The sequence below is a fragment of the Dactylosporangium siamense genome (assembly GCF_016862795.1).
Classification (GTDB): domain Bacteria; phylum Actinomycetota; class Actinomycetes; order Mycobacteriales; family Micromonosporaceae; genus Dactylosporangium; species Dactylosporangium siamense.
In genome coordinates this window covers 1-52,900 of sequence record NZ_BONQ01000099.1, presented here as the reverse complement: position 1 = coordinate 52,900, position 52,900 = coordinate 1, and the positions used below count along the sequence as shown (strand labels likewise).

The 52,900-nt window shown below is 73.4% G+C and carries 50 protein-coding genes, 3 pseudogenes and 1 riboswitch; of the genes and pseudogenes, 8 read left to right on the top strand and 45 right to left on the bottom strand.

Features of this window, described 5'->3' with window-relative positions:
* Both Dsi01nite_RS31995 and Dsi01nite_RS31990 read right to left on the bottom strand, forming a co-directional pair.
* A pseudogene (locus tag Dsi01nite_RS31995) lies at positions 1 to 580 on the bottom strand (hypothetical protein); the annotation flags it as partial.
* Positions 577 to 1,701, bottom strand: a complete 1,125-nt coding sequence (locus Dsi01nite_RS31990) for a M20/M25/M40 family metallo-hydrolase (RefSeq protein WP_239136323.1) — start codon at positions 1,699 to 1,701, stop codon at positions 577 to 579. The gene Dsi01nite_RS31990 and the pseudogene Dsi01nite_RS31995, both read right to left, overlap by 4 nt.
* A gap of 153 nt (positions 1,702 to 1,854) precedes the next feature.
* Here Dsi01nite_RS31990 and Dsi01nite_RS31985 point away from each other — a divergent pair, with 153 nt between their 5' ends.
* Positions 1,855 to 4,596: an AfsR/SARP family transcriptional regulator gene (locus tag Dsi01nite_RS31985; protein WP_203850035.1), complete on the top strand. Its 2,742-nt coding sequence runs from the start codon at positions 1,855 to 1,857 to the stop codon at positions 4,594 to 4,596.
* A 51-nt stretch (positions 4,597 to 4,647) separates the two neighbouring features.
* On the opposite strand, the gene Dsi01nite_RS31980 is transcribed toward Dsi01nite_RS31985, so the two are convergent.
* From Dsi01nite_RS31980 to Dsi01nite_RS31970, 3 genes are read right to left on the bottom strand one after another with little or no spacing between them, the layout of a single operon-like run.
* Positions 4,648 to 5,343 carry an ABC transporter permease gene (locus Dsi01nite_RS31980; protein WP_203850034.1) on the bottom strand — a complete coding sequence of 232 codons (696 nt, stop codon included), beginning with the start codon at positions 5,341 to 5,343 and terminating at the stop codon, positions 4,648 to 4,650.
* Complete coding sequence (locus tag Dsi01nite_RS31975; protein ID WP_203850033.1) at positions 5,340 to 6,209, bottom strand: ABC transporter ATP-binding protein; 870 nt, start codon at positions 6,207 to 6,209, stop codon at positions 5,340 to 5,342. Before Dsi01nite_RS31975 ends, Dsi01nite_RS31980 begins: the two co-directional genes overlap by 4 nt.
* Positions 6,206 to 6,577, bottom strand: a complete 372-nt coding sequence (locus Dsi01nite_RS31970; protein ID WP_203850032.1) for a GntR family transcriptional regulator — start codon at positions 6,575 to 6,577, stop codon at positions 6,206 to 6,208. Before Dsi01nite_RS31970 ends, Dsi01nite_RS31975 begins: the two co-directional genes overlap by 4 nt.
* 89 nt (positions 6,578 to 6,666) lie before the next feature.
* Here Dsi01nite_RS31970 and Dsi01nite_RS31965 point away from each other — a divergent pair, with 89 nt between their 5' ends.
* Positions 6,667 to 7,149, top strand: coding sequence for a hypothetical protein (locus Dsi01nite_RS31965; protein WP_203850043.1), 483 nt, complete (start codon positions 6,667 to 6,669; stop codon positions 7,147 to 7,149).
* 7 nt (positions 7,150 to 7,156) lie between these two features.
* Here Dsi01nite_RS31965 and Dsi01nite_RS31960 read toward each other — a convergent pair whose 3' ends face one another.
* A complete protein-coding gene (locus Dsi01nite_RS31960) occupies positions 7,157 to 7,342 on the bottom strand; it encodes a DUF4236 domain-containing protein (protein ID WP_203850031.1) in 186 nt (61 codons plus the stop codon).
* An 82-nt stretch (positions 7,343 to 7,424) separates the two neighbouring features.
* Between Dsi01nite_RS31960 and Dsi01nite_RS31955 the strand changes: the two genes are divergently transcribed.
* Positions 7,425 to 7,796 (top strand): PH domain-containing protein, encoded by a 372-nt coding sequence (locus tag Dsi01nite_RS31955; protein ID WP_203850030.1) that lies wholly within the window; start codon positions 7,425 to 7,427, stop codon positions 7,794 to 7,796.
* Positions 7,797 to 7,807: 11 nt separating this feature from the next.
* Here Dsi01nite_RS31955 and Dsi01nite_RS31950 read toward each other — a convergent pair whose 3' ends face one another.
* From Dsi01nite_RS31950 to Dsi01nite_RS31835, 24 genes and pseudogenes are all read right to left on the bottom strand, one after another.
* Positions 7,808 to 8,713, bottom strand: a complete 906-nt coding sequence (locus Dsi01nite_RS31950; RefSeq protein WP_203850029.1) for an NADP-dependent oxidoreductase — start codon at positions 8,711 to 8,713, stop codon at positions 7,808 to 7,810.
* Positions 8,713 to 10,152, bottom strand: coding sequence for an argininosuccinate lyase (gene argH / locus Dsi01nite_RS31945; RefSeq protein ID WP_239136322.1), 1,440 nt, complete (start codon positions 10,150 to 10,152; stop codon positions 8,713 to 8,715). Before argH ends, Dsi01nite_RS31950 begins: the two co-directional genes overlap by 1 nt.
* A 29-nt stretch (positions 10,153 to 10,181) precedes the next feature.
* Positions 10,182 to 10,688 carry an arginine repressor gene (gene argR / locus Dsi01nite_RS31940; protein ID WP_203850027.1) on the bottom strand — a complete coding sequence of 169 codons (507 nt, stop codon included), beginning with the start codon at positions 10,686 to 10,688 and terminating at the stop codon, positions 10,182 to 10,184.
* Positions 10,689 to 10,761: 73 nt separating this feature from the next.
* The gene (argF, locus tag Dsi01nite_RS31935; RefSeq protein ID WP_373318879.1) at positions 10,762 to 11,604 is read right to left on the bottom strand and encodes an ornithine carbamoyltransferase; all 843 of its coding nucleotides are present in this window, start codon (positions 11,602 to 11,604) and stop codon (positions 10,762 to 10,764) included.
* Positions 11,597 to 12,839 (bottom strand): annotated as a pseudogene (locus Dsi01nite_RS31930) (acetylornithine transaminase); the annotation flags it as partial. The gene argF and the pseudogene Dsi01nite_RS31930, both read right to left, overlap by 8 nt.
* The gene (gene argB / locus Dsi01nite_RS31925; RefSeq protein ID WP_203850024.1) at positions 12,836 to 13,720 is read right to left on the bottom strand and encodes an acetylglutamate kinase; all 885 of its coding nucleotides are present in this window, start codon (positions 13,718 to 13,720) and stop codon (positions 12,836 to 12,838) included. The gene argB and the pseudogene Dsi01nite_RS31930, both read right to left, overlap by 4 nt.
* Before the next feature lie 79 nt (positions 13,721 to 13,799).
* Positions 13,800 to 14,975, bottom strand: a complete 1,176-nt coding sequence (gene argJ / locus Dsi01nite_RS31920; protein ID WP_203850023.1) for a bifunctional glutamate N-acetyltransferase/amino-acid acetyltransferase ArgJ — start codon at positions 14,973 to 14,975, stop codon at positions 13,800 to 13,802.
* Positions 14,972 to 15,976 carry an N-acetyl-gamma-glutamyl-phosphate reductase gene (gene argC, locus Dsi01nite_RS31915; RefSeq protein WP_203850022.1) on the bottom strand — a complete coding sequence of 335 codons (1,005 nt, stop codon included), beginning with the start codon at positions 15,974 to 15,976 and terminating at the stop codon, positions 14,972 to 14,974. The genes argJ and argC overlap by 4 nt, the downstream gene beginning before the upstream one ends.
* Positions 15,977 to 16,109: 133 nt before the next feature.
* Positions 16,110 to 18,833, bottom strand: a complete 2,724-nt coding sequence (locus Dsi01nite_RS31910) for an AAA family ATPase (protein WP_203850021.1) — start codon at positions 18,831 to 18,833, stop codon at positions 16,110 to 16,112.
* A gap of 109 nt (positions 18,834 to 18,942) precedes the next feature.
* Positions 18,943 to 20,154, bottom strand: a complete 1,212-nt coding sequence (locus tag Dsi01nite_RS31905) for a hypothetical protein (protein WP_203850020.1) — start codon at positions 20,152 to 20,154, stop codon at positions 18,943 to 18,945.
* A 63-nt stretch (positions 20,155 to 20,217) separates the two neighbouring features.
* Positions 20,218 to 21,243 carry an NAD-dependent epimerase/dehydratase family protein gene (locus Dsi01nite_RS31900; protein ID WP_239136321.1) on the bottom strand — a complete coding sequence of 342 codons (1,026 nt, stop codon included), beginning with the start codon at positions 21,241 to 21,243 and terminating at the stop codon, positions 20,218 to 20,220.
* A gap of 9 nt (positions 21,244 to 21,252) precedes the next feature.
* A complete protein-coding gene (locus Dsi01nite_RS31895) occupies positions 21,253 to 22,056 on the bottom strand; it encodes a glycosyltransferase family 2 protein (RefSeq protein ID WP_239136320.1) in 804 nt (267 codons plus the stop codon).
* Positions 22,053 to 23,264, bottom strand: a complete 1,212-nt coding sequence (locus tag Dsi01nite_RS31890; RefSeq protein ID WP_239136319.1) for a nucleotide sugar dehydrogenase — start codon at positions 23,262 to 23,264, stop codon at positions 22,053 to 22,055. The genes Dsi01nite_RS31895 and Dsi01nite_RS31890 overlap by 4 nt, the downstream gene beginning before the upstream one ends.
* 335 nt (positions 23,265 to 23,599) lie before the next feature.
* Positions 23,600 to 26,110 (bottom strand): phenylalanine--tRNA ligase subunit beta, encoded by a 2,511-nt coding sequence (gene pheT / locus Dsi01nite_RS31885; RefSeq protein ID WP_203850019.1) that lies wholly within the window; start codon positions 26,108 to 26,110, stop codon positions 23,600 to 23,602.
* A gap of 1 nt (position 26,111) precedes the next feature.
* The gene (pheS, locus tag Dsi01nite_RS31880; RefSeq protein ID WP_203850018.1) at positions 26,112 to 27,197 is read right to left on the bottom strand and encodes a phenylalanine--tRNA ligase subunit alpha; all 1,086 of its coding nucleotides are present in this window, start codon (positions 27,195 to 27,197) and stop codon (positions 26,112 to 26,114) included.
* Positions 27,198 to 27,326: 129 nt separating this feature from the next.
* Entirely contained in the window at positions 27,327 to 28,151 is an 825-nt protein-coding gene (locus Dsi01nite_RS31875; RefSeq protein WP_203850017.1) for a TrmH family RNA methyltransferase, read from the bottom strand.
* Positions 28,138 to 28,500 carry a 50S ribosomal protein L20 gene (gene rplT, locus Dsi01nite_RS31870; protein WP_033356865.1) on the bottom strand — a complete coding sequence of 121 codons (363 nt, stop codon included), beginning with the start codon at positions 28,498 to 28,500 and terminating at the stop codon, positions 28,138 to 28,140. The genes Dsi01nite_RS31875 and rplT overlap by 14 nt, the downstream gene beginning before the upstream one ends.
* Before the next feature lie 86 nt (positions 28,501 to 28,586).
* Positions 28,587 to 28,781, bottom strand: a complete 195-nt coding sequence (rpmI, locus tag Dsi01nite_RS31865; RefSeq protein ID WP_033356864.1) for a 50S ribosomal protein L35 — start codon at positions 28,779 to 28,781, stop codon at positions 28,587 to 28,589.
* A gap of 168 nt (positions 28,782 to 28,949) precedes the next feature.
* Positions 28,950 to 29,579, bottom strand: coding sequence for a translation initiation factor IF-3 (infC, locus tag Dsi01nite_RS31860; protein WP_203850039.1), 630 nt, complete (start codon positions 29,577 to 29,579; stop codon positions 28,950 to 28,952).
* A 209-nt stretch (positions 29,580 to 29,788) separates the two neighbouring features.
* The gene (locus Dsi01nite_RS31855; protein WP_203850016.1) at positions 29,789 to 30,244 is read right to left on the bottom strand and encodes a PH domain-containing protein; all 456 of its coding nucleotides are present in this window, start codon (positions 30,242 to 30,244) and stop codon (positions 29,789 to 29,791) included.
* Between the two features lie 11 nt (positions 30,245 to 30,255).
* A complete protein-coding gene (gene hisG / locus Dsi01nite_RS31850; RefSeq protein WP_203850015.1) occupies positions 30,256 to 31,110 on the bottom strand; it encodes an ATP phosphoribosyltransferase in 855 nt (284 codons plus the stop codon).
* 44 nt (positions 31,111 to 31,154) lie between these two features.
* On the bottom strand, positions 31,155 to 31,418 hold the full coding sequence (locus Dsi01nite_RS31845) for a phosphoribosyl-ATP diphosphatase (RefSeq protein WP_203850014.1): 264 nt from the start codon (positions 31,416 to 31,418) through the stop codon (positions 31,155 to 31,157).
* 75 nt (positions 31,419 to 31,493) lie between these two features.
* Positions 31,494 to 32,528: a GerMN domain-containing protein gene (locus Dsi01nite_RS31840; RefSeq protein ID WP_203850013.1), complete on the bottom strand. Its 1,035-nt coding sequence runs from the start codon at positions 32,526 to 32,528 to the stop codon at positions 31,494 to 31,496.
* Entirely contained in the window at positions 32,525 to 33,076 is a 552-nt protein-coding gene (locus Dsi01nite_RS31835) for a SigE family RNA polymerase sigma factor (RefSeq protein WP_203850012.1), read from the bottom strand. The genes Dsi01nite_RS31840 and Dsi01nite_RS31835 overlap by 4 nt, the downstream gene beginning before the upstream one ends.
* Before the next feature lie 126 nt (positions 33,077 to 33,202).
* Here Dsi01nite_RS31835 and Dsi01nite_RS31830 point away from each other — a divergent pair, with 126 nt between their 5' ends.
* Positions 33,203 to 33,715: a hypothetical protein gene (locus tag Dsi01nite_RS31830; protein WP_203850011.1), complete on the top strand. Its 513-nt coding sequence runs from the start codon at positions 33,203 to 33,205 to the stop codon at positions 33,713 to 33,715.
* 68 nt (positions 33,716 to 33,783) lie between these two features.
* On the opposite strand, the gene ribH is transcribed toward Dsi01nite_RS31830, so the two are convergent.
* The 6 genes from ribH to rpe all read right to left on the bottom strand — a co-directional run bounded on the left by ribH (position 33,784) and on the right by rpe (position 39,286).
* Positions 33,784 to 34,260, bottom strand: coding sequence for a 6,7-dimethyl-8-ribityllumazine synthase (gene ribH / locus Dsi01nite_RS31825; protein WP_203850010.1), 477 nt, complete (start codon positions 34,258 to 34,260; stop codon positions 33,784 to 33,786).
* Positions 34,260 to 35,504: a bifunctional 3,4-dihydroxy-2-butanone-4-phosphate synthase/GTP cyclohydrolase II gene (locus Dsi01nite_RS31820; RefSeq protein ID WP_203850009.1), complete on the bottom strand. Its 1,245-nt coding sequence runs from the start codon at positions 35,502 to 35,504 to the stop codon at positions 34,260 to 34,262. The genes ribH and Dsi01nite_RS31820 overlap by 1 nt, the downstream gene beginning before the upstream one ends.
* The gene (locus Dsi01nite_RS31815) at positions 35,501 to 36,094 is read right to left on the bottom strand and encodes a riboflavin synthase (RefSeq protein WP_203850038.1); all 594 of its coding nucleotides are present in this window, start codon (positions 36,092 to 36,094) and stop codon (positions 35,501 to 35,503) included. The genes Dsi01nite_RS31820 and Dsi01nite_RS31815 overlap by 4 nt, the downstream gene beginning before the upstream one ends.
* A gap of 4 nt (positions 36,095 to 36,098) precedes the next feature.
* Positions 36,099 to 37,133, bottom strand: coding sequence for a bifunctional diaminohydroxyphosphoribosylaminopyrimidine deaminase/5-amino-6-(5-phosphoribosylamino)uracil reductase RibD (gene ribD / locus Dsi01nite_RS31810; protein ID WP_203850008.1), 1,035 nt, complete (start codon positions 37,131 to 37,133; stop codon positions 36,099 to 36,101).
* Positions 37,134 to 37,255: 122 nt separating this feature from the next.
* Positions 37,256 to 37,397: riboswitch (FMN riboswitch) on the bottom strand.
* 164 nt (positions 37,398 to 37,561) lie between these two features.
* A complete protein-coding gene (locus Dsi01nite_RS31805; RefSeq protein ID WP_203850007.1) occupies positions 37,562 to 38,512 on the bottom strand; it encodes a GGDEF domain-containing response regulator in 951 nt (316 codons plus the stop codon).
* A gap of 114 nt (positions 38,513 to 38,626) precedes the next feature.
* Entirely contained in the window at positions 38,627 to 39,286 is a 660-nt protein-coding gene (gene rpe / locus Dsi01nite_RS31800) for a ribulose-phosphate 3-epimerase (protein WP_203850006.1), read from the bottom strand.
* Between the two features lie 55 nt (positions 39,287 to 39,341).
* On the opposite strand from rpe, the gene Dsi01nite_RS31795 reads away from it, so the two are divergent.
* On the top strand, positions 39,342 to 39,833 hold the full coding sequence (locus Dsi01nite_RS31795) for a hemerythrin domain-containing protein (RefSeq protein WP_203850005.1): 492 nt from the start codon (positions 39,342 to 39,344) through the stop codon (positions 39,831 to 39,833).
* A 277-nt stretch (positions 39,834 to 40,110) separates the two neighbouring features.
* Here the strand turns inward: Dsi01nite_RS31795 and Dsi01nite_RS31790 are convergent, their stop codons facing one another.
* Genes Dsi01nite_RS31790 through def form a run of 3 tightly spaced genes read right to left on the bottom strand, consistent with a single transcriptional unit; the run spans position 40,111 to position 43,078 of the window.
* Positions 40,111 to 41,589, bottom strand: coding sequence for an RsmB/NOP family class I SAM-dependent RNA methyltransferase (locus Dsi01nite_RS31790; RefSeq protein ID WP_373318878.1), 1,479 nt, complete (start codon positions 41,587 to 41,589; stop codon positions 40,111 to 40,113).
* Entirely contained in the window at positions 41,562 to 42,536 is a 975-nt protein-coding gene (gene fmt / locus Dsi01nite_RS31785; RefSeq protein WP_203850004.1) for a methionyl-tRNA formyltransferase, read from the bottom strand. Before fmt ends, Dsi01nite_RS31790 begins: the two co-directional genes overlap by 28 nt.
* Positions 42,533 to 43,078, bottom strand: coding sequence for a peptide deformylase (gene def / locus Dsi01nite_RS31780; RefSeq protein WP_203850003.1), 546 nt, complete (start codon positions 43,076 to 43,078; stop codon positions 42,533 to 42,535). Before def ends, fmt begins: the two co-directional genes overlap by 4 nt.
* Before the next feature lie 49 nt (positions 43,079 to 43,127).
* On the opposite strand from def, the gene Dsi01nite_RS31775 reads away from it, so the two are divergent.
* Genes Dsi01nite_RS31775 through Dsi01nite_RS31765 form a run of 3 tightly spaced genes read left to right on the top strand, consistent with a single transcriptional unit; the run spans position 43,128 to position 46,525 of the window.
* Complete coding sequence (locus Dsi01nite_RS31775) at positions 43,128 to 44,183, top strand: amidohydrolase family protein (RefSeq protein WP_203850002.1); 1,056 nt, start codon at positions 43,128 to 43,130, stop codon at positions 44,181 to 44,183.
* Between the two features lie 10 nt (positions 44,184 to 44,193).
* Positions 44,194 to 45,924 (top strand): ABC transporter ATP-binding protein, encoded by a 1,731-nt coding sequence (locus Dsi01nite_RS31770; protein WP_239136316.1) that lies wholly within the window; start codon positions 44,194 to 44,196, stop codon positions 45,922 to 45,924.
* A 28-nt stretch (positions 45,925 to 45,952) separates the two neighbouring features.
* A complete protein-coding gene (locus Dsi01nite_RS31765) occupies positions 45,953 to 46,525 on the top strand; it encodes a P-loop nucleotide/nucleoside kinase family protein (RefSeq protein ID WP_203850001.1) in 573 nt (190 codons plus the stop codon).
* Positions 46,526 to 46,677: 152 nt separating this feature from the next.
* On the opposite strand, the gene Dsi01nite_RS58960 is transcribed toward Dsi01nite_RS31765, so the two are convergent.
* The 6 genes and pseudogenes from Dsi01nite_RS58960 to rpoZ form a co-directional block, all read right to left on the bottom strand.
* Positions 46,678 to 47,013: an aminoglycoside adenylyltransferase domain-containing protein gene (locus Dsi01nite_RS58960; RefSeq protein ID WP_373318877.1), complete on the bottom strand. Its 336-nt coding sequence runs from the start codon at positions 47,011 to 47,013 to the stop codon at positions 46,678 to 46,680.
* Positions 47,014 to 47,279: 266 nt separating this feature from the next.
* A pseudogene (locus Dsi01nite_RS58955) lies at positions 47,280 to 47,370 on the bottom strand (nucleotidyltransferase domain-containing protein); the annotation flags it as partial.
* A gap of 68 nt (positions 47,371 to 47,438) precedes the next feature.
* A complete protein-coding gene (locus tag Dsi01nite_RS31755) occupies positions 47,439 to 49,625 on the bottom strand; it encodes a primosomal protein N' (RefSeq protein WP_203849999.1) in 2,187 nt (728 codons plus the stop codon).
* Between the two features lie 290 nt (positions 49,626 to 49,915).
* Positions 49,916 to 51,109, bottom strand: a complete 1,194-nt coding sequence (metK, locus tag Dsi01nite_RS31750) for a methionine adenosyltransferase (RefSeq protein ID WP_203849998.1) — start codon at positions 51,107 to 51,109, stop codon at positions 49,916 to 49,918.
* Between the two features lie 123 nt (positions 51,110 to 51,232).
* On the bottom strand, positions 51,233 to 52,462 hold the full coding sequence (gene coaBC, locus Dsi01nite_RS31745; protein ID WP_203849997.1) for a bifunctional phosphopantothenoylcysteine decarboxylase/phosphopantothenate--cysteine ligase CoaBC: 1,230 nt from the start codon (positions 52,460 to 52,462) through the stop codon (positions 51,233 to 51,235).
* Positions 52,463 to 52,468: 6 nt separating this feature from the next.
* Positions 52,469 to 52,735 (bottom strand): DNA-directed RNA polymerase subunit omega, encoded by a 267-nt coding sequence (gene rpoZ / locus Dsi01nite_RS31740; protein WP_033356843.1) that lies wholly within the window; start codon positions 52,733 to 52,735, stop codon positions 52,469 to 52,471.
* Positions 52,736 to 52,900 lie beyond the last annotated feature (165 nt).

Genomic DNA, 52,900 nt, shown 5'->3' with positions numbered 1-52,900 from the left:
CGGCGACGGCCTCCGGGGCGGCCAGCCGCCACACCAGCAGCAGCCGGTCACTGAGGTCGCCGCTGTTGATGCCGTCGGCCATCGCGCCGTAGAACTCCGGCAGGTAGCGCACCGCGTGCCCGCCGAGCTTGCCCAGGTTGAAGTACGCGTTGCGCAGGACGAGCGGGTCGTAGGTCCAGCGCACCTCCGGCACGTCCCGGGCCAGGGTCCAGGCCCGCTGGTGCTGTTTCAGCGCGAACCCGACGCCCCGGCCGAGACCGCCGGGCTCGACCCCGGCGACGAACGAGTGCAGGTGCGGGACACCGGCCTCGTCCCGGCCGAAGAAGCCGACGGCCGCCCCCACCAGCCGGCCGGCCCGGTGCGCCCCGACGACGTAGTTGCCCGAGTGGGCGTAGGTCCGCAGCAGCCCCGGCGCCGCGATCTCGGCCGGGTGGTCGGCCCGCCACACCCGTTGCAGCAGCAGCGACGTGTCCTCGAACGCGGCCGGGTCCCCGACGTCGGCGACCTCGACCACCTCGACCCCGGCCCGCTCCCCCGCCGCCCTGGCGGCCGCCCACGCGCCCGCCACCAGGGAGCTCACGGCTCGCGGCCGATCGCGTCCACCAGCCCGGCGACGAGGGCGGCCCGGTCCGGCAGGCCGGCCAGGTCGGCCCACTCCCCCTCGGCGTGCGCGTTGCCACCGACGACGCCGAGGCCGTCGAGGGTCGGCACGCCGATCCCGGCGGTGAGGTTGCCGTCGGAGCCGCCGCCGACCGCCTCGCCCACCAGCGGCGGCAGCCCGAGCCGCAGGCCGACCCGCTGGGCGAGGGCGAACATCGCCGCCGACGCCGACGCGGGCATCGCCGGGCGGGACGGGCCGAGCTCCACCAGCAGCTCCGCGCCCGGCAGCACCGGGCGCAGGCCGCGCAGCGCCGCGTCGACCCGGGCCAGCTCCGCCGGGTCGAACGCCCGCGCGTCGACGCTGAGCCGCGCGCTCGCCGGCACGGTGTTGCTGGTCGTGCCGGCGCTGGAGTCGGTCGGGGTCACGGTCGTGTCCGGCGGGGCGCCGAGCGCCGCGATCCGCAGCACCTGGTGCGCCAGCTCGACCCCGGCGTTGACCCCGAGGTGCGGGGCGACCCCGGCGTGCGACGCGCGGCCGGTGACGCGCAGCGAGTAGTGCGCGATGCCCTTGCGGGCGATCTTCAGCCGCCCCCCGGCGCTGCCCTCCAGGATCAGCGCACCGGCCGCGCCGGCGGCGGTGTCCTCGATGAGCGCCTGCGACGTCGGCGAGCCGATCTCCTCGTCGGAGTTGCACACCACGGCGACGCCGTCGAGATCCGACCGGGCCGCCAGGGCCGCGAGGGCGTGGAACAGCACGACCAGGCCGCCCTTCATGTCGACCACGCCGGGTCCGGTGCACCGGTCGCCGTCGATCGTGAACGGCCACCTGGCCAGGGTGCCCAGCGGCCACACCGTGTCGAAGTGCCCGACCAGCACGACCCGGACCGGCCCGCCGCCGAAGCGCCACCGCAGGTGCGGCCGGTCGGCGACGACGAGCCGCTCCGGCGTCGCCCCGGTGCACCGCTTGCCGAGCTCGGCGACGACGTCGGCGCACCTGGCCAGGGCGTCGAGGTCGGCCGACGGCGACTCGACGGCGACGAGCCCGGCAAGGTCCTCACGCATGACGGGCGCGGCGGCCCGGAGTCTCTCCAACGCGCTCATCGGTCCAACCTATCCGGATCATCCGCCGCGCACCCCCGGTGCGGGACCGCCCGTGCCCGCGCACGGTTGCGTCGTCAACAGTCGGACACCCGGCGGCGCACGGGCAGGACCGTCGATAGATTCGAACCAATCAACCGTTGGGGGGCGGTCGGCGTGCGGGTGAGACTTCTCGGTCCGGTCGACGTGCTGGTCGGCGGCGCCGCGCGCCCGGTGCGGGGACAGCGGCGCAAGGCGGTCCTCGCGGTCCTCGGCCTGCACCCCGGCGAGGTCGTCAGCACCGGCCGCCTCGTCGACCTGGTGTGGGGCGACGCCGCCCCGCCGAACGCGGTCAACGCGTTGCAGAGCCACGTGTCGTACCTGCGGCGCACCCTCGACGACAAGGCCGCCATCACCTCCCGCCCGCCGGGCTACCTGCTCGACGCGGGCGCCGACGGCACCGACGTCGCGGTCGCCGAACGGCTCATCGCCGCGGGCCTGCACGCCGCCGGTCCAGCCGCCCGGGCCCGGCACCTGCAGGCCGCGCTGGAGCTGTGGCGGGGCACGCCCCTGGCCGACGCCGGCGGGCTGCCGTGGCTCGACGAGCAGGCCGAACGCCTCGGCCAGCTGTGGCTGCGCGGGCGGCGTGCCCTGATCGAGGCCCGGCTCGCCCTCGGCCAGCACGCGCACCTGCTGCCCGACCTGGAGCAGCTGACCCGGGAGCACCCGTTCGACGAGCAGCTGCACGGGCAGCTGATCCTGGCCCTGTACCGGCTGGGCCGCCAGGCCGACGCCCTCGCCGCGTTCCGGCGGCTGCGCCGCACGCTGCACGACGACCTCGGCATCGAACCGGGCCCGGCACTGCGGGACCTCGAGTCCGCGATCCTGCGCCAGGACCCCGACCTGGACGTCCCCGCCGCTGCCGACGGGCCCGTCGACCCGGCCGGCGCGGCGCCGACCGGCGGCCCGGTGCCGGCGCAGCTGCCGCTGGCGGTGCCCACCTTCGCCGGGCGGGCCGACGAGCTCGCCGGCCTCGACAAGCTGCTCACCGACGAGCGTGAGGTCGCGGTCGCCGCCGTCACCGGCACCGCCGGCGTCGGCAAGTCCGCGCTCGTCGTGCACTGGGCGCACCGCGCCGCCGGGCACTTCCCCGACGGGCAGCTGTACGTCAACCTGCGCGGCTTCGACCCCGGCGGCCGTCCCGTCGAGGTGTCCGACGCCCTGCGCGGCTTCCTCGACGCGTTCGGCGTCGCCGCCGCCCGCGTCCCCGCCGACGCCGCCGCGCAGGCCGCGCTGCTGCGCAGCCTCCTGGCCGGCCGGCGGGTCCTCATCGTGCTCGACAACGCCCGCGACGCCGGGCAGGTCCGCCCGCTGCTGCCCGGGGCGCCCGGCTGCCTCACCGTCGTCACCAGCCGCGACGCGCTCGGCTCGCTCGTCGCGCTCGAGGGCGCGCTGCCCGTCACCGTCGGCCTGCTCAGCCCCGGCGAGGCCGGCGACCTGCTGGTCCGCCGCCTCGGCGCGGCCCGGGTCGCCGCCGAGCCGGACGCCGTCGCCGAGATCGTGACCCGCTGCGCGCGGCTGCCCCTCGCCCTCGCCGTCGTCGCCGGCCGCGCCGCGACCCGCCCCGAGCTGCCCCTGGCGGACCTCGCCGGCTCCCTGCGCGCCGCCGGCACCCTCGACGCGATCGCCGGCGACGACCCGGTCAGCGACCCGCGGGCGGTGTTCTCCTGGTCCTACCGGGCGCTTCGGCCGCCGGCCGCGGAACTGCTGCGCCGCCTCAGCCTCGCCCCCGGCCCGGACCTCGGCGCCGACGCGATCGCCAGCCTCGCCGGCGGGCCCGCGGGTGCGCCCCTCGCCGAGCTGCTGCGCGCCAACCTCGTCGCCGAGCCCACACCCGGCCGGTTCTGCCTGCACGACCTGCTGCACGCGTACGCCGCCGAACAGGCCTCCGTCCACGACGCCGCACCCGGCTACCGGGTCGCCGTCCACCGGCTCCTCGACCACTACCTGCACACCGCCGACGCCGCCGCCCGGCTGCTCGACCCGACCCGCACCGGCGAGCCGCTCACCGGCCCGCGCCCGGGCACCGTCGTCACCCGCCTCGCCGGCCGCGACGAGGCCCTCGCCTGGTTCGACGCCGAACGCCGCCCGCTGCTGTCCGCCGTGCACCTCGCCGCGGACGCCGGCCTCGACGCGCACACCTGGCGGCTCGCCGACGCGACGACCACGTACCTCGACCGCCGCGGCCGCTGGCACGACCTCGCCGCCACCCAGGAGGCCGCGCTGCGGGCCCGCCGCCGCGCCGGTGACCGGGCCGGCCTCGGCGACGCCGCGTGCGCGCTCGGCCGCACGTACGCCCGCATCGGCCGCTACGAGGACGCCGAACACCACCTCGGCGCCGCGATGTGGATCCACGAACAGTTCGGTGACGCGGCCGGCCTGGCCCGCGCCGGCCACCATCTCGGCTGGCTCGCCCACGACCTGCGCCGCTACCCCGAGGCGCTCACCCTCACCGGCCGCGCCCTGCGGCTCTTCGACCAGCTCGGCGACCGGCTCTGGCGGGCCCGCGCCCTCAACGCCACCGGCTGGATCCACGGCCGCCTCGGCGAGCACCGCGAGGCCCTGCAACGCTGCCGTGAGGCGCTCACCGAGACGATCGCGCTCGACGACCGGCACGGCGAGGCCGGCGCCTGGGACGCCGTCGGGCACGCCCACCACCATCTCGGCGACCCGCGCCAGGCGATCGCCTGTTACGGCCACGCGCTGCGGGCGTACCGCGAGCTCGGCGACTGCTCCGGCGAGGCCGGCGTCCTGGCCCACCTCGCCGACGCCCACGACGCCGCCGCCGACCCGGTCACCGCCGCCGACCACCGCCGCCGCGCCCGCTCGATCCTCGCCGGCCTCGACCCCGCCCCCTGACCGCAACGCTGTGGGTGGTCAGGGGGTGGTCAGCGGGTGGTCAGCGGGTGGTCAGGGGGTGGCGCGGCGCAACGCGGTCCAGGAGAGCAGGGCCAGCAGCACGGCCACGAGGGACGGCCAGCCGGCGAACAGCGACAGCGCGCTCTGGTCGGCCAGCCAATCCCCGACCGCGGGCCAGCGCCCGTACTTCGTGACCAGCCCCGCGGCGAGCCCGAGGACGAGCACGACCGCGCAGATCCCGCCGAAGACGCCGTTGGTGCGCCAGCGCACGTAGACGGTGCCGAGCGTGATTCCGATGAGGCTCATCAGGAGCATCGGCGCGCCGTAGATGAGCAGCTGGGTCGGCACCCCGTAGCCGTCGATGAGGCCCAGGCCGAAGAACCGCAGCCGCAGCCCCCAGCCGTCGGTGGCGTGCTCCACGGCCTGCAGGACGACCAGCAGCACGGCGTAGATCGCGGTCTGGGCGAGGGTGAACAGGCCGAGCGCGATGGCGAACTCGCGCCGGGTGACGCTCAGGCCGAGGGCGAACGGGAACTGCTGGGCGACCGCGACGGCGCCGAAGGCCAGGCCGGTGATGTAGACGCTGGCCAGGCCCCCGGTGACGGGCCGGTCGCCGATCTCGTCGCCCATGGAGCCGAAGACGAACAGGTTGACGGCGAAGGCGATGCCGAGGATCACGAGGGGCCAGAGCAGCCCGTCGCGGCGGCCCACCGCCTGCAGGCGGGCGACGGCGAGGACACGGTTCATGAGACGGCCTCCCGGGCGGTGATGCGGACGACGAGCTGCTGCAACGACACGGGCTCCAGCTGGACGCCGGCCTCGCGGGCGCGGCCGGCGGGGACGTCGCCCCGCACGGTGGCGCGGGTGAGCGGGCCGAGGTGCTCGCGGTGCAGCTCGTCGGTGTTGACGATGAGCTGGTCGACGGCCGACGCCGGACCGGTGAGGGTGACGACCTGGCCGCGCAGCGTGTCGGCGGCCTCGTCCAGGACGATCCGGCCGCGTTCGATGAGCAGCACGTGCTCGATGAGGTCGCTGACCTCGTCGATGAGGTGGGTGGAGAGCACGACGGTGCGCGGGAACTCGGCGTAGTCGGCGAGGAGCCGGTCGTAGAACAGCTGGCGCGACGTCGCGTCCAGGCCCAGGTACGGCTCGTCGAAGAAGGTCAGCGGCGCGCGGGAGGCCAGGCCGACGACGACACCCAGCGCGGACAGCATGCCCCGGGACAGTTTCTTCACGGGCCGGGCGAGCGGCAGGTCGAAGTCGGCGACCAGCGAACGGGCGAACGCCTCGTCCCAGTCGGGGAACAGCAGCCGGCCGGCGAGCAGGACGTTGCGGACCCGGAACGTGTCCGGGTAGCGCTGGCTCTCCTTGACGAAGGCGACCTGCTTGAGGACCTGGCTGTTCTCGACGGGGTCGGCGCCGAAGACGCGGATGGTGCCGCCGGTGGCGAACTGCTGGCCGGTGAGCAGCTGCATGAGGGTGGTCTTGCCGGCGCCGTTGCGGCCGAGGAGGCCGTAGATGCCGTTGCGGAGCAGCTCGAAGCTGACGCCGTCGACGGCGGCCACGGATCGGTAGCGCTTCGACACGTCCTGCACGGAAACGACCGGGGTCATCGTTGCTCCTTGTTGGCGCCGAGGTAGCGGTCGATCATCGTCTTGAGCTCGGCCGGGTGGATGCCGAGCTTGGCCGCCTCGGCCAGCAGCGGCTGCAGGTACTGCTCGCCGAACTGGTCCTTGCGGCGCTGCCGGAGCTTGGCCTGCGCGCCGGAGGAGACGAACATGCCGATGCCTCGCTTCTTGTAGAGCACGCCGTCGTCGACGAGCTGGTTGACGCCCTTGGCCGCGGTGGCGGGGTTGATCCGGTGGAAGGCCGCGAGCTCGTTCGTCGACGGGACCTGTGCCTCCTCGGGCAGCGTGCCGTCGACGATCGACGTCTCGATCTGCGCTGCGATCTGCAGGAAGATCGGCCGTCCGTCATCCATCGGCGTGGTTCGTCGGTTCGTTACTCATGTAATGAACCATGCAACCTCGCCGGGCGGATGTCAACGGGTAGCGTCGAGGCGTGCAGAAGATGGCGTGGCTGGCCGTGCGCGACCGGGATCCCGCGGCGGCGCTCGGGCTCACCGAGCTCGGCGAGGTCGACTGGCGCTCCGGCGTCGACCTGGCGTATTTCACCGACGACCGGGTGATCGTGACGCCGCAGCTGGACGGGTGGGTCCTGGTCCTCGGCATGGCGCTGCTGAAGGACCGGCCGGACGTGACGGGGCTGTCCGCGACCCTCGGCACGGAGGTGCAGTTCTTCTCGTCACATCGGGGGCTGCAGGTGTACCGGTGGCAGCGCGCCCGCGACGGTGACCTGCTGCGCTCGTTCGCCTCGGCCGAGGGCGAGATCGACGAGCTGGGCGAGGCGTCGGACCTGGAGCGGTCCTTCGGCGAGCTGGTCGACGACGGCGACGTTCACCGGGTCGCGGCGCAGTGGAGCGTCGACCCGGGCACGGTGAACGTCCCGGTGCGGGTCTTCAGCACCGGGACGGTCCGTCCGGACGTGCGGTAGCGGGCGTTCAGCTGCCGCCGCGCCGGCCGCGGCTGCGCCACGAGAACGGGCCGGGCAGGTCGTAGCGGTGCGCCCTGGTCTTCGAGTTCCACGACCACTTGCCGATCTTCAGCCCCCAGGAGGACAGGCCCTTCGGGGTGAAGTTCAGCACCAGTGGGCCGAAGCGCATCGCCTTGCGGAACAGGATCGGCACGGGTCCTCCTCGGGGGGTGTGCCATCCAGGATGAACCATGCGTGCCAGGGCCCGGGTTGAGGGGTCCGTCTACGTTGGACGTATGGCACAACAGGTGAAGTACGACCGTCGCGAGCAGTACGAGCAGATCGTGTCCGGCCTCCTGCCCGGCGAGACCATCATCGCCGTCTACGACGCGGTCGGCATCGGCACCGGGTTCATCGGCCTCACCGACCGCCGGGTGATCCTGCAGGACAAGTCGTTCGTCGGCAAGCGCCTGGCCCTCACGTCGATCCCCTACGCGAAGGTCACCGCGGTCTCCATCGTGAGCAACAAGTCGTGGGCCGGCAGCTTCTTCAGCAGCGGCAACATCGCCGTGCACGTCGGCGCCCACATCTTCGAGATCGAGGTCCGCGGGGTCGAGAAGACCCAGCACATCCACAACGTGATCCTGCACTACGCCACCGGGCACTGACGGCGGCCCGGTCAGGGGATCAGGACGACCTTGCCCGTGGTGCGGCCGAGCTCACCGTAGCGGTGCGCGTCCGCGACCAGGTCGAGCGGGAAGACCCGGTCGACGTGGACGGTGAGCCGGCCGTCGAGGACGAGGGCGCTCAGGTGCTCCAGGCCGGCCCGGTCGGGCTCGGCGAGCAGGAACACGCCGCCGGCGTCGGTGACCGCGTCGGCGTCGACGCCGTTGAGCGCGATGAGCGCCCCCTGCGGGGCCAGGGTCGCCGCGAGGGCCGGGATCTGCCCGGCGACGGTGGCGACGGCCACGTCGATGTCCTTCACCGGGGCGAGGTCACCGTCGCGGTGGTCGTGCACCTCGTCGGCGCCGAGGGACCGCACGAAGTCGTGTTTCGGGGCTGACGCCGTGCCGATGACATACGCGCCGCGGCACTTCGCGATCTGGACCGCGAGATGCCCGACACCACCGGCCGCCGCCGGGATCAGCACCCGCTGCCCTTCGAGGACCCCGGCGGTCTCGACGAGGACCTGCCAGGCGGTGAGGCCGGCGAGGGCGAGCCCGCCGGCCTGCTCGTGGCTCAGGTTGAGCGGTTTGAGGGCGAACTGCCGGGCGGGTCCGGTGACGTACTCGGCGTAGGCGGCCGCCTCACCGGGGAAGCGGGGCATGCCGAACACCTCGTCGCCGACGGCGAACCGGGTCACGCCGGTGCCGGTGGCGGCGACGACACCGGACAGCTCCCAGCCGACGGTGAACGGCGGGACGCCCAGGACACCGCCGCCGGCGCGGACCTTCCAGTCGACCGGGTTGACGCCCGCGGCGTGCATCTCGACCAGGATCTCCGTCGGGCCGGGCACCGGGATGTCGACCTCGACGACCCGCAGCACCGACGCGTCGCCGAGGACGTCCTGTGTCACACGTCGCATCATTCGGACGGTAGCACCGACTCCGCGGACCAGGACCGCCAACGGTCGAGCTTGTCGGCGGCGACGGCGAGCTGGTCGGACACCGGCCCGGGTCCGGTGGAGCCCGGGGTGGTCCGCGCGGCGAGGGCACCGGGGACGGAGAACACGGACCGGACGTCCGGGGTCAGGTGCGGGCTGACGGCGAGCAGGTCCTCGTCGGAGACCTCGTCGAGGCCGATGTCGCGGGCCGCGGCGATGACGACGAGCTTGCCGGTGATCTCGTGCGCGTCGCGGAACGCCACTCCCTGCCGGACCAGCCACTCGGCGACCTCGGTCGCGAGGGTGTAGCCGACCGGTGCCTGCTCGGCGAGCCGGTCGACCCGGACCGTCATCGTGGAGATCATGCCGGCGAGGGCCGGCAGGACCAGCTGGAGCGTGTCGACCGCGTCGAAGACGGGTTCCTTGTCCTCCTGCAGGTCCCGGTCATACGCCAGGGGCAGGCCCTTCAGCATCGCCAGGACACCGGCGACGTGGCCGATGAGCCGGCCGGACTTGCCGCGGGCGAGCTCGGCGATGTCGGGGTTCTTCTTCTGCGGCATGATCGACGACCCGGTCGCGAACGCGTCGTCGAGCTGCACCCAGCCGAACGCCGGGGTCGTCCACAGCACGACCTCCTCACCGAGGCGCGACAGGTGCACGCCGGTGAGGGCCGCGATGAACAGGAACTCCGCGACGAAGTCCCGGTCGGAGACGGCGTCGATGGAGTTCGCCGCGGCCGAGGTGAAGCCGAGCTCCTTCGCCACCTGCGCCGGGTCGAGCGGCAGCGACGACCCGGCCAGGGCGCCGGCGCCGAGCGGGCTCACCGCGGCCCGCACGTCCCAGTCCCGCAGCCGGTCCAGGTCCCGCAGCAGCGCCTGCACGTGGGCGAGCAGCTGGTGGCCGAACGCGATCGGCTGCGCCGGCTGCAGGTGCGTGAACCCCGGCGCGGGCGTGTCGACGTGCCGGGCGGACTGCTCGACGAGCGCGTCGGCGAGCTCCACGATCCGGGCGGCCACCCCGCGGGCGTGGTCGCGCAGGTACAGCCGCAGGTCGGTGGCGACCTGGTCGTTGCGGGACCGGCCGGCGCGCAGCTTCCCGCCGAGCGCGCCGAGCCGCTCCAGGAGCCCCCGCTCCAGCGCGGTGTGCACGTCCTCGTCGTCGACGGTCGGCCGGAAGTCCCCGGCGGCGCACGCCGACTCGAGGTCGTCGAGGGCGGCGAGCATCCGGCCGAGCTCTTCGGCGTCGAGCAGCCCGGCCCGGGCCAGGACCCGCGCGTGCGCCCGCGACCCGGCGATGTCATAGGGCGCGAGCCGCCAGTCGAACTGGACGCTCACCGACAACCGGGCGAGCGCCTCGGCCGGGCCGCCGGCGAAGCGGCCGCCCCAGAGGCGGGTCGGGGACTCAGAAGACGAAGTTGCCACGCGACGATCCTTCCATGTGCAAGATCGCGTTATTTCGACGGGCCGTCGAGATGCGCCCATTCGGTGAGTTTCGCCGCGAGGACCTCCCCGGCCGTCGGGCGTCCGTGCGGGTCGGGTGCCTCGCGGGCGACGACCATGATGGTGTCGTCGCCGGCGATGGTGCCCACGATGTCCGGCAGGCCGGTGCGGTCGATCGCGCTGGCCAGGAACTGCGCGGCGCCGGGCGGGGTGCGCAGCACGACGAGGTTGCCGGAGCAGTCGACGCCGGTCAGCAGCTCCCGCAGCAGCCGGATCAGCCGGGTCGGCGCCTCCTCGGCCGGGCGCAGCGCCCGCTCGCCGTCCTCCGGGATGAGGTACTCGCCGCGGACCTTCACGGCCCGCAGCTCCTCCAGGTCCCGCGACAGCGTCGCCTGCGTCACCTGGATCCCGTCGGCGGCGAGCAGCTCGGCGAGCTCGGTCTGCGACCGCACCGCCGACCCGCGGATCAGCCCCGCGATCCGGTCGTGCCGCGCCGCCTTCGAAACGGGTGTGCTCACGACGCCGCCCGCGCCGCGCCGCGGCTCACGATGCCTGCTCTGGTGTCCCCGCGATGAGCGCGCTCCACCCCGCTCACGCCAGCAACCAGGCGAGGAGCGCCTTCTGCGCGTGCAGCCGGTTCTCCGCCTCGTCCCAGATCGCGCTCTGCGGCCCGTCCATGACCTCCGAGGTGATCTCGTCGCCGCGGTGCGCGGGCAGGCAGTGCAGCACGATCGCCTCGGGCGCGCCCGCCATGAGCGCCGCGTTGACCTGATACGGCCGGAACGGCGTGATCCGGTCGAGCCCGTCGGACTCCTGCCCCATCGACGTCCAGGTGTCGGTGACGACCACGTCGGCGCCCTTGATCGCGTCCGCCGGGTCCGGGACCCATTCGACGGACCCCCGCGACCGGGCGGCGTCCAGGATCGAGGGGTCCGGTTCGAAGCCGGCCGGCCCGCTCAGGCGCACCGCCATGCCGGCCGTGACGCCCGCCAGGGCGTAGGAGTTGGCCATGTTGTTCGCGGTGTCGCCGAGATACGTGAGCACCCGGCCCTGCGTCGAACCGAGCCGCTCGCGGACCGTGAGGAGGTCGGCGAGCAGCTGGCACGGGTGGAAGCCGTCGGTGAGCGCGTTGACCACCGGCACCGTCGCGTGCCGCGCGAGCTCCGCGACCCGCGCGTCCGCATTGGACCGGATGACGATCGCCGAGACGTAGCGGGACAGGACCTTCGCGGCGTCGCCGATGTCCTCGCCGCGCCCGAAGTGGGTGCTGAGCGCGTCGATGATGAGCGGGGTGCCGCCGAGCTCGGCGATGCCGGCCTCGAACGACACCCTGGTGCGCAGCGACTGCTTCTCGAAGATGACGGCGACGGCCTTCGGCCCGGCGAGGGGCTTGTGCCCGTACCGGTCGGCTTTCATCGCCGCCGCCAGGTCCAGGACCTCGGCCTGCTCGGCCGGGGTCAGGTCGTCGTCCCGGAGGAGGTGCCGGGGCGGGTGGTGTGCCATCAGGCCTGCACCGCGTCCAGGGCCGGGCCGAGCGCGGCGACGAACGCGTCGGCCTGCCCGTCGGTGAGGATCAGCGGCGGGGCGATGCGCAGCACGTCCGGCTGGGCCGCCTGGGCGAGGAACCCGGCGTCGCGCAGCACGGCGGCGAGGGCTCCCGCCGCCGGGCCGTGCAGGACGATGCCGAGGAGCAGCCCGGCGCCGCGGACCTCCTTGGTGAGGGGATGGTCCAGGGCCTCGACGCCGCGGCGGATCCGTTCGCTGAGCTGCTTCACGTGGTCGAGGAGGTGCTCGGACTCGATGGTGTCGAGCACGGCGAGGGCGGCGGCGCAGCAGACCGGGTTGCCGCCGAACGTCGAGGCGTGCATGCCGGGGCCCAGGAGCGTGGCCGCGTCGTCGAAGGCGATCATCGCGCCGAGCGGCAGCCCGCCGCCGAGGCCCTTGGCCAGGGTGACGACGTCGGGGCGGACCCCTTCGGCCTGGTGGGCGAACCAGTACCCGGTCCGGCCGATCCCGGTCTGCACCTCGTCGAGGGCGAGCAGCGCGCCGTGCCGGGCGGTGATCTCCCGGGCGGCGGTGAGGTAGCCGGCGGGCGGGACGACGACGCCCGACTCGCCCTGGATCGGTTCGAGCAGCACCATCGCCGTGGCGTCGTCGACGGTGGCCTCGAGCGCGGCGACGTCACCGTAGGGGACGTGCACGACCTCGCCGGGCAGCGGCCGGAACGGGTCCTGCTTCGCGGGCTGCCCGGTGAGCGCGAGGGCGCCCATGGTGCGGCCGTGGAACCCGGCCTGCGCGGCGACGATCTTCGTCCGGCCGGTGCGCCGGGACAGCTTGAACGCGGCCTCGTTCGCCTCCGCGCCGGAGTTGCCGAAGAACACGGCCCCGGGCCGCCCGCCGAGGTCCAGGAGCCGCTCGGCGAGCGCGACCACCGGCGGCGAGGCGAACAGGTTCGACACGTGCCCGAGCGTGGAGATCTGCCCGGTCACGGCCGCGACGACGGCCGGGTGGGCGTGGCCGAGGAGGTTGACCGCGATCCCGCCGAGGAGGTCCACATAGGAGCGTCCGGCCTCGTCGACGACCACGGACCCGCTGCCGCTGACGAGTCCCAGCGACGGCGGACCGTACGTGTTCATCACCGACGCCTCGAAGCGCGCAACCAGCGTCATCCTGCCACCACCATGGTCCCGAACCCCTCCGATGTGAAGACTTCCAGCAGCAGCGAGTGCGGCACCCGGCCGTCGACGACGTGCGCGGCCGGCACCCCGCCCTTGACGGCGCGCAGGCACGCCTCCATCTTCGGCACCATGCCCGACTCCAGTGTCGGCAGCAGGTCCGCGAGCTGGTCCGCGGTCAGTTGTGAGATCAGCGACGCCGGGTCCGGGTAGCGGGCGTAGAGCCCCTCCACGTCGGTGAGGACCACGAGCTTGCGCGCCTTGAGCGCGATCGCCAGTGCCCCGGCGGCGGTGTCGGCGTTGAGGTTGTGCAGCACGCCGTCGGCGTCCGGCGCGACCGTCGACACGACCGGGATGCGGCCGGCCGCGATGAGGTCCGTGACGGCGCCGATGTTGACGTGCTCGACGTCGCCGACCTGGCCGATGTCGACCGGCGAACCGTCGATGATCGCGGGCCGCCGCACCGCGGTGAACAGCCCGGCGTCCTCACCGGACATGCCGACCGCGTGCGGGCCGTGCTCGTTGATGAGCCCGACGAGCTCCCGGCCGACCTGCCCGACGAGCACCATCCGGACCACGTCCGCGGTCTCGGCGGTGGTGACCCGCAGGCCGCCCTTGAACTCGCTGGCGATGCCGAGCCGCTTGAGCATCGCCGAGATCTGCGGGCCGCCGCCGTGCACGACGACCGGCTTGATGCCGACGTGCCGCAGGAACACCATGTCGGCGGCGAACGCCCGCTTCAGCTCGTTGTCGAGCATGGCGTTGCCGCCGTACTTGATCACGATCGTGGAGCCGGAGAACCGTTCCAGCCACGGCAGTGCCTCGATGAGCGTGTTCGCCTTGCCCAGCGCGATCCCGAGGTTGCGCCCGTTCACGACGCCTCCGCTTCGCTGCGGCGCCGCGAACCACCCTGCGCCTGCCGGTGAACGGCCACTCCGCTGCGCTCCGGGCCGTTCACGACGAGTATGCCGAGTTCTCGTGCACGTAGCCCATCGACAGGTCGTTGGTCCTGACGGTGGCGGTGGCGTCGCCGGCGTGCAGGTCGACGGTGACGGTGACCGCGCGGGCGCTGAGGTCGACCTTCGAGCGGTCCTCCCCCGCGGCGCCGCCCTTGCAGATCCACACGCCGTTGATGGCGACGTCGACCTCGTCGGGCTCGAACACGGCCGCCGTGGTGCCGATCGCGGCCAGGATCCGGCCCCAGTTGGGGTCGTTGCCGAAGAACGCGGTCTTCACCAGGTTGTTGCGGGCGATCGACCGGCCGACCTCGACCGCGTCGTCCTCACCGGCCGCGCCGGTGACCTCGATCGCGATCTCCTTCGTGGCGCCCTCGGCGTCGGCGATGAGCTGCGTGGCCAGGTCGGCGCAGACGGCGGTGACGGCCTCGGTCAGCTCCTCCGGGGTCGGCTGGATCCCGGCCGCACCGCTGGCCATGAGCAGGACCGTGTCGTTGGTCGACATGCAGCCGTCGGAGTCGATCCGGTCGAACGAGACCCGGGTCGCGGCCCGCAGCGCGGCGTCGAGCACGTCCGCGTCGGCGACGGCGTCGGTGGTCAGCACCACCAGCATCGTGGCGAGGCCCGGCGCGAGCATCCCGGCGCCCTTGGCCATCCCGCCGACGGTGAACCCCTGCCCGCTGTGGACGGCGGTCTTGGACACGGTGTCGGTGGTCATGATGGCGGTCGCGGCGGCCGCCCCGCCGTCCCGGGCCAGCCCGCGGGCGGCGGCGTCGACCCCGGACAGCAGCTTCTTCAGCGGCAGCCGCTCCCCGATGAGGCCGGTGGAGCACACGGCGACGTCGCCGGCGCCGACCGGGAACCGCGACGCCCGCCCGGACAGCACGGCCGCGGTGTGCTCCGCGGTGGCGTGGGTGTCCTGGAAGCCGGCCGGCCCGGTGCAGGCGTTGGCGCCGCCGGAGTTGAGGATGACGGCCCGCACGATGCCGGCGCGCAGCACCTGCTGGCTCCACAGCACCGGCGCGGCCTTGATCCGATTGCCGGTGAACACGGCCGCCGCGGTCCAGTCCGGCCCGTCGTTGACGACGAGCGCCACGTCGAGCGCGCCCGCCGTCGCCTTCAGCCCGGCGGCGACACCAGCGGCCCGGAAACCCTTCGGAGCGGTGACGGTCATGGCGCGATCCCATCGGCGGTGAGCCCGGCCGTCTCCGGCAGTCCGAGCATCAGGTTGGCGTTCTGCACGGCCTGTCCGGCGGCGCCCTTGACGAGGTTGTCGATCGCGGACACGACGATGATCCGGCCGCTGTCGGCGTCGACGGTCGCCTGCAGGTGCGCGGCGTTCGCCCCGAACGTGCTCGCCGTGTGCGGCCACTGCCCCTCGGGCAGCACCTGCACGAACGGCTCCCCGTCGTAGGCCGCCGCGAGGACCTCGCGCGGGTCGGCGTCGGTCAGCGGCCGGGCGGTCACGGTGGCGAGGATGCCCCGGGGCATCGGCGCCAGGACCGGCGTCATCGACAGCGTGCGCGCCCCGGTCGCCTGCTTGATCTCCGGCACGTGCTGGTGCGCGCCCACCTTGTAGGGCGACAGCGACCCCATCACCTCCGAGGCCAGCAGGTGCACCTTCGCGGAGCGGCCCGCGCCGGACGTGCCGGACGCGGCGACGACCACGACGTCCTCGGGGTCGGCGACCCCGGCCGCGATCAGCGGCGCGAGGGCCAGGGTCACCGACACCGCATAACATCCGGTGTTGGCGACCCGGCTCGACGCGGCGATGCGGTCCCGCTGGCCGGGCAGCTCGGGCAGGCCGTAGGTCCAGGTGCCGGCGTGCGCGCCGGGGTAGTACTTCGTCCAGTCGCCGGCGGCCCGCAGCCGGAAGTCGGCGCCGATGTCGACGACCTTCACCGTGTCCGGCAGCTGCGCGGCGAGGGCCGCGGACTCACCGTGCGGCAGCGCCAGGAACACCAGGTCGGCGTCGGCGAGCACGTCCGGCTCGGTCTTCGCCAGCACGACGTCCCGCAGCGAGCGCACGTGCGGGTGCACCGCGCCGATCCTCGATCCGGCCTGCGCGAACCCGGTGGCGACGGCCAGGTCGAGGTGGGGATGCCCGGCGATCAGCCGGAGCAGCTCCCCGCCCGCGTACCCGGACGCACCGGCGACAGCGACTCGTATTCCCATGCGTTGCACTGTATCTCTATGCATCGCCGTGTTTCAAGCGGATTGCGGCGCGCATCACCGCCCCGGGCGGCGATTCACATCGCGCTCACCCGGATCGGTCGGATCGGTCGGATCGAGGGATCTGGCGGGTGAGCTACTCGGGGTCGAGGACCCGGGCGAGCTGGGCGCGGTTGCGGACGTTGAGCCGCCGGTAGAGCCGGGTGAGGTTCGCCTCGACCGCCTTGATCGACAGGAACAGCGCGCGGGCGATCTCGCGGTTGGTGGCGCCGGCGCGCACCAGCTCCACGATCCGCCGCTCGGTCTCCGACAGCCCGGCGCCGCGGCCGCCGTCGAGGCGGGCCAGGTCGGCCGCGGCGACCTCGCGCCACGGGTGCGCCTCGGCGGCCGCATACCGGCGCACCGCCTCCGACAGCGCCGCCCGGGCCGCGCCACGGCGGTGGGCGCGGCGCTCCAGGCCGCCGAGCGTGTAGTAGGCCCGCGCGACCTCGAGGGGGTACGGGTGGTCCTGCCACTCCTCGATCGCCCGGTGCAGCGTCTCGGCGGCCTCGCGGGCCTCGCCGGTGGCGGCGGTGAGGACCGCCCGGGCCCGGGCCAGGCCGAGGAAAACGATGGTGCGGTCCAGGTGCCGGGCGTGCTTGTTGACCTCTTCGAGGACCTCGGCGGCCTCGGCGCGGGCGCCGGCACCGACGAGCGCCTCGATGAAGTCGGCGTGCCACGGCAGGACGCCCGGGTCGAGCCGGCCGAGCCGCTGGTCCAGGGCGTACGCCTCGCGCATCGCCTCGGCCGCCGCGACCGGGTCGCCGCGCAGCACGTGCACGAGGCCGGACGCGGCGTAGGCGAGCTTGATCCAGTCCTCGTCGCCGGCGGCGAGGCAGGCGGCGAGGCCGCGTTCGGCGTAGCCGGCGGCGGCGGTCGCGGTGCCGCCACCGCTCTCGGCGAGCGCGGCGACCAGGTAGCCGGGGCCCGGGGTGGTCTCGACGTCGACGTAGAGCCGCACGCACTCGCGGCCCGCGGCGACCGCGTCGGCGCAGCGGCCGGCCCGCCAGTAGACGCCGGCCACGGACACCAGCACGGAGGCCAGGTCACGCACGGTGCCGGCCCGCTCCACGGCGATGCGCAGCGCCTCGATGCGGCGCACCGCCTCGGCGGTCTCGCCCTTGAACAGCCGGCTCATCGCGGCGACCTGCCGGGCCGCGACCGTCGCCGGGGTCAGCGACAGCCCGCGGGCGAGCTTCCCGGCCCGCTCGAGGTATTCGTCGCCCTGGGTGCCGAGCAGGATGTTGCCCTTCCAGCTGAGCACCTCGACGAGGCGTTCCATGTCACCGCACAGCTCGGCGGCCTCCTCGGCGCGCTTGAGCTCGGCGAGGGCGCCCTCACCGTCGCCGTCGTAGTAGGCCTTGACGCCCTTGTACAGCCGCACGTGGGCGAGCAGGTCGGGGGTGTCGACGGCCTCGACGAACGCGGCGTCCAGCAGCGGGCCGGAGTTGGAGTGGTCCTCGCCGGACATCTCCACCAGCAGCAGCCGGGCGCCGATGCGGGTGCGCCGGTCCGCGGCGTCGCGCAGCGCGGCGGTCGCGTGCCGCCGGGCGTCGACGGGCGAGCCGGCCGCGTACGCGTACTGCGCGGCGCTGAGCCGGCGGACCGCGCCGACGCCGGGGGTGTCGCGCGGGGTGCGTTCCGCGGCGAGCGCGGCGAGGTCGGCGGCCATCGCCGGGGCGCCGCGCAGCCGGGCGGCGGACGCGGCGTCGGCGAGGCACTCCGCGAGGGCCTCGTCGGGCTCGGGGCGGGCCGCGGCGAGGTGCCTGGCCCGGTCGACCGGGTCGGAGACGGTGTCGGCGAGCCGCTCATGCGCTTCGCGCCGGGCGGCGACCGTCGCGTCGGCGTACACCATCTCCCGCAGCAACGGGTGGCTGAAGCGGATCGCACCGTCGCCGTCGACGTCCAGCACCGACGACGCGAGGGCCGCGTCGAGGTGGTGCTCGGCGAGGCCGCACCGCCGCAGCAGCGCCAGGCTCGGCCGGGCCGCGGCGGCGACGACCAGCAGCGCGGGCCAGTCGGGTGCGGGCAGCGCGGCCAGCCGCGCGGTCAGCAGGGAACGGAGCCGGTCCGGGACGGGCAGCGGGTCGGTGGTGGGGAACGGCGTGGTGCCCAGGGCCCGGCCCAGCTCGACGGCGTAGAGGGGGTTGCCGGCGCTGGCCTCGTAGATGCGGTGCAGGTGCGCCCGGCCGGCCTCGGCACCGAACCGGGCGCGCAGCAGGTCGGCCACGTCGCTCTCCGGCAGCGGCGGCACGGGCAGCGTCGTGCCCGGCGGCGGGCACAGGTCCAGGCGGGTCGCCGGGTCGCCGTCGGGGACGCGTTCGGCGGCGAGGATCCGCACCGGCGTCTCACCGATCCGGCGGGCGACGAACCGCAGCACCTCGGCGCTGGGCTCGTCGATCCACTGCACGTCGTCGAGGACGAGCAGCACGGCGCGTTCCGTGGCGAGGGCGCGCAGCAGCTCCAGGACGGCGAGGCGCACCGCGAGCTGGTCGTGCGGGGTCGCCGGCAGCGCGCTGCGGAGCAGGGCGCCGTCCAGCGCGGCCCGCAGGTGCGGTGGCAGGTGCTCGGCGGCGTCGGGGGCGCCGTCGAAGAGGTCGACGAGCGCGAGGTAGGGCAGGTCGGCCTCGGCCTCGGCGGCCGCGGCGCGCAGCACGAGGGCGTCGGTCTCGCCGCCGGCGATGGCGTCGAGGATGGTGGACTTGCCGATCCCGGCGGGGCCGTGGAGCAGCACCCCGCCGCCGCCCGTAAGCCGCTCGCGGGCGTGGGCCAGCAGTTCAGCGCGGCCGAACGGCGCGGCCGGCCAGGTGCTCACCACCACTGTTCCACTCCTCGATGCCACTCAGACGCCGAGTCTCTCCCGAACGTCACCTCGCCGCAACGCCTGCCCAACGCGGGCGGACCTTCCAGCGACGCGATGTTGAACACTGTCAGCGAAGCCGGTCGCAGGGAAGGACGGCCTTCCAGCCGAGCACCGGCCACTGTGCGGTGTGGACCGTCACCCTCCGCAAACGTGGCTCCGCTTGGCATTGCGCGCGCGCCCCGGCGACGGTCGTGTCCCAGCGTGGCAGGGTGGCGGTGTAGCCGCCCGGTCGCAGATTGGCGATGCCGACGACGGCCACGAGTGTCGCCAACGCGACAAACGGGACGCTCCTGCCCGGCGGGTCGGCGGACCCGGCGAGGGCGACCGCGGCGGCGATGTTCGGCAGGGCGATCAGCACCAGGTAGCGGCTCTCGGGGACGCCGTGCACGGCGAGCTGGAACGCCCCGGCGAAAGCGGCGAACCCGGCGAGGAACGTGGCGAGCCGCCACTGCTGCTGGGACGTCCCGCGGAGCAGGGCGGCGACGACGACCGCGACCGGCACGGCGAGGCCGAGCAGGATGAGGCCACGGTGCCCGACGGGGTCGGTGACGGGCTCGGCCAGCCACGCGTCGCCGAGGAACGAGCGCGGCACCCCCCAGCGCAGGTAGGTCCCGGCGACGGAGAACGGGTCCAGGTCCGGTTGTTCCCCGACGTCCCGCCGCGACGCGCCGAGCAGCAACGACCCGAGTTGCAGCGCCGCACCGGGCAGCAGGGCCAGGGCGCGCAGCACCGAGTCGCGGTCCCGCCGTCGCGCCGTTCGCAGCAGCGCCACCGGCACGAGCAGCAGCCCGAGCATCGAGCTGAGCGCCGCCAGGCCCGGCAGCGCGACGGCGACGACGCGGGCGGCCCGGGTCGAGGGCGTCCACAGCAGCATCCACAGCCCCGCGTACACGAGCGGGAACTGCAGCTGGGCCAGGGTGTTCGGCGCGTAGCCCATCGGCACCGCCGCGCTCGCGCCGATGACCAGGCCCGCCGCGGTGCCGAGCCGGTCCCGGGCGGCGGCCGCGACGAGACAGGCGAGCGCCGCGGTGAGCACGGCGGCGGTCCCGGCGTTCAGCGCCGCCGCCCACGGCACGGGGAACAGGGCGATGAGCGCGAAGCAGGCGCGGGCCAGGGTGTGGAAGTAGCCGTTGAACGGCGTCGCGAACGGCTCGAACCAGGGCAGGGTGAGCGCGTCGGTGAGGAACTCCTGCCCGTCCTCCGCCCAGACGCTGTTGAAGCCGCCCCGCGACAGGTTGATGACGACGAACACCGGGAAGGCCCAGCGAAGAACGGTCACGTCGGGTCAAACGAACGGGCGCCCCGCACCGTGATGCGAGGCGCCCGCCGGAGTTGCCGGGCCTTACAGCTTGCCGTCCTTGACGGCCTGGGTCACCCACGGGATGACCTCGTCGAGCATCTCGTCGAGCGAGGTGTTGGCCTCGTAGCCGAGGATCTCCTTGGCCTTCGACACGTCCGGGACGCGCTTCTGCACGTCGTACTCGTACGGGTCGTCGGACACGACGCTGAACGGCACGTCGGCGCCCTTGATCTTCTTCCAGATCACCTCGGCCAGCTCCAGCACCGTGGTCGACTCGGCGGTGGAGATGTTGAAGTCCTGGTTGGTCGCGTCCTCGTGCTCCATCGCGGCGATGATGCCCTTGGCCAGGTCACCGCCGTACGTGTAGTGGCGGACCTGGTCACCGGCGCCGAGGATGTGCAGCGGGTCCTGACCCTTGACGATCTTCTGCACCAGGTCGGGCACGACGTGCGACATCGCCAGCTTCACGTTGCCGGACAGCACCTCGACCTCGCCGAGCGCGCGGCCCTCACCGACGCCGACGCAGTTGAACGGCCGCACGATCGTGTAGGGCAGCTTGTACTGGTCCCAGGCGGCCTTCGCGTAGTACTCCACGGCCAGCTTCTGGAAGCCGTACGACGACAGCGGCGGCGGCACGAGCCGCTCGTCGCCCTCCTTCGACGGCCAGTGCGTGGTCGACTCGAACACCATCGACGACGACAGGTAGGTCATCTTCTTGAGGGTGCCGTCGCGGTTCGCCTTGATCGCCGCGTCGCACGAGGAGGCCATGATCCGCTCGTTGGTGGCGAGCAGGTCGTAGGCGTAGGCGTGGAAGTAGGAGATGCCACCGATCATCGCCGCGCCGGCGATGAAGTGGTCGCAGCCGTCGAGCAGCTCGGTGACCAGGTCGACGTCACGCGCGTCGCCCTCGACGAACCGGTAGTCGGGGTGCGAGTCGTAGCTACGGGTGACCGGACCGTACTTCGAGTAGTTGTCCAGGCCGACCACCTGGTAGCCGCGGGACAGCAGCTCCTCGACGACGTAACCACCGATGAAGCCGGCCGAGCCGGTGACCAGGACCTTTGCCACAAACACTCCTTAGTTCTGAACGGCGTTGCTGGAAAAGTTGGCGCGTGCGGCCTGCGCGTCGTCCCGCGCCGCCGACGAAGCGGGCCGCTTCGCGACCTGCTCCATGGTGAGGCGGCGACCGAACGCGAACCGCCACCACTTCAGGTAGCTGGGCAGGAACCGGCCGACGTCGAACCGGGACTCGCCGAGCTGCCGGTCGAGCCAGATCGTCGGGATCTCCGCGACGGGCAGCCGCAGCCGCGCCGCCTTCGCGGTCAGCTCGATGCCGATCTCGAACCCGGTCTTGCTCTCGATGCCGACCTGCCGGACGAACGTCGTGGAGTACGCCTTGAAACTGTTCGTCGCGTCGCGGGTGCCGACCCGGGCGAACATGTGCAGCGACCGGCCCGCGCCGCGGGACAGCGCCCGCTTGAACCGGGGACCGCCGACCTGCTGCCCGCCGGGCATGTACCGCGACGCCGCCGCCACGACCACGCCGCGCTCGACGAGCCGGGCGAGGTCCTCGATCTGGCGCGGGTCGTCGGAGCCGTCGGCCATGGTGACCACGGCGACGGGTGCCTGCGCCACGTCGATGCCGAAGCGGATCGCGTTGGCCGGGCCGCGACCGTACGTGTTGAGCACGGTGCGGACCCGGGGGTCGCGGGCCGCGACGGACTGCGCGAAGGCCACCGTGGTGTCCTCCGGCATGTCGTGCACGACGAGGACCTCGGCCGGCATCAGCACGGCCCGCAGGATCCGCTCCAGGCAGGGCACGATCGCCTCGCCCTCGTTGTACACGGGGATGACCACAGAGACCTGCGGCGTCAGCGTCATACACGAACCCCCTTGTTCGTGATCCCCCACATGTCCGCCACGGGAATGTCCGTCTGCAGGTCACGGTACTCGGGGTGCGGCGCGGCGATGATCAGCAGGTCGGCCTTGGCGAGGACCTCGTCCTGGGACACGAACCGGTCGTCCTTGACGTACGGGTCGCTGCAGAGGGTTTCCCTGGCCTTGAGCATGACGACCTTGCGCAGCTTGTAGGCCAGGGACTCGCGGATGTCGTCGCTGCCGCCCTTGAACGCCATCCCCAGGATGCCGACCGTCATCTCCGACAGGTCGAACCGCTCCTGCAGCTTCGACACCACGTACAGCGGCAGGCCCTCGTTGATCAGCATCGCGCTGTGACCGAGGACGAACGTGTTGTTGGTGAACGCCGCCAGCTGCATCGTGTCCTTGAGCAGGCACGGCCCGGCGGCGAACCCGGCGCCCGGCATGTCCGACGCGCGCGGGTACTGGAACCGGATGGCGTGCCGAATCCGCTCGAAGTCCAGCCCGAAGTCGTTGGACATCATCCAGAACTGGTTCGCGGCGGCGAACTTGATGTACCGCCACGTGTTGGTGAACAGCTTCGCCAGCTCGGCCTCTTCGGGTTCGAGGCGCACGATCTGGCTCGCGAGGTTGCGGAACAGCTTCTCCGCCCGCTCCGCCGCCTCCGGGTTGCGGGCGGCGACGATCTGCGGCAGCTCGAACAGCTCCGTCATCGCCTTGCCCTCGGCGATGCGCTCCGGGCAGAACGCGACGTCGGCCTTCACCCCGAGCCGCTTGATCAGCTTCTCGGTGAGGGCGGTGACGCCGGGGTGCACGGTGCTGCGCAGCACGATGAGCTGCCCGTCGCGCAGGAACTCCGCGCAGCGCTCGATGGCCGCGGGCACCGCGCCGATGTTCGGGTTGAGGTGCTCGTCGACGGGCGTACCCACGATCACGACGAGATGCTCGGCCGACGCGACGCTCGCCGGGTCGGTGCTGGCGACGAGCCTGCCCTCCTTGACGGCGGTCGCCAAGGGCTCGGCCGCGCCCTCCTCGTCGAACGGCAGGCGGCCTTCGTTCACCACCGCGACCGCGGCCGCGTTGATGTCGTACAGGGTGACCTGCAGACCGCGGGAGGCCATGGCGATGCCGAGCGGCAGTCCGACCCGGCCGCATCCTCCGATGACCACGACGTCGGTCGTGAAGCCTGCCGATGCACTATCGTCTGACACGCGCTGCCCCTCCAGGAGAGCCGAGATCGAAGCCGGCGCTTGGCGCGGGCCGAGCCTTCAGGATGACCTCACGCCTGGTGATCAATGGCGGAGGATGGCTCGGCGCCGTGACGGTATCACTTCCCAACATCCGGTTCCTGACCCGATCAGGGTGAAGCGTCCCTCCCCACCCGTTTCCCGCACCTTTCCAGCCAGCGCAAATGTTTCTCGGTCCGATATCTGACGGTGCCCTGACGGCGTGCTCGAACGGTGTGACCAACCGTTCGGGCGGCCGCATCTGACCGATGCGACCGCCCGTGTTCGGCTGTGCGGAGGGTCACCCTCCAACAGACGCGTCAGGCGCCGCGCAGCGTTGCACCGAACCGGTCGGCGGCGACGGCGACCGCGGCGTCGCGGGCCGCGAGGGCCTCCTCGCCGGTGAGCGTCCGGTCGGCGGCGCGGAACGTCAGCTTGTAGGCCAGGGACTTGCGCCCCGCGCCGAGCTGCGCGCCCTCGTAGACGTCGAAGAGCCGCACCGACTCCAGCAGCGCGCCCGCGCCCTCGGTGAGCGCCGAGGCGACGTCGCCGGCCGGGGTGGCCGCGTCGACGACGAGCGCCACGTCCAGCAGCGCCGTCGGGAAGCCCGACAGCCGCGGCGCGGTCGAGACGCCGGGGATCGGCACCGCGTCGAGGTCGAACTCCATCGCCACGGTGCGGCGGGGCAGGTCGAGGTCGGCGCAGACGGCCGGGTGCAGCTCGCCGGCGTAGCCGACGACGGTGTCGCCGACGAGCAGCGCCGCGCAGCGGCCCGGGTGCCACGGCGCGACCGCCTCCGGCCCCCCGGCGACGTCCACGCCGGCGCGGACGGTGAGCGTCACCCCGGCCGCCTCGGCGGCGACCCGGGCGGCGTCGACCGCGTCGGCCCAGTCGGCCGGGCGGCCCGCGCCCCACCAACCGGCCGGGTCCGCGTCACCGGCGATGACGGCGGCGACGTGCCACGGCTGGTGCGGCAGCAGCGCCTCCGCGGCCCGCAGCTCCTCGGCCGGCGGCGGCCCGTCGACGCCGGCGGACGGCGCGACCCGGACCGGACCGCCGGGCAGGAAGACCGTGCCGAGCTCGAACAGCGCCAGGTCCCGCAGGCCCCGGCCGAGGTTGCGGCGCAGCGCGCCGAGCAGCGGCGGCAGCAGCGTCGTGCGCATCCCGGGCTCCTCGTCGGACAGCGGGTTGCGCAGCAGCACCAGGTCGCGGCGCGGGTCACCGGCCGGGATCCGCAGCGCGTCGAGGACGCCCACGCCGACGAACGGGTAGCAGAGCGTCTCGGTGAACCCGGCGTCGGCGAGGGCCCGGCCCACGGTCCGCCGGCGGCGCTGGGTGACGGACAGCCCGGCCCCGGGCGGCGCGATCGGCAGGATGCTGGGGATCCGGTCGTAGCCGTCGAGGCGCAGCACCTCCTCGACCAGGTCGGCCGGGTCGGTGAGGTCGGGCCGCCAGCTGGGCGGGGTCACCACGGCGCGGCCGCCGTCGACCTCGACCGAGGCGCCGATCATCGTCAGCACCTCGACGACCCGCTCCTGGGTGTAGTCGATGCCGGCCAGCTCCGACGGCCGGGTGACGGCCATGGTGACCGGCGCGGGCGGCACGACCGCGTAGACGTCGGTGACCCGCGGGTCGACGGTGCCGCCACCGTGCTCGGCGAGCAGCGCCGCGGCCCGCGCGGCGGCGGCCGCGGTGATCTGCGGGTCGACGCCACGCTCGTAGCGCTTGCCGGCCTCGCTGGGCAGCTTGTGCCGGCGGATCGTGCGGGCCACCGACAGCGGGTCCCAGTGCGCCGCCTCGAGGAGCACGTCGACGGTGCTCGCCGACACCTCGGTGGTGCTGCCGCCCATGACGGCGGCCAGGGACACCACGCCGGTGTCGTCGGCGATGACGATGTCCTGCGGGTCGAGGGCCCGCTTGACGCCGTCGAGCGTGGTCAGCTTCTCCCCCGCCGCGGCGCGGCGCACGACGAGGGGGCCGGTGAGCCGCTCCAGGTCCCAGGCGTGCATCGGCTGGCCGGTCTCGATCATCAGGTAGTTGGTGATGTCGACCGGCAGGGAGATCGAGCGGATCCCGGCGACGGCGAGGCGCGCCGTCATCCACTGCGGGGTCGGCGCGGCCGGGTCGACGCCACGGACCGCGACGGCGGTGAACCGGTCGCAGGCGACGCTGTCGCGCACGTCGATGCGGTACGCCTCCTCACCCAGGCTGCTGCCGTCACCCTCGATCGGCACGACCGCCGCGACCGGGTCGTGGTACGCGCCGCCGAGCGAGTGCGACAGCTCCCGGGCGATGCCCCGCACCGAGAAGCAGTAGCCCCGGTCCGGGGTCACGTTGACCTCGACCACGATGTCGTCGAGCCCCACGACCGGCCGCGCCTCGGCACCCGGAGCGGCGGTACCCGGCGGGAGCACGATGATGCCCTCGTGCTCGTCGGAGACGCCGAGCTCCCGCGCGGAGCAGATCATGCCGTTGGAGATGTGCCCGTAGGTCTTGCGGGCGGCGATCGCGAACCCGCCCGGCAGGACCGCGCCGGGCAGCGCGACCACGACGAGGTCACCCTCGGCGAAGTTGCGGGCGCCGCAGATGATGCCCTGCGGTTCGGCGTTGCCGACGTCGACGAGGCAGTAGCGGATGGGCTTCTTCAGCCCCTGCAGCTCCTCGATCGACTCGACCCGCCCGACGACGAGGGGGCCTTCGACGGACGCGCCGGCGTCGGTCATCTCCTCGACCTCGAGGCCGACCTTCACCAGGGCCTTCTCCAGGCCGTCGGCGGTCAGGTCGGCCGGCAGGTCGACGTGCTCACGCAGCCATGACAGCGGTACGCGCATCTCAGGCCTCCCATCCGAACGCCCGCGCGTAGCGCACGTCACCCTCGACCATGTCCCGCATGTCACCGGCCGCGTTGCGGAACATCAGCGCCCGCTCGATGCCCATGCCGAACGCGAACCCGGAGTACTCGTCCGGGTCGATCCCGCAGGCGCGCAGCACCCGCGGGTTGACCATGCCGCAGCCGCCCCACTCGACCCACCGGGCCCCGTCGCGGTGGTGCGGGAACCACATGTCGATCTCGGCGCCGGGCTCGACGAACGGGAAGTACGACGGCCGCAGCCGGGTCTCCGTGCCCGGGCCGAACAGGCCCTTGACGAAGTGGTCGAGGGTGCCCTTGAGGTGCGCCATCGTGATGCCCTTGTCGATCACGAGGCCCTCGACCTGGTGGAACACCGGGGTGTGGGTCGCGTCGAGCTCGTCGGTGCGGTACACCCGGCCGGGGCAGACGATGTAGATCGGCGGCTTCCGGGTGAGCATCGTGCGGGCCTGCACCGGCGAGGTGTGGGTGCGCAGCACGATGCGCGAGTCGGTGTCCCGGTCGGCGCCGCTGGCCGCGACGAAGAACGTGTCCATCATCGAGCGCGCCGGGTGGTCCGGGTGCATGTTGAGGGCGTCGAAGTTGTACCACTCCCACTCGGCCTCGGGGCCTTCGGCGACCTCGTAGCCCATGCCGACGAACAGGTCGCCGACCCGCTCCATGATCGCGGTCAGCGGGTGCTGGGCGCCGCGCGGCCGGCGGCCGGTCGGGAGGGTGACGTCGACCGTCTCCTCGACCAGGACCCGTTCCTCGCGTTCCGCGGTCAGCGCCGCGAGCCGCGCGTCGAAGGCGGACTGCACGGCGACGCGGGCCTCGTTGACGCGCTTGCCGGCGTCGGCCTTCGCGGCCGGCGGCAGCGAGCCGATCTCGCGCCGGGCGAGGGAGATGGGGGCGCGGTCGCCGAGGTGCTGCGACTTGAGCGCCGCGAGGGCGTCGAGGTCGCTCGCCCCGGCGAACGCCTTGTCGGCGCCGGCCACGGCGTCGTCCAGGGCGTCCTGGGCGAGCAGCACGGCCTGCTTCGGGTCGTACGGATCATTGCGGTAGGTCATCGGACTCTTCCCACGCGGAATCGGGCCTCGGACAGTGTAGAGAGGGGCGCCCGCCGGCCGTGGGAAGGTGTCAGGAGGTGGTGCGTCCTGTCCGCCCACCGCTACCGGCGGGCCGCATAAACAGTGCGCTCACATCGACTCCTTCGAAGCTTTCAACGCTTTCGCTGAAGCGTACAAGCACACGGCGGCGGCCGCAGCCAGGTTCAGGCTCTCCGCGCCGCCGAGGATCGGCACCCTCACCCGGGCGTCGGCGGCGTGCTTCAGGTCGTCCGGCAGGCCGTGCGCCTCGGATCCGAACAGCCACGCCGTCGGCCTGTCCAGGTCGGACATTTCGAATAAATCCGATTCGCCGTATCCGTCGGCTGCCAGGACCCGGAGCCCGGCGTCGCGCAGCGCGTCGACCGTGGCCTGAGCGGACCGGGCCCGGACCACGTCGACGTGGAAGAGGCTGCCGGCGGACGCGCGCACGGCCTTGCCGTTGTACGGGTCGACGCTGTCGCCGGCGAAGATCACGGCGGTCGCGCCCGCGGCGTCGGCGGTGCGCAGGACCGTGCCGGCGTTGCCGGGGTCGCGGATGTCGGCGCAGACGGCGACGAGCCTGGGCGCCTTGCGCAACGCGTCGGCGAGGGGCACGTCCCGCTGGGTGCAGACGGCGACGAGGCCCTGCGGCTGGACGGTCTCGGTGAGTGCGGCGAGGGCGTCGTCGTCGACCGCGCTGACCCGGTCCACCCGCTGCAGCAGCTCGGCGTGACGGGCATACGCGTCGGTGGTGCAGAACACCTCGACGACCGCGCCGGCGGCGAGGGCCTCGCGGACGGCCTGGGGGCCCTCGGCGAGGAAGCGGCCGGTCTCGTCCCGGTCCCGGCGACGCTGGAGGCGCCGGGCAGCGACAACCCGGGGGGTCCGCGTGGTGAAGACCGCCCCGGGCTGCTGGATCACGTCAGGCTGCGGCAACGGCCGTCTTCGCCACCTGGACCAGGCCGCTGAACGCCTTCGCGTCGCTGACCGCCAGCTCGGCGAGGATCTTGCGGTCGACCTCGACACCGGCCAGGCGCAGGCCCTGGATCAGCCGGTTGTAGGTCAGGCCGTTCGCGCGGGCGGCGGCGTTGATGCGGGTGATCCACAGCTGGCGGAAGTCACCCTTCCGGTCGCGCCGGTCGCGGTAGGCGTACTGCATCGAGTGCAGCACCTGCTCCTTGGCCTTGCGGTACAGCCGCGAGCGCTGCCCGCGGTAGCCGCTGGCGGTCTCCAGGACGGTGCGGCGCTTCTTCTGGGCATTCACTGCCCGCTTCACGCGTGCCACGGTTCGTTACTCCTCATGCGAGACCGGCCCAAAGCGTGAGGGCCGGTCGGAAAAGTCCAGGAAAGGGGGGCTTGTGACGCCGCGTGTTACAGGCCGAGCATCTTCTTGACGCGCTGGGTCTCGGTCTTGGCGAGCTCGACAGTGCCGCTGAGCCGGCGGGTCCGCTTGCTGGGCTTGACCTCGAGCAGGTGGCGCTTGCCGGCCGGCTCGGCGAGGATCTTGCCGCGACCGGTGATCTTGACGCGCTTCTTCATCCCCGAGTGCGGTTTGAACTTCGGCATGGCTGATGTTGCCCTTCCATGTGCGGCACGCCAGAGCCGGCACCCTCCCCGACGGATCGGCTGGAGGGTGCCGTGGCGCACCGGCGCACAGGCCGGAACGCCGCTGTGCGGGTCCCGCCCGCACGACGCGGTCGTTGTGGTTGGTGCCGGTGGTGCGAGGTGGTGCGGTTATCCCTGGTCGGCGGTGACGACCTCGGGCAGGACGGCGACTGTCTCGCCCTCCGGCGCGGTGGTGTCCTCGGCGCCCTCGGTGCGACCCTCACGGGACGCGGTGGCCGCGGCCTTCACGTTGCGGTGCGGCGCGAGCACCATGATCATGTTGCGGCCGTCCTGCTTCGCGGAGGCCTCGACGAAGCCCAGCTCCGAGATCTCCTCCGAGAGCTTGCGCAGCAGCCTGAACCCCAGCTCCGGGCGGCTCTGCTCGCGGCCACGGAACATGATCGTTACCTTGACCTTGTCGCCCGCCTTCAGGAACCGCATGACGTGACCCTTTTTGGTCTCGTAGTCGTGCGGATCGATCTTCGGACGGAGCTTCATCTCCTTGATGACGGTCTGCTGCTGGTTACGCCGGGCTTCCCTTGCCTTGAGCGCGCTCTCGTACTTGAACTTGCCGAAGTCCATGAGCTTGCAGACGGGCGGGCGTGCCATGGGCGCAACTTCGACCAGGTCCAGGTCCACGTCGGCGGCCAGCTGGAGTGCGCGCTCGAGCGGGACGATGCCCACCTGCTCACCCTCCGGGCCGACCAGCCGGACCTCACGTGCCCGGATCTGTTCGTTGACGCGTGGCTCGACGCTGATGTGGCCTCCTCGATCGGTGCTGTCTGATGTGCCGACCGAAGCGGAAAAGCCCCCGGATGCGCAGCGCGCATGCGAGGGCCCACTCGACCACACCGTCCCTGGCGAGGGGCCGTGCGGTCAGACCGGACCCGGCTGCCCTGAGCTGCACGGGTGGGAGTGCTGAACTCCGCTTCGAACACGCCACGGATGCGACGTGCGGTCGACTCCGGCTACTCTACCACGCTGCTCGTCAGCGACGCGGTGTGCAGGGCCCGCAGCCGGCGCGCCGCCTTGACGGCGTAGTCCTTGTCGGTCATCTGCACCGCCATCACCGCGACCCGCTCGTCGTCGTGCAGGTCCAGGGTGAGCCACGGGCTGCCGCGGCCGAACGTGACGGCGCGCACCACGTCCCACGGCAGGTCGTAGGACCCGATGATGTTCTGGACCCGCACGCCGGTCTCGTCGGCCTCGACCTTGGGCCGGGCCATCAGCAGGATGGCGAGCGCGGCGCAGATGCCCAGCCCGATCATCGCGGCCTGGTCGCCGCGCTGGAAGTAGCCGGGGCCGTCGCCGGTCTTGCCGTGCAGCCCCAGCGCGATGAGCGTGAAAACCACCACGACCACGGCGGCGAGGATGAATGCGATGATCCTGGCACGCCGCGGACGGGCGAGAACGGTGCTGCTCACACTTCAGGAGACTACAGGCGGCAGGCGTGGATGCCGGTCACCAGGATGGCGCGGGCGCCCACCTCGTACAACTCGTCCATGATCCGGTGCACCTCGTCCCGCAGCACCATCGCCTGGACGGCCACCCAACCCTCCCGGTGCAGCGGCGACACCGTCGGCGACTCGATGCCCGGGGTCAGCGCCACCGCCGCGTCGAGCGCGTCGGCCCGCACGTCGTAGGCGAGCATCACGTAGCGGCGGGCCACCAGGACACCCTGCAGGCGGCGCAGCAGCTGCGTCGCCGACGGCGCCAGGTCGCCGGTCCCGCTGCGGCGCACCAGCACCGAGGACGACTTGAGGATCGGCTCGCCGAAGATCGCCAGGCCGGCCTGGCGCAGGGTCGCACCGGTCTCGACGACGTCGGCGATGACGTCGGCGACGCCGAGCCGGATCGCGTTCTCCACCGCGCCGTCGAGCCGGATCACCTCGGCGTCCACCGCGTGCTCGGCGAAGTAGCGCTGCATGACCCCCGGGTAGGCGGTCGCGACCCGCAGCCCGGCCAGGTCGGCGGGCCGGTCACCCTTGGTCGAGCCGGGCACCGCGGCGAACCGGAACGTGGCCCGGCCGAACCCCAGGTCGAGCAGCTCCTCGGCGCCGCTGTCGGCGTCGATGAGCAGGTCCCGGCCGGTGATGCCGAGGTCCAGGTCGCCGGAGCCGACGTAGGTGGCGATGTCACGGGGTCGCAGGTAGAAGAACTCGACGTCGTTGGCCTCGTCCCGGCAGAGCAGGTCCTTGGGGTCGGACCGCTGCCGGTAACCGGCCTCCTGCAGCATCTGGGCGGCGGGACCGGAGAGGGTCCCCTTGTTGGGCACGGCGATACGCAGCATCTGGGGCCTTTCGAAGACAGGAGTGACGGGGAACGGCTACCGGCCTACAGATGTCGGTAGACGTCCTCCAGCGACAGCCCTGTCGCCAGCATCAGGCACTGCACCTGGTACAGCAGCTGCGAGAGCTCCTCGGCGGTGCGCTCCCGCCCCTCGTGCTCGGCGGCCATCCAGCTCTCGGCGGCCTCCTCGACGACCTTCTTGCCGATGAAGTGGACGCCCTTCTCCAGCGCCGCGACCGTGCCGGAGCCCGGGGTGCCCGCGGCGGCCTTGGCGGTCAGCTCGGCGAACAACTCGTCAAAGGTCTTCACGGGCACGAATTCTCGCAGGCCCGGACGCGAAAGGGGAATCGAGATCACGACAGGCGTGTCCTGCCTCACGATGGCTCACCCGACCGTGAACCCGTGGTCGTCGACCCCCTGGACGCTGCTGTCGGCCTGGGAGATGTAGTACGCCTCCACGGTGTACCGGCCGGGCGGCAACGTCAGCGGCACCCGCGCCTCGCCGACCGCCGGCGCCCCCACGGACAGCCGCACGACCTGCTCCACGACGACCTCACCACCGGCGCCCCGCACCCGCAGGTTGGCGGTGCCCTCCCACACGATCCCGGCCAGGTGCACGGTGAACGACCGGCCGACCTGCTGCCCCTCCTGCGGGTCGATGACCCACATCGGCGCGTAGATCTCCGACGGGTGCAGCTGCTTGACCGGCCGGCTGGTGTCCACCGCGTCCCAGAGCCTGGCGACGGGCGCGCCGCCCACCGTGATCCGCACCCCGTCGATCCGCTTCACCGACGTGTACGACGCCGCGGCCGCGACCGTGGACACCAGCTGCTGCACGGCGAGCGCGGGCGTGCCGGCGCGCGGCACGGTGCCGACGTCGGTGAGGTCGACGACGACCACCCTGCCCTCGACGGTGACGCCCCGCACGGTCACCGAGTCCGGCCACAGCGTCTCGTAGTCCGGGTCGGCGGCGCTGCCGGCCCGCAACGCCTCCGTGACCGAGGCCTCGATGCGGTGCGCGTCGTCGTCGACGGGCAGCGGCAGCTCGTGGAACTCGCGGACGAGGCGGTCGTTGCGGGCGTAGTACACCGGCAGCTGCATCTTCGCGGGCTCCCCCGGGACCACCGGCACGGCCGTCGTCGCCGGCGCCGACGGCTCGACCGGCTCCTGCGTCACCGACGTGCCCGGCGGCCGGTCCGTCGCCCGGTCCGGCGGCACCCGCTCCGGCACGAACACCACGACGGCCAGGGCGATGACGGCCGCGACCGCCGCGCCGGCGGCGATGACCGCCCACCCGCCGCCGCGGCGCCGCTCCTGGATGCGCCCCCGGATCCGGGGCAGCGCGTCGGGCGTCACCTCGACCGTGTCGACCTGGGCGCGCAGCGCGTCGCGCAGCCGGTCCTCCGGCGACATCCTCATGGCGCCAGCTCCAGACTCTCCCGCAGGGCCGCCATGCCCCGCGCGGCGTGGCTCTTGACGGAGCCCTTGCTGACCCCCATCGCGTCGGCGATCTCGGCCTCGGACAGCTCCCCGTAGTACCGCAGCACGATCGCCTCCCGTTGCCGGGCCGGCAGGCGGCGGACCGCCTCGAGGACCTCCCGGTGCCGCAGCAACGCCAGGGCGCCGCTCTCCGCGCTGGCCACCGTCGGCTCGTCCACGAGCCGCCGGGCCGCCACGTACCGGTCGGCGACCCCCCGGTGCCGCAGCGCCGACCTGGCGCCGTTGACGACGCTGGTCCGCAGGTAGGCCAGTGCCTTGTCCGCGTCCCGCAACCGCCACCACCGCCGGTGCAGCGCCACGTACGCGTCCTGCACCACGTCCTCGGCCGCCGTCTCGTCGTGCAGCAGCAGCACCCCGAGCCTGACCAGGCCCCGGTAGTGCGCCGAGAACAGCGCCGTGACCGCGTCGTCGGCGCTCCAGGATCGGCTCAGCGCACGCGCGTCGTCACGGGCGGGCTCGGCTAGCACCGCCCTACCGTCCCATGGCGTGGTCCCCACGTCGGCTGTCACGCACCTACGACGCGCCAAGTGGCTGTCCGGTTTACCGCTGTCACCCGAAAGGCGAAGTCCACCCGCTCTGGATATCGTGGGCCGGTGGAAACCGTGCCGAAGTACACCGACGAAGAGTGGGGGCTCCTCGTGGGCCTGCCGCAGTCCGTGCTGATCGCCGCCTCGCAGGCCGAGCAGGACGGCAGCCGCCGCACCCGCGAGGAGTGGACGGCCGGCATGACCGCCATCGCCGACGGCCGCGACTCCGCCAGCGACCTGGTCCGCACGATCGCCACCGACGTGGTCGCCCGCCAGGGCGGCGACGAGGAGGACCTGGTCGGCGGCTTCGCGGGTGGGCTGGAACCACCGATCATCGAGTTCCCGGACCGTAAGGCGGGCATCGCCGACGTCATCGACCGTGCCCGGGCCGCGCACGAGCTCCTCGCCGCGAAGGCCACCGACGCCGACGCCGAGTCCTACCGCTTCTGGCTCGTCACCCTCGCCGACCAGGTCGTGAGCGCCGCGAAGTCCGGCGACGTCCTCGGCTTCGGCGGCGAGCTGGTCACCCCCGCCGAACGTGCCTTCCGGGACGAACTGGCCGCGGTCCTCGAGGTCTGACGTTCCCGTGATCCGGAAGACTTCGGGCACCCAGGGGCGCACGGGTCTTCCGGATCACGGACGTTGCGCTACGACTTGGCGACCTGGCGGAGGGCGTGGGCGGCGTCCAGCGCGGCCAGGGTCGCTGAGTAGCCCTTGTCCTCCGGGGAGCCGGGCAGGCCGGCCCGGGCCCGGGCCTGGTCGAGGTTGTCGACCGTGAGCACGCCGTGCGCGACCGGGGTCGACTCGTCCAGGGCGACCCGGGTCAGCCCGTCGGTCACCGACTGGCAGACGTACTCGAAGTGGGCCGTGTCGCCGCGGACCACGACCCCCAGGGCGACCACGGCGTCGAAGCGATGCGCCAGGGCCTGCGCGAGGACCGGCAGCTCGACGGCGCCGTCGACGCGGGCGACGGTGATGTGGTCGACGTTCGACGCCTCGCCGGCCTCGATCGCCCGGTTGAGCATGTGGTCGACGAGCTCCGCGTGCCACCGGGTGGCGACGATGCCGAGGGTCAAACCGGTGCCGTCCACGCGCTGCAGGACAGGCGCCCCACTACCAGCCATTACGCAAGTCCTTCCGCGACCTCGTCGAGCTCGTCCAGCAGATGCCCCATGCGGTCCCGCTTGGTGCGCAGGTAGCGCACGTTCTCGGGGTGCGGCCGGGTCGGCAGGGAAACCCGAGCGAGCACGGACAGACCGTACCCCTCCAGGCCCGCCCGTTTGGCCGGGTTGTTCGTCAACAGCCGCATTGTCTTGATGCCGAGGTCCACGAGGATCTGCGCACCGGTGCCGTAGTCGCGGGCGTCGGCGGGCAGGCCCAGGTCGAGGTTGGCGTCGACGGTGTCCCGGCCGAGGTCCTGCAGCTGATACGCCTGCAGCTTGTGGATCAGCCCGATGCCACGGCCCTCGTGCCCGCGCATGTAGAGCACGACGCCGCGACCCTCGGCGGCGACCATCTGCATGGACGCGTGCAGCTGGGGGCCGCAGTCGCAGCGGACCGAGGCGAACACGTCGCCGGTGAGGCACTCCGAGTGGACCCGGACCAGGACGTCCTCGCCGTCGCCGAGGTCGCCGTAGACGAGGGCGATGTGCTCGCCGTCGCCGAACTCGGTGGTGTAGCCGACGGCCCGGAACACGCCGTGCTCGGTCGGCAGCCGGGTCTCGGCGACCCGCTCGACCTGCTTCTCGGTGTGCCGCCGGTACGCGATGAGGTCCGCGATGCTGATCAGCGCCAGGTCGTGCTGCTCGGCGAAGGCACGAAGGTCGGGCAGGCGCATCATGGTGCCGTCGTCGTTGACCATCTCGCACAGCACACCGGCGGGGCTCAGCCCGGCCATGGTGGCGAGGTCGATGGCGGCCTCGGTGTGCCCGGCGCGGCGCAGGACCCCGCCGTCCTTGGCCCGCAGCGGCACGATGTGCCCGGGGCGCGACAGGTCGGTCGGCTTGGTCTCCGCCGACGACAGCAGCTTGATCGTGCGGGCCCGGTCGGCGGCGGAGATGCCCGTCGTCCCGCCGAACCTGGCGTCGACGGTCACCGTGTACGCGGTGCCCCGGCGGTCCTGGTTCGTGCGGTACATCGGCGGCAGGTCGAGCCGGTCGGCCTCGGCCTCGGTGATCGGCACGCAGATGTAGCCCGACGTGTAGCGGACCATGAAGGCGACGAGCTCGGGCGTGGCGTGCTCCGCCGCGAAGATCAGGTCACCCTCGTTCTCGCGGTCCTCGTCGTCCACGACGATGACGGCCTTGCCGGCGGCGATGTCCTTGACGGCCCGCTCGATCGGGTCGAGGTCCGTGACGGGGGCGCTCATGCCTTCGCGCCCAGGAGCTTCTCGACGTACTTGGCCATGATGTCGACCTCCAGGTTGACCTGCTCGCCGACGCCCTTGGCGCCGAGCGTCGTGAGTTTGAGCGTGGTCGGGATGAGCCCGACCGAGAACGTGTCGTCGGTGATCGCCATGACGGTCAGCGAGATCCCGTCGACGGTGATCGACCCCTTCTCCACGACGTACCGGGCGAGCTGCGGCGGGAGGCTGAACGTGACGGTCTCCCACTGGTCGCCGGCCTCCCGGGACAGCACCGCGCCGACCCCGTCGACGTGGCCCTGCACGATGTGGCCGCCGAGGCGGGTGGCCATGGTCGCGGCGCGTTCCAGGTTGACGGCGGAACCGGCGGCGAGCGAGCCGAGGGTGGAGCGGTCCAGGGACTCGCCCATCACGTCGGCGGTGAAGACGCCGTCGGCGTTGTCCACGACGGTCAGACAGACGCCGTTGACGCTGATGGAGTCGCCGTGCGCGGCGTCGGAGGTGACGGTCGCACCGCGGATCGTCAGCCGTGCCGAGTCGCCGAGCGGGTCGATCGCGACGACCGTCCCGAGCTCTTCGATGATGCCGGTGAACACTGGGTCACGCACCTTTCACTGTTGCCGTCAGGCGCACATCGGGCCCGATCGTGGCAAGGTCGACAACGTCGAGCGTCAAGGCTTCGGAGATGGTGGAAATTCCCGCGGCGGCGAGCGCGGCCGGGCCGGCGCCGAGCAGCTTCGGGGCCAGGTAGGCCACGACCCGGTCGACGAGCCCCTCGGCGAGGAACGCGCCGGCGAGGGTCGGCCCGCCCTCGAGCAGCGCCGTGCGGACGCCCTGCTCGTACAACTCCCGCAACATGCCGCGCAGGTCGACCTTGCCGCCGCCGGGAGCGGTGGCGATCCAGGTCGCCGCAGCACCGTCGCGCACCTTGGCGGTGGGAGGTGTACGGCCGGCGCCGTCGACGACGACCCGCAACGGCTGACGGGCGGCGGGGCCGGTGGCGGTGCGGACGGTGAGCTGGGGGTCGTCGGCCAGGACGGTGCCGACGCCGGCGATGATCGCGTCGACGCCGGCCCGGATGCGGTGCACGTCGGCCCGCGCCTCCGGCGACGTGATCCATCGGCTGGTGCCGTCGGCGGCGGCGGAACGCCCGTCGAGCGTCGCGGCGAACTTCCAGATCACATACGGCGTGCCCCGCCCGACCGCGGTCAGCCAGCCGACCATGGCGTCCCGGGCGGCCGCGTCCTCGACGACGTCGACCCGGATCCCGGCGGCTCTCAGGGTCTCCGCGCCGCCGGCCGCCACGGGGTCCGGGTCGCGGACCGCGACGACGACGCGGGCCACGCCGGCCGCGATCAGCGCGGCGGTGCAGGGGCCGGTGCGGCCCGTGTGGTCGCAGGGTTCCAGGGTGACGTAAGCGGTGGCCCCCCGGGCCGCCCCGCCCGCCGCCGCAAGGGCACTGACCTCGGCGTGCGGCCCGCCGGCGGGTGCGGTGCGCCCCTCGCCGACGACCGTGCCGGCCGGGCTCACGAGGACACAGCCGACGTTGGGGTTGGGACTGGTCTCGCCCAGGCTGAGCAGGGACAGCTCGACGGCACGCCGCAGGTGCGTCTCGTCGGTGGCGTCTGCGTCCATGGCCCTCTCCGCGTGGTCTGCTCACACGCGGGGGGGCTGACGGGGACGGCTGCGGGCGGCGCCGACCTTCGCATACGCGCAGGCCGACCCCGAGGCGACCGCCGAAACGGACACCGGATCCCGCGCGCTGAACTCCCATCCGGACTATGACCGTCGGCTCTGGACTCACACCAGATCCACCGGTCGACGGCTTCGACCGGGTCGCGGGCTCGCGGACTTCCGCTTACCGCCGGTTCGGAATTTCACCGAGCCCCGCCAGCGCGTGGTGGGTACGTAACCCGAGTCTTGCACATTTCCGCGACGACCGGCCCGGTCCTTACACAGGGACGTACGTCACAGGCGTGTTTCGGCAATCTGCGAGAACTCGGCGCTTCGGTGCTTTGAAAGCTCGGCGCTTTGAGCTTCGGTGCTTTGAGCTTCGGTGCTTTTTACAGGTGCAGTGCGCTGCGGCGGTCGACCGCCACGTAGTTGCCGTTGTGCTTCTTGGCCACGGACTTCATGTCGGTGGCGATCGCGATGACCTCACGCGGGTCGGTCAGCTGCCCGTTGGCGATCTGCCCGATCGCGACCCCGATCGACAGGGTGACCAGGTTCGCCTGCTGGACCTCGCCGTTGCGCTGGACGACCTCGACGTAGCCGCGTTCGGCGTCGACCGGGTCGTAGAGGGCGTCCGACGCCGTCTGGAACTCCAGGATCGCCTTGGACGCCATCGGCTTGAGCTGGTCGGGGCTGCACACGACGAGGAAGTCGTCGCCGCCGATGTGGCCGAGGAACGCCGGCGGCAGCCCGACCTCGACGACGGCACGGTGCAGCGCCCGGGCAAGCGCGGTGATGAACTCGTCGCCGCGGGCGAACCCGTACACATCGTTGACGGCCTTGAACCGGTCGATGTCGACGTGCGAGACGGCGAAGTCGACCCCGGCCCGGGCCCGGTCGGTGATCTCGCGCAGGATCCGGCTGTTGCCGGGCAGCCCGGTGAGCGGCGAGACCTCCCGGTTCTCCTGGTTGCGCCGCAGCGTCGAGCGGACCCGCGCGACGAGCTCCAGGGTGTCGAACGGCTTCACCAGGTAGTCGTCGGCGCCCGCCTGCAACCCGATGACCTTGTCCGCGGTCTGCCCGCGAGCGGTCAGCAGGATCACCGGGATCGGCGCCGTCATCGGGTCGGCCCGCAACCGCCGGGTCAGCTCGATCCCGTCGAGCTGCGGCATCATCCAGTCGACCACGGCCAGGGCGGGCATGTGCTCCTCGACGAGGCGCAGCGCCGTCGCCCCGTCGTGGGCGAGCAGCACCCGGTAACCCTCCAGGCGCAGGTTGACCTCGATGAACCGGGCGATGTCGACGTCGTCGTCGACGACGAGGATGGTGTCGGGCTCGCCCATGCGATTCCTCTTTGGTCCGCTTCTGGTCCGCTTCCGGCCGCTTGCTTCGCTTCTGGTCCGCTTGTGGTTCGCTTTGCTTCGCTTGTGGTCCGCTTGTGGTTCGCTTTGGTTCGCTCAGCCGCTCGCCAGGGCGCGGAGCCGGCGCACCGCGGCGGCCGGGTCCTCGGCGCCGAAGACGGCGGTGCCCGCCACGAACGTGTCGGCACCCGCTTCGGCGCAGGCCGCGATCGTATCCTCGGCCACCCCGCCGTCAACTTCAATGCGCAGCTCGAGATGGCCGGTGTCGACGTGCCGCCGGGCCGCGCGGACCTTGTCGAGCAGCTCCGGGATGAACGCCTGCCCGCCGAACCCCGCCTTGATCGTCATGATGAGCAGCAGGTCGAAGTGCGGCAGGAGGTCCAGGTAGCCCTCGACCGGCGTGTCCCGGTCGATGGCGAGCCCCGCCCGGCTGCCCGCGGCCCGCAGGTCCTTCGCGATCGCGGCCGGGTCCGTCGCCGCCTCCGCGTGGAACGTGACGTTGTACGCCCCGGCCTCCGCGTACTGCGGCGCCCACCGCGCCGGGTCCGCGATCATCAGGTGGCAGTCGAACGGCAGCGTCGTCGCCTTGCGCAGGCTCTGCACCACCGGCAACCCGATCGTCAGGTTGGGCACGAAGTGGTAGTCCATGACGTCCACGTGCAGCCAGTCGGCGCTGCCCTCCACCGCTGCGGCGGAGTCGGCGAGCCGGGCGAAGTCCGCGGCGAGGATGGAAGGGGCGATCACGCTGTTGCTCACATCAGCACTCTAGGCGACGGCGCGGGTTCGGCCCGGTATGGGGGACAATCGCTGGATGGCTGATGTCGTCGATGTGATCGTCACCGATCATCTCAGGTTCGAGACGCTGCTCCGGGCACTGCGGGACCGTTCCCGCCCCGACCTCGCGGCGCACCGGCGGCACACCCTCAGCGAGCTCGCGGACCTGCTCGTCGCGCACGCCTCCGCCGAGGAGTCCGAGGTGTACCCGAAGCTGCGCGAGCTGACCGGCACCGACGACCACGTCGAGCACGGCGAGGACGAGCACCTGGACGGCCACCGCCGGCTCCTCGCGCTGCTGGACGTGCCGGATGTCGAGTCGGTGGCCTTCGACAAGGCACTGGGGAAGCTGGCGAACTCGCTGTACCACCACCTCGACGAGGAGGAGCGCACCCTGCTCAACGACGCGCTCCGCCTGGATCCCGCGGTCCGGCAGTCCCTCGGCGACGCCTGGGTCGCCGAGCGGGACCGCCTGATCGCCCTGTCCTGCGGCTCCCGCGCCGCCGTGGCCGCCCTCCTGCCCGACTGACCCGCGAGCCCCGGTGGTTGGCGATCAATCCCGTGGGCTGCTTAGACTACGTTCGGTAGCCGGGCTGGAGATCAATTTGCAGCGATGGGTTAGCGTGCAGATTGAGGCAGCCGGCGCGGGCACCACACACGTTCCGCCGCAGTGGATTGCCCCTGCGGCTCAGCTCAGCCTGAGTTCAGCCGGCGCGGCGCAGCTCAGCCGGCGCGGCGTACCTCAGGCGGCGCGCAGCTCAGGCGGCGCGCAGCTCAGGCGGCGCGCAGCTCAGGCGGCGCGCAGCTCAGGCGGCGCGGCGGAGCAGGGCGAGGAACATCGCGTCGGTGCCGTGCCGGTGCGGCCAGAGCTGCACCGTCGGCCCCGTGCCCAGGTCGGGCAGCGACGCCGGCAGGAACGGCCGGGCGTCGAGCAGGTCCACGTCCACCGGTGAGCGGCGGGCCGCCTCCGTGACCGACACCTCGGTCTCGGCCTGGTGCGGCGAGCAGGTGACGTAGGCGACGACCCCGCCGGGCCGGACCGCCCGGAACGCCGCCTGCAGCAGCTCCCGCTGCAGCCGGGTCAGCGGCGGCAGGTCCGACGGCTGGCGGCGCCAGCGGGCCTCCGGGCGGCGGCGCAGCGCGCCCAGGCCGGTGCAGGGCGCGTCGACCAGGACCCGGTCGAAGCCGCCCTCGGGCAGGTCCGCGTCCTTGCCGACGTCGCGGCCGTCGGCGTGGATCGTGTAGACGGGCAGGCCGTCGGTGGCCTTGGCGACCAGCTCCGCCCGGTGGTGGGCGACCTCGACGGCGGTGACGTGCGCGTCGCGGGTGCGGGCGAGCGCGCCGAGCAGGCCGGCCTTGCCGCCGGGACCGGCGCACAGGTCGAGCCACCGCTCGTCACGGCCGCCACCGTCGCCGCCGTCGAGGGGCGCCGCGGCGAGGGCGGCGGCGACGAGCTGGCTGCCTTCGTCCTGGACGTGGGCCCGGCCGTCGCGGATGGCGGGGATGCCGCCGGGGTCGCCGCCGCCGGCCAGCACGACCGTGAACGGCGAGTACCGCCCGACGGTCGCGCCGCGCAGCGTCGCCGCGAACGCGGCCGGGTCGAGCAGGCCGGGCCGCGCGCACAGGTGCACGGGCGGGGCCAGGTTGTCGGCGTCGAGGGCCAGTTCGGCCTCGTCGAGGGAGCCCAGCGCGTCGGTGAACGCCCGCACGATCCACTGCGGGTGCGCGTGGTTGAGCGCGGCCCGCTCGAACGGGTCGGCCGGGGCCAGCCGCGACAGCCACTCGTTGCGGTCGGACTCGGCGACGCGGCGCAGGACGGCGTTGGCGAACCCGGCTGCGCCCGGCGCCAGGGAACGGACCAGGTCGACCGTGGTCGCGACCGCGGCGTGCGCACCGACGCGCATGTTGAGCAGCTGATACGCCCCGATGCGCAGGGCGTCGCGGACGGGCGGGTCGATGCGCTCCACGGCCCGGTCCGCGGCGACGGCGACGATCGCGTCGAGGGTGCCGGTCTGGCGCAGCGTGCCGTAGGTCAGTTCGGTCGCGAACGCGGCGTCCCGGCCGGTGACCCCGGTGTCGCGCAGCAGTTTCGGCAGGACGAGATTGGCGTACGCGTCGTCGCGGTGCACGGCGGCCACGGCCTCGTACGCGGCCTCGCGGGCCGGGTCGATCGCCGGCCGTCCACCGCGCGGCGGCCGGACGAGGCGGTCGTCGCGGGCGCCCGCGGGGCGCGGCCCGGGTCCACGCCGGGGCGACCTCAAGAGGTGGCTCCCGGGGCGACGGATGACGTGCCGAGGACGGTGCCGGACTCGATGCGGGCGCCACGCGCCCAGGCGTCGGCAGGCATGGCCTTCTTTCCTGGGGCGGTGACGGTGCCGAGGACGACCGGGACGGTGCCGGTGCCGACGAGGACCCGGTTGCGTTCGACGGCGACGACACCGGGCCCGAGGGCCGTGCCGCCGCCGATGACCGACGCGGCGGTGACGGGCGTGACCGGGCCGAGCTTCAGCCGGTCGCCGTGCAGCGTCGTCCACGCGCCGGGCGCGGGGGTGCAGGCCCTGACCCGCCGGTCGACCGCGAACGCCGGGTCGTCCCAGCGGACGCGGGCGTCCTCGACGGCGAGTTTCGGGGCGGCCGAGATGCCCTCGTGCGGTTGCGGCACGGCGGTGACCGCGTGGGCCCCGATCCCGTCGAGGACCTGCACGAGCAGGCCGGCGCCGGACACGGCGAGCCGGTCGAGCAGGTCGCCGGACGTGTCGCGGGCGCCGACGGGCTCGGTGAGCGTGCCGAACACGGGCCCGGTGTCCAGGCCCTCCTCGAGCAGGAACACGCTGGCGCCGGTCATGTCGTCGCCGTGCAGGACGGCCTGCTGGACCGGTGCCGCGCCGCGCCACGCGGGCAGGAGCGAGAAGTGCAGGTTGATCCACCCGTACCGGGGGATGTCGAGCGCGGCCCGCGGCACCAGCGCGCCGTAGGCGACGACCGGGCAGCAGTCGGGTTCGAGGGAAGCCAGCTGCTCAAGGAACGACGGGTCTCGAGGCCGTGCAGGGGTGAGCACAGGAATGCCCCGCGAAGAGGCCCACGCGCTGACCGGGGACGGCACCAGCTGGCGGCCGCGGCCGGACGGCGCGTCGGGGCGGGACACGACGGCGACCAGGTCGTGCGAGGAGGCGGCGATCGCGTCGAGGGCCGGCAGCGCCACCGCGGGCGTGCCGGCGAAGACGAGTCTCACCGGCCGAACAGACCGTGTGGGCTGGCCTTCACGACCGGCGGGGCGTCGGGGTTGTACCACTCGGCGGCGCGGATCTCCTTCATCGCCTGCTTGCGCCGGTCGGCGTCGAGCCGGTCGACGAACAGGACCCCGTCGAGGTGGTCGGTCTCGTGCTGGGCGCAGCGCGCCATCAGCCCGGTGCCGACGATCTGCATCGGGTCGCCGTGCTCGTTGAAGCCCTTGGCGATCACGTTCTGGCGGCGTTTGGTGTCCACGTACACACCGGGGATCGACAGGCAGCCCTCGGGGCCGTCCTGCTCCTCCTCGTCGGGGAACTCGAGCACCGGGTTGACCAGGTGCCCGACGACGTCGTCGACGTCGAAGGTGAACACGCGCAGCCCGACGCCGATCTGCGGGGCGGCGAGGCCGGTGCCGTTCTGCTGGCCCATGGTGTCGAGCAGGTCCTTGACCAGCTTGCGCAGCTCACGGTCGAAGTCCACGACGCTGTCGGCGGGCGTACGCAGCACCGGGTCGCCGAAGATGCGGACGGACTGGACGGTCAAACGAGGCACCCCAAATCTGATTCGAGTCACGCAAGTCTAGTGTGGCCCGATGAGCAGCCTCCACCTGCGTGGCACCGTGCTGCCCGACGGTGACGTCCGCGACATCTGGGTGCTCGGCGACCGGCTCACCTTCACCCGCCCGAGGCAGGCGTCCACCACGGTGCACGACGGTGGGTTCATCCTGCCGGGCCTCGTCGACGCGCACGCCCACCTGGGGCACGACCCGGCGACGATGACGTTCGACCCGGCGCTGTTCACCGCCGCCGGTCTGGGGTACGCCGGCGACGGCACCACCCTGCTGCGCGTCCCGGGTCACCGGGTGCCGATCCCGCCGGAGCTGCGAAACCGCCCGGACCTGCCGCGCCTGGTCACGGCCGGTCCGTGGCTGGCGTGGGACGGCCTGCAGGACCTCGACGACCTGCAGACGGTGCCCGCGGACCTGCCCGCCGCCGGTGTGGCGGAGGCCCTCGCCAACGACGGCTGGTGCAAGACCTACGGCGACTGGGAGTTCGACCGCCCGAAGACACCGGAGCCGGTGCTGCGGGCGCTCTGCGACGCGGTGCACGCCGCCGGCGGGCGGGTGGCCGCGCACTGCCAGACGGCCGAGGGCACCCGCAACGCCGTCCTCGCCGGCGTCGACTCGATCGAGCACGCCTGGTTCCTCACCCCGGATCTCCTGACGGTGCTCGCCGCGCGGGGCGGTGCGGTCACCCCGACGTGGACGGGGTTCGTGCCGCACGTCGACGTGGTGCGCACGAAGCCGGAGGGGCCGCGCAAGGACTGGTTCCTCGACGGTGTCGCGAGCCTGCGCGCCGCGACCGTCGACGCGTGGGAGGCCGGTGTGACCGTCCTCGCGGGCACCGACTCCCTCGGTCACGGCGACGTCGCCGGCGAGGTCGGGCACCTGGTCGCCGCGGGGCTCCCACCGGCCGCCGCGGTCGGCGCCGCCTGCTGGGACGCCCGCCGCTACCTGGGGTTCGCCGGCATCGAGGAGGGCGCCCCGGCGGACCTGGTCGCGCTCGCCGCCGACCCGAGGGTGACGCCCGGGGTACTGCGACACCCGTCACTGATCCTTCTCAGGGGGCGCTCAGTGAAACGGGGCTAGCCTCGACGGGGTGGCCACCAAGAAGGACACCGTCTCGCTGCGCTCACTGCTGCCCTACCTGAGTGACCACCGCCGGACGCTCGCCGTCGTGGCCGTGCTGTCGCTGCTCGGGTCCGTCACGACCCTCGCCCAGCCGCTGCTGACCCGCGACGTCCTCGACGGGCTGCAGGCGTCGCGGGCGGTCGGGCGGACCGTCGCGCTGCTGGTCGTGGTCCTCGTCGTGGTGGCGCTGCTCAACGCGCTGCGCGACTTCCTGCTGCAGCGCACCGCGGAGGGTCTGGTCCTGACCGCCCGGCGGCGGCTGACCCGGCACCTGCTGCGGCTGCCGATCGCCGAGTACGACCAGCGCCGCACCGGCGACCTGCTGTCCCGCGTCGGCGCGGACACGACGCTGCTGCGGGCCGTCGTCACGTCCGGGTTGTTCGAGATCGTCACCGGCGCCGTGATGGTCGCCGGCGCCGCGACCGCGATGCTGCTGCTCGACCCGATCCTCTTCCTCACCGCCGGTGGTGGTCTGGCGCTCGGCCTGTCGATCGCGGTGATCTTCTCCCGCCGGGTCCGGCCGGCGTCGCAGGAGGCGCAGGCCCGCATCGGGGACATGACCAGCGCCGTGGAGCGGGCCCTCACCGCGGCCCGCACGATCCGGGCGAGCAACGCCGAGGAGCGCGAGGCCGGCACCGTCGAGGCCGGCGCCGAGGAGGCGTACCGCGCGGGCGTGCGGATCGCGAAGCTGCAGGCGCTCGTCGGCCCGGCCAGTGTCGCCGCGATCCAGGGCGCGTTCCTGCTGCTGCTCGGCGTCGGTGGCGCCCGCGTGGCCAACGGCAGCATCTCCGTCGGTGATCTCGTCGCGTTCGTGCTGTACCTGTTCTTCCTGGTCATGCCAATCGGTCAGGCGCTGCACGCGTACACCCAGCTGCAGACGGGGCTCGGCGCGCTGCAACGCATGCAGGACATCCTCGTCGTGCCGCTCGAGGAGGACGCGGGCACCGCGGCGATCGCCGACACCCCGGTCGCGGTCGCGTTCGACGGGGTGACGTTCGGCTACTCGGGCGCCCTGGAGCCGGTCGTCCGCGACGTGTCGTTCTCCGTCGCGTACGGGACCCGCACCGCCCTCGTCGGCCCCTCCGGCGCGGGCAAGTCGACGCTGCTGCAGCTCGTCGAACGGTTCTACGACACGACCGCCGGCGCCGTCCGGGTCGCCGGCGTCGACGTGCGGGACCTGCCGCGGCGGGTGCTGCGCGCCCAGCTCGGCTACGTCGAGCAGGAGGCCCCGGTCCTGGCGGGCACGCTGCGGGACAACCTGCGCCTGGCCGCGCCGGAGGCGTCGGACGCGCAGATGTTCGAGGTGCTCGACGCCGTGAACCTCGCCGACATCGTGGCGCGGACCCCGCTCGGGCTCGACGCGCAGGTCGGTGAGGGCGGCGTGCTGCTGTCCGGCGGGGAGCGGCAGCGTCTCGCGATCGCCCGGACGCTCCTGGCGGCGCCGCCGATCCTGCTGCTGGACGAGCCGACGTCCAACCTCGACGCGCGCAACGAGGTGGCATTGCGCCAGGCGATCGACACCGTGGCGCACAATCGGACGATGATCGTCGTCGCGCACCGCCTGTCGACCGTCGTCGACGCGGACCAGATCGTGGTCATGGAGGGCGGCCGGGTCGCCGCCGTCGGCCGGCACGCCGACCTCCTGGAGACCAGCGACCTGTACCGGGAGCTCGCCACCAACCAGCTGCTGGTCTCATGAGGGGCCGGAGCGCCACGGAGGCCGCCGGGTGAGCGAACCGGGCGCGGTCTGGGTGGTGGCGGGTCCGCCGGGTGCGGGCAAGTCCACCGTCGCGGACCTGCTGATCGGACTGCTCGACCCTCCCCCGGCGCTGCTGGACAAGGACACCGTCTACGGCGGGTTCGTCGCCGCCACCCTGGCCGCCGCCGGCCGGCCGCCCGGTGAGCACGAGGGTGTCTGGTACGACGCCAACGTCAAGCTGCACGAGTACGCGGGGCTGGCCGCGACGGCCCGCGAGATCCGCGCCCGCGGCTGCCCGGTCGTGCTGTCCGCGCCGTTCACCGGCCAGATCTCGGACCCCGGCAAGTGGGCGGGGTTCGTGTCCGCGCTCGGCGGCGAACCGGTCCGCCTGGTGTGGGTGCGGTCCGACCCGGCGACGCTGCGGGCCCGGCTGCTCGCCCGCGGCTCGCGCCGCGACGGGCAGAAACTCGACCGCTGGGACGCCTTCCTCGCCGCGATCCCGCCGGACCGCCCACCGGCCGTCGCGCACCTCGAGGTCGACAACCGTGACGGCGCCCCGCCGCTCCCGGAGACCGTGAGAGCCCTGATCGACCCGACCTGACCACACGGCCCGGCCCCGCCTGACCGCACCGACCGGCCCAACCGGCCCAACCGGCCCGACCGGCCTGGCCTGACCGCACGGCCCAGCCTGAACCCACGGCCCGGCCTGAACGGGTCGGCCTGAACCGGGCCGGCGCAACGTGGCGACGCGGGCTAGCCGGTGCGCTGTGCGGCCAGCAGCTCCTCCCGGACGGTGGTGACGAACGCTCTGGCGTCGCGGATCACGCCGACCAGGCCGGTGCGGGTGAACGGCGCGTGCCTGCCGTGCCGCTGGGCGGTCAGCGCCGCGCCGACGACCGGGTTCGGCCCGTGCCGGCGCAGGAACCACTCGCCGCCCTCGAGCTTCGAACCCAGCCGGTCCTCCGCCGCGAAGCGGCTGGCGCGGCAGGCGTTCAGCACCGCGTACACCGCGGCCTGCTGCAACGACGGCGCCGCCAGCTCGGCGATCATCGCCGCGAGGATCCGGCCGCGGTCGACGGCGCCGAACACGTCCGCGGGCGGCGGGCCGGTGACCGCGACGCCGTGCGCCCGGCAGACCGCGCTGTGCAGGATCAGGTCCGGGTCGCCGGCGTGACCGGCGCCGGGCACCACGAAGGGGGTGCCGGCGGTGGTGTTGACGTGCACCTCGAACGGGCAGTCGCCGAGGTCGGCGGCGGTCGCGGCGGTGATGACGCTGAGCTCGATCCCGCTGCCGGGGCAGCCGGGGACCGCGGCGAGGCGTGCGCCGAGCGCCCGCTGGGCGTCTTCGGGGCGGGTCGCGCGGACGACGACGAGGACGTCGACGTCGCTGGTCGGCGCCCGGAACCCGCCGAGGACCGCGGACCCGTGCAGGTACACCCCGACGACGTCGTCGTGCTCCCCCGCGAGCGCCCCGGCAAGGGCCGCGGCGTGGGCGAGGACGCCCGGCGGGGGCGTCACACCAGGTCCAGGGGGTCGACCTGGACCCGGACGGGGTCGCCGGCCTTGCGGGCGGAGCGGAGCCCGGCGGCGGTGCGCAGCGCGAGGGCCAGGGCCCGGCCGCCGGCCCGGCCGGTGCGCACCAGCATCCGTTCCTGCCCTTCGTCGGCGGGGACGGGGCCGAGGACCTCGGCGCCGGGTGGGAGTTTCGCGAGGGCGAGGAGGTCGGCGACGGCGGCGGGGGTACCGGTGAGCGACGCCATCCGCACCACCGGCGGGAAGCCGAGGTCGCGCCGGTCGGCGAGTTCGCGGGCGGCGAGCCAGCCCGGGTCGAACCGGACGAGCGCCTGCACGACGGCGAGGGACGCGTCGGCGACGACGACGACCTGGCCGGTGTGGCGGGCCAGGGACGCGGCGGTCAGCCACCGGCGCAGCGCCTCCTCGGTGCCGCGCAGGTCGGCCCGGGTCAGCAGGGCCCAGCTGTCGAGGAGGAGCACGGCGCCGTACCCGCCGGCGGCGACGGGTTCCGCGCCCGGGGTCGACACGACGATCGACGCGTCGCCGGGGACCGTGGCGAGGACGCCGTCGCGGCCGGACGTGCGCACCGGGGTGTCCGGGAACGCCCGGGCGAGTTCCTCCGCGGTGCGTCGCGCGCCGACGACGGACGCGCGCAGGCGCCGGCTGCCGCATTCGGGGCACGAGTACGCGGCGGCGACCCGGCCGCACCACCGGCACGACGGCGGCGCGGTCGCCGACGGCAGCGCGAGGGGTCCGGAGCAGTTGGGGCAGCGCGACGCGGTGTAGCACTCGGCGCAGGCGACCGACGGGATGTACCCGCGCCGCGGCACCTGGATGAGCACCGGCGTGTCCCGCAGCAGGGCGTCGCGGGCGGCCCGCCAGGCGGCGCTGGGCAGCCGGGCCGATACGGCGCCCGGGTCGCGGGCCATCTGGTCGTCCTCGCCGACGGTCACCACCTGCGGCATGTGCCGCCGCACGACGGTCCGGTCGGCGCTGACCTCGATCGCCCAGCCGGCCTCGACGAGCTGCTGGGCCTCCGCGGTGCGCGCGAACCCGCCGACGATGATCCCGCAGCCGGCCTGTTCGGCGCGGGTGAGGAGGACCTGCCGGGCGTGCGGGTACGGCGCCCTGGGTTCGGCGTGCAGGTCGTCGCCGTCGTCCCAGATGGCGACGAGGCCGAGGCCGGCGACGGGGGCGAAGCAGGCGGCGCGGGTGCCGATGACGACGCGGGCGACGCCCCGGGCGGCGGCGAGGAAGCGCCGGTACCGTTCCGCGGGGCCGAGCGCGGCGGACAGCGCGACGTGTGATCCGGTGCCGCCGAGGGCGGTGGTCATCGCGGTGTCGAGCCGGTCCAGGTCGCGGGCGTCGGCGACGACGATCAGCGCGCCGCGCCCGCCGGTGAGCGCGGTCGCGGCGGCCTCGGCGAGCCGGGCGGGCCAGTCCTCGCCGGGCAGCGCGGTCCACACGGCGTGCGGTCTGCGCCCGTCGCCGAGGGCCCGCAGCAGCGCGGTCCCGGCGGTGTACCTGCCCCAGCCGGCGCCCGGGACGACCGGCGCCTGGGCCTGGACTTGGGCCTGGACTTGGGCCGGCGCGACGACCGGAGCCTGGACCCGGTCCTGGCCGGCGGGTTGCGGAGCCGCTGCCGGGTCGGCGGATTCTGGGCCTGCGGGTTCCGGGGCCGCTGCCGGTTCCGGGGCCACTGCCGGTTCCGGGGCCGCTGCCGGGTCGGCGGGTTCCTGGCCGGCGGGTTCCGGGGCCACTGCCGGGTCGGCGGATTCTTGGCTGGTGGGTTGCCGAGCGTCTGCCGGGACGGCCGGTTCCGGGCCGGCGGGTTCCGGGTCAGCTGCCGGGTCGGCGGGTTCCAGGGTCGGGGCGGACTGCTCGGCGCGGACGTGCCGGGGCGGGATCGCCAGGCGCAGGACGTCGGACATGGTGCCCGCGTAGCGGTCGGCGATCTCCCTGGCGAGGGCCGCGATCTCCGGGCGCAGCACCGGCTCCGGCGAGACGACCTTGTCCAGGAACGCGAGCCGCCCCTCGTGCCCGGACTCGGCGACCCGTTCCAGGAGGTACCCGTCGACGAGCTGGCCGGCGAAGCGCACCTTCACCCGTACGCCGGGCCGGGCGGTGGCGTCGGCGGCGGCCGGCACGAGGTAGTCGAACGGCCGGTCGAGGTGTGGCAGGGGCACGTCGACGCAGATCCGCGCGACCGGCAGGTCCGCGGCGGCCTCGCGGGGTGGGGCCGACTTCGCGGTGCGGGCCTTCCCGGTGGTCTTCGCGCGTCCCGCGACCCGTTCCGCGGCGGCCTTTCCCGCGGGCTTTGTGGCATCGCGCCCGGCGGCTTTCTTCCCGATCGGATCCAGCGATGGGAAGAGACCGTCCTGTGATAGGGCGGAGGCGTCCTCACCGACCGGCCCAGAAATAGACGTTGGCCGATCAACCTGAGGATCAGACTGATCGGCCAACGTCGAAGTGGTGATCAGGCGCCGGCAGCGGACTTCAGCTCGGCGGTGCGGCTCGTCTGCTCCCACGTGAAGCCGGGCAGCTCGCGGCCGAAGTGACCGTAGGCCGCGGTCTGCTGGTAGACCGGCTTGAGCAGGTCGAGGTCGCGGATGATCGCGGCCGGGCGCAGGTCGAAGACCTCGTTGATGGCCTTCTCGATCCGCTCGACCGGCACGACCTCGGTGCCGAAGGTCTCCACGAACAGCGAGACCGGGTGCGCCTTGCCGATCGCGTAGGCGACCTGGACCTCGCAGCGCTCGGCCAGGCCGGCCGCGACGACGTTCTTGGCGACCCAGCGGGTGGCGTACGCGGCGGACCGGTCGACCTTCGACGGGTCCTTGCCGGAGAACGCGCCGCCGCCGTGGCGGGCGTAGCCGCCGTAGGTGTCGACGATGATCTTGCGGCCGGTGAGGCCGGCGTCGCCCATCGGGCCACCGATCTCGAAGCGGCCGGTCGGGTTGACCAGCAGCCGGTAACCCTCGGTCTCCAGCCCCAGGCCCTCGAGCTCGGGGGCGATGACGTGCTCGCGCACGTCGGGGGTCAGCAGCGACTCGAGCGAGATGTCGGGCGCGTGCTGGCTGGACACGACGACCGTGTGCAGCCGGACCGGGCGCAGCCCGTCGTACTCGATGGTGACCTGGGTCTTGCCGTCGGGCCGCAGGTAGGGGATCGTGCCGTCCTTGCGGACCGCGGAGAGGCGGCGGGCCAGCCGGTGCGCGAGCGCGATCGGCAGCGGCATCAGCTCCGGCGTCTCGCTGCACGCGAAGCCGAACATCATGCCCTGGTCGCCGGCGCCCTGCAGGTCGAGGTTGTCGCCGCCGGAGCCCTCGCGGACCTCGATGGCCGAGTCGACGCCCTGCGCGATGTCCGGCGACTGCGCACCGATCGACACGCTCACGCCGCACGAGGCGCCGTCGAAGCCCTTCTTGGACGAGTCGTAGCCGATGCCGAGGATCGTCTCGCGGACGATCTTGGCGATGTCGGCATACGCGGTCGTGGTCACCTCGCCGGCGACGTGGACCTGGCCGGTGGTGATCAGCGTCTCAACGGCGACCCGACTGCGGGCGTCCTGCGTGAGGAGCGCGTCGAGAATGCCGTCGCTGATCTGATCGGCGATCTTGTCGGGGTGACCTTCGGTGACCGACTCTGACGTGAACAGGCGGCGGGCCAATGGTGCTCCTCAGGGGTACGACGTCGGGTTACTAGGTTTCGCAGCAGTGTACGACCTGACACTCCCGCACCGGCAAACGCATGGGGACGTCCGGGCCGCCTCACCCTCGCAGAACCGGCACGATCAGGGCAAACGGGCGAGCACAGTGTCCAAAATCCTATCGGCTAAGTCGTCTTTGGACAGCTCGGGCAACGCGTCACGGGTGCCGTCGGCGCCCAGAATGACCGCCTGGTTGCGCTCGGCGCCGAAGGTCTTGTCCACGCCGACCTCGTTCACCACGATGAGATCCGCCCGCTTGCGGAGCAGCTTTTCGTGACCGTTGGCGACGGCCTGCTCGATCGCGGCGGTCTCCGCGGCGAACGCGACGAGCACCTGCCCCTCGCGCTTCGCGGCGCCGAGCTCGGCGGCGATGTCCGGGTTGGTCACGAGGTCGAGGGTCGGCGCCGAGCCGTCCACCTTCTTGATCTTGCCGGTGGCGAACACGGCGGGCCGGAAGTCGGCGGGCGCGGCCGCCATGATGACGACGTCCGCGGTGGCTGCGGCGGCGAGGGTCGCGACCCGCAGCTGCTCGGTGGTCTCGACCCTGACCAGGTCGACGCCGGCCGGGTCGGCCAGCGCGACGTTGGCCGCGACGAGCGTGACCTTGGCGCCCCGGGCGACGGCGGCCCGCGCGATCGCGTAGCCCTGCTTGCCCGAGGAGCGGTTGCCGATGAACCGGACCGGGTCGATCGGCTCCCGGGTGCCGCCGGCGGTGACGACCACGTGCCGCCCGGCCAGGTCGGGCGCCAGGTCACCGCGGCGCAGCAGCCGCTGCGCGACGGCGAAGATCGCCGCCGGCGCGGGCAGCCGCCCCTTGCCGGTGTCGGCGCCGGTGAGCCGCCCGACGTCGGGCTCCAGGACCACGGCCCCGCGGGCCCGCAGCAGGGCGACGTTGGCACTGGTGGCGGGGTGCTCCCACATCTCGGTGTGCATGGCGGGCGCGAAGAGCACCGGGCACCGGGCGGTGAGCAGCGTGTTGGTGAGCAGGTCGTCGGCGAGCCCGTGGGCGGCCTTCGCGAGGAGGTCGGCGGTGGCGGGCGCGACCACGACGAGGTCGGCCTGACGCCCGAGCCGCACGTGCGGCACCTCGTGCGCCGCGGTCCACACGTCGGTGCTGACCGGCTGGCCGGACAGGGCGGCCCAGGTGGCCTCGCCGACGAACGTGAGCGCCGCCGCGGTCGGCACGACCCGCACCCGGTGACCCGACTCGGTCAGCAGCCGCAGCAGCTCACAGGCCTTGTAGGCGGCGATGCCGCCGGCGACGCCGAGAACGACCCGCGGCCGGTCACCGGCGCCGTCGTCCTCGGCGTGCATGTCGGACTAGACCTCTTCGATGCGCTCGGCGGTCAGCAGGCCACTGTTGATCTCGCGGAGCGCGATGGACAGCGGCTTCTCCTGCGGCGTGGTCTCCACCAGGGGACCCACGTATTCGAGAAGACCCTCACCCAGCTGGCTGTAGTAGGCGTTGACCTGACGGGCCCGCTTCGCCGCGAAGATCACCAGCGCGTACTTCGAGGTGGTCTTCTCCAGCAGTTCGTCGATCGGCGGGTTGGTGATGCCCTGGGGGTCTGCCACGGTTCCGGCCACGAAACAACCTCACGACTTTCCAATTGACAGCGCGCGAACTGGTAAACCCTACCAGGTTGAGCCAGCCGGTTGTGCTGGCTGGCGCGCTGTGCTAGCTGCCGCAGCGGAGCTGCGGCGGCGGGGGTTGCTGTGCTAGCTGCCGCAGCGCAGCTGCGGCGGCGGGGG

Coding starts and splice junctions, on each gene's coding strand:
- Dsi01nite_RS31820 (WP_203850009.1), bottom strand. CDS start 35,504: ATGAGCGCCCCCGTCACGGACCTCGACCCGATCGAGCGGGCCGTCAAG.
- hisG (WP_203850015.1), bottom strand. CDS start 31,110: ATGCTGCGTATCGCCGTGCCCAACAAGGGGACCCTCTCCGGTCCCGCC.
- ribH (WP_203850010.1), bottom strand. CDS start 34,260: ATGGCTGGTAGTGGGGCGCCTGTCCTGCAGCGCGTGGACGGCACCGGT.
- Dsi01nite_RS31975 (WP_203850033.1), bottom strand. CDS start 6,209: ATGACCCCGGTCGTTTCCGTGCAGGACGTGTCGAAGCGCTACCGATCC.
- Dsi01nite_RS31970 (WP_203850032.1), bottom strand. CDS start 6,577: ATGGATGACGGACGGCCGATCTTCCTGCAGATCGCAGCGCAGATCGAG.
- pheS (WP_203850018.1), bottom strand. CDS start 27,197: ATGACCTACCGCAATGATCCGTACGACCCGAAGCAGGCCGTGCTGCTC.
- rpmI (WP_033356864.1), bottom strand. CDS start 28,781: ATGCCGAAGTTCAAACCGCACTCGGGGATGAAGAAGCGCGTCAAGATC.
- Dsi01nite_RS31895 (WP_239136320.1), bottom strand. CDS start 22,056: ATGACGCTGACGCCGCAGGTCTCTGTGGTCATCCCCGTGTACAACGAG.
- Dsi01nite_RS31805 (WP_203850007.1), bottom strand. CDS start 38,512: ATGGGCGAGCCCGACACCATCCTCGTCGTCGACGACGACGTCGACATC.
- Dsi01nite_RS31795 (WP_203850005.1), top strand. CDS start 39,342: ATGGCTGATGTCGTCGATGTGATCGTCACCGATCATCTCAGGTTCGAG.
- Dsi01nite_RS31950 (WP_203850029.1), bottom strand. CDS start 8,713: ATGCGACGTGTGACACAGGACGTCCTCGGCGACGCGTCGGTGCTGCGG.
- argC (WP_203850022.1), bottom strand. CDS start 15,976: ATGGGAATACGAGTCGCTGTCGCCGGTGCGTCCGGGTACGCGGGCGGG.
- pheT (WP_203850019.1), bottom strand. CDS start 26,110: ATGCGCGTACCGCTGTCATGGCTGCGTGAGCACGTCGACCTGCCGGCC.
- coaBC (WP_203849997.1), bottom strand. CDS start 52,462: ATGCACGCCGAGGACGACGGCGCCGGTGACCGGCCGCGGGTCGTTCTC.
- Dsi01nite_RS31955 (WP_203850030.1), top strand. CDS start 7,425: ATGGCACAACAGGTGAAGTACGACCGTCGCGAGCAGTACGAGCAGATC.
- Dsi01nite_RS31965 (WP_203850043.1), top strand. CDS start 6,667: ATGGCGTGGCTGGCCGTGCGCGACCGGGATCCCGCGGCGGCGCTCGGG.
- ribD (WP_203850008.1), bottom strand. CDS start 37,133: ATGGACGCAGACGCCACCGACGAGACGCACCTGCGGCGTGCCGTCGAG.
- Dsi01nite_RS31980 (WP_203850034.1), bottom strand. CDS start 5,343: ATGAACCGTGTCCTCGCCGTCGCCCGCCTGCAGGCGGTGGGCCGCCGC.
- argJ (WP_203850023.1), bottom strand. CDS start 14,975: ATGACCGTCACCGCTCCGAAGGGTTTCCGGGCCGCTGGTGTCGCCGCC.
- Dsi01nite_RS31775 (WP_203850002.1), top strand. CDS start 43,128: ATGAGCAGCCTCCACCTGCGTGGCACCGTGCTGCCCGACGGTGACGTC.
- Dsi01nite_RS31990 (WP_239136323.1), bottom strand. CDS start 1,701: ATGAGCGCGTTGGAGAGACTCCGGGCCGCCGCGCCCGTCATGCGTGAG.
- Dsi01nite_RS31840 (WP_203850013.1), bottom strand. CDS start 32,528: ATGAGGATGTCGCCGGAGGACCGGCTGCGCGACGCGCTGCGCGCCCAG.